Here is a 56,179-nt window from a genome sequence, read left to right on the forward strand (position 1 = left end):
GCGGGGGTGGGGGGCGACGGCCGGGGGGGTCGCCCCCCACCGCTCGTGCCCGGTTACGGGCGCAGCGCCCGCAGCAGCAGGTCGGCGAGGTGGTCGGCGACCTGCTGCGGGGTGAGCGGGCCGTCGGGGCGGTACCAGGTCGACAGGTGGTGGACCGAGCCGAAGTGGTAGTCCACGACCAGGTCGGCCGGGGTAGCGGTGGAGAAGACGCCCTCGCGCTGGCCCTCCTCGATGAGCGCGCGGAAGCGCTCGTGGTAGCGCCGGCGCTCGGCGCGCACCTGCTTGTTCTTCTCGGGGCTCAGATGGTGCATGGAGCGGAAGAAGATCATCGCGTCGTCGAGGTTCTCGATCGTCGTGACGACGACGTCCGCCGCCGCGCCCCTGAGCCGCCTCTCCACCGGCTCGTCCGCGTTCGCGAAGGTGTCGAGGCGCTCCTGCTGGATGCGCAGCACGCGCGCGTACACCTCGTGCAGCAGGTCGTCCTTGGAACCGAAGTAGTGGTACAGCGCCCCCTTGGTGACGCCGGCCGCCTCCACGATCTCCTGCACCGAGGTGCGGTCGTAGCCCTGCTCGGCGAAGAGGCGGGTGGCGGCGTCCAGCAGCCGCCGCGGGACGGGCGTACCGTCTCCGTCCGTCGTCCTGGGCACTGCCGCCACCTGCCTTTCCGTCGTGTCTATCGACTGTCGTTCCCGCTGTCCTGCGCCCGGGTGCGCAGTTCCCGCCGGAGGATCTTCCCACTCGCCGTCTTCGGCAGGTCGGGCAGGATCTCCACCTGGCGCGGGTATTTGTAGGCGGCCAGTCTCTCCCTGCAGTACGCCGCGAGTTCACCCGGGTCCGGGGCGGCGCCCGGGCGCAGGCTGATGTAGGCCTTCACGGTCTCGCCGCGGTAGCCGTCGGGGACGCCGACGACCGCCGCCTCGCGCACCGCCGGATGGGTGTACAGGACGTCCTCGACCTCGCGCGGCCAGACCTTGAAGCCGGACGCGTTGATCATGTCCTTCTTGCGGTCGACGACGTAGAGCCAGCCCCGCTCGTCCATGAACCCGATGTCGCCGGTGCGCAGTTCGCCGTCCGGGAAGGTCTCGGCGGTGGCGTCGGGGCGCCGCCAGTAGCCGGGGACGACCTGCGGGCCGCGTACGACGATCTCGCCCTGCTCCCCGAAGGGCAGCTCCTCGCCGCGGTCGTCCACGATCCGGACCACCGTGTCGGCGCCGGGCAGGCCGACCGAGAGCGTCCCGGAGACCGGGTCGACGGGCGCCTCCAGGCCGGGCGGCACGGAGGCGCAGGGCGCGGTGCACTCGGTGAGGCCGTAGCCGGTGCGGATGTAGGGCCCGAAGCGCTCGCGGAACCGCTCGACCAGGGCGGGCGGAACCGGCGCGCCGCCGGAGGAGATGTTCGCGAACGACGAGAAGTGCTCCGGGGTGACGTCCGGGTGCGCCGCGAGGGCCATGAACGCGGTGGACGGGCCGACCGTGTAGTGCGGGCGGTGCTCGGCGAAGGCGGCCAGGACCACACCCGGCTCGAAGCGGTAGGTGAGCACCAGGGTGCCGGCGCTGTTCAGACAGGCGCCGAGCTGGCAGACCATCCCGGTGATGTGGAAGAGGGGCGCGAGCGCGTGGTAGACGGGTGCCTCGGGCAGGGCGAGGCCGGTCCGCTGGCGCTCGGCGTTGTACATGATGTTGGCGTGGGTGTTGGTGGCGCCCTTGGGGGTGCCGCTGGTGCCCGAGGTGTAGCTGATGAGGGCGATGTCGCCGGGGCGCGGGTCGCGGCCCGCCGGAGCCCGGCCGCCCTGCCGGGCCACGGCCACGAGGTCGTCGGCGTCGGGGGCCTGGGGCAGCCGCTGGAAGGCGAGCACACGCGGGTCGTCGCGGGTCTGGAAGTCCAGCTCGCAGGCGGTGAGCACGATCCGCACCGGCGAGTCGGCGGCCGTGTCGCGCAGGTAGGACTCCCAGGACCGGTCGGAGCAGATCAGCGCGGCGACCTCGCCGTCCCGCAGCACGTGGGCGACCTCGGCCGACTTGTACATCGGGTTGACGGGCACGACGGTGGCGCCCGCCTTCCAGGCGCCGAGGACCGCGAGCACGAAGTGCGGGGAGTTCTGCAGCAGTACGGCGACCCGGTCGCCGCGTTCCAGACCGCGCCCGGCGAGGTGGCCGGCGACCGAGTCGCTCAGCTCGTCGGCCTCGCGGTAGCCGAGGCAGGCGTCGAAGTAGGTGAGGAAGGTGCGGTCGGGGGCCTCGGCCACCGCGCGGCGCAGGGCGTGCACCAGGGAGTCGGCGGGCTCGACCGGGGCCCGCTGGGCCTCGTCGAGCAGGGCCAGCCAGGGCCGGGTCGCGTAGCGGGAGTCGTTCACCGGGCGGCCTCCCACTTGCGCTGGATGTGGTTCATGCCGGACAGCCAGCGGTCGGGGGCCGCCGCCCGCGCCTGGTGGAACTCGGCCACCTCGGGATGCGGCAGGATCAGGAAGCGGTCGTCCTCGATGCCCCGGAAGAGGGCGTCGGCGACGTCCTCCGGCTCGATCGCGGTGGGCTGGAGCACCAGGTCGCCCGCGCTGCCGGTGGCGGCCAGCATGTCGGTGCGGACCCCCTGGGGGCAGATGGCGTGCACCTTGACCCCCCGGTGGCGGTAGGTGAGTGAGAGCCACTCGGCGAAGGCCAGCGCACCGTGCTTGGTGACGGCGTAGGAGGGGGCACCGATCATGGTCAGCAGCCCGGCGGCCGAGACGGTGGAGACGAACCGGCCGGCGCCGCGCTCCAGCCAGCCGGGCAGCAGCGCATGGGCGGCGCGGACGTGCGCCATCACGTTGACGTCCCAGGACAGCGCCCAGGCCCGCTCGTCCAGGGCTGTCCCGGCTCCGGGGTCCTCGAAGGCGACGCCCGCGTTGGCGCAGTAGACGTCCACCATGCCGCCGAGGGCGTCACGGGCCGCGTCGACGACGGCCGAGGCGTCGCCGGGCACCGCGATCCCGCCGATCTCCGCGGCCACGGACCCTGCCTTGGCCGCGTCCAGGTCGTTGACCACCACGCGGGCGCCCTCGGTGGCGAACCGCCGGGCCAGCGCGGCCCCGATCCCCCCGCCCGCTCCGGTGACGACCACTCCCGCATCCCGCACGGCTTCCACCATCGGTCTCCTTCTACACGACGCGACTCGGCTCGGCGACGGCCAGACTAACCGGTCGGTATGTGTGAGGGAAGGGCGGCCGGATCAAACCTAGGGGCGCGGGGCCGTTCCCGGTGCGCGGCTCCGCGGCGTGGGCGCGACCCCGCCACGCACGGCCCGCACTCCTCAGCCACGGAGGTCTCCTCGTGCACCTGTCCAGACGGAGCGTACTGGCGGCGGCCTCGGTCACCGCCACCCTCCCGGCGGTCCCGGCGACCGCCGCGGAGCACCCGCGCACGGGCTTCGAGCAGCTCGCGGCCGACGGGTACCGCGTCCTCGACGGCCGGCGCGTCGGCGTCGTCACCAATCCCACCGGCATCACCCGGGACGCCCGGCACATCGTCGACGTCATGCACGCGGACCCCCGAGTGCGGCTGACCGCCGTCTTCGGCCCGGAGCACGGCTTCCGGGGCACCGCTCAGGCCGGCGGCTCCGAGGGCCGCTACGACGACCCGGCGACCGGGCTGCCGGTCTACGACACGTATCTGAAGAGCGGGCAGCCGCTGGCCGACGTCTTCACCGCCTCCGGCGTGGACACGGTCGTCTTCGACATCCAGGACGTCGGCGCGCGTTTCTACACGTACATCTGGACCCTCTACGACTGCATGGAGGCGGCCGGGCTGGCGGGCAAGAGCTTCGTCGTGCTCGACCGGCCCAACCCGGTGACCGGCCGCTCGGCCCAGGGGCCGGTGCTGCACCGGGAGTTCGCCACGTTCGTCGGCCGGCAGCCGATCGCCCAGGCGCACGGGATGACGGTGGCCGAGCTGGCCCGGCTGTTCAACGGGGAGTTCCTGGACGGGCCCGTCCCGCTGGAGACGGTCCTGATGACGGGCTGGAAGCGCGACCGGTTCCTCGACGCCACGGGCCTGCCCTGGGTGCCGCCGAGCCCGAACATGCCCACCCCGGACACCGCGCTGGTGTACTCGGGGACCTGCATGTTCGAGGGCACCAACCTCTCCGAGGGGCGCGGTACGACCCGGCCGTTCGAGCTGCTCGGGGCCGAGGGCGTCGACGGGCGGTGGGCGGCCGCGGCCAACGCGGCCGGGCTGCCGGGCGTGCGGTTCCGGGAGGCGTACTTCACGCCCACGTTCTCCAAGTTCCAGGGGAAGACGGTCGGGGGCGTGCAGATCCACGTGCACGACCGCGCGGCGTTCGACCCGGTGCGCACCGGGATCGCGCTGCTGGTGACCGCCCGCAGGGTCTGGGACGGCTTCGCCTGGCGCCCGGACGACTGGATCGACAAGCTCACCGGCTCCACCCGGGTGCGCACGATGATCGACGCGGGCGCGGACACCGACGAGGTCGTCGGCGCCTGGCAGGACGAGCTGGCGGCGTTCCGGCGGGTCCGCGGGCAGTACCTGCTCTACAGGTGAGCCGCCCCCTCTGGCCAACTCCCCCGGCCCGCAGGACGATGCGCCCGGAACGCACCGTTTCGGGGCACGAGGGAGCCTGTCATGGCGGATCCTGGGATGAGCGTGACTCCCTACTGGGAGCTGACCTTCGACGCGGACGGGGACGTGGACGGCTCCGAACGGGACCGGCTGCGGGCCGGGGTCGGGGACCGCGGCGTCCGTGACCTGATCGTCTTCGCGCACGGCTGGAACAACGACCGGTCCGGCGCGACGGCGCTGTACCGCAGGTTCTTCGCCCCGGTCCCGGGCCTCGCCCCGCGGGCCCGGATCGGGTACGTCGGCGTCGTCTGGCCGTCGATGCGGTTCTGCGACGAGCCCATCGGGGACCTGCCCCGGTCGGTGGCGGCGCAGGCGGCGCCGGGCGCCGTGCTGGACCGGGACACCCGGCGCGCCCTGGCCGCCGCCTTCCCGGGCCGGGCCGACGTGCTCGACCGGCTGGCCCGGCTGCTGGACGAGCGGCCGGCCGGGGACGGGGGGCTCGCGGAGTTCGGGCGGCTGGTGCGCCTGCTCGTCGAGCCGGGACCGGGCGCGCCCGAGGTGGCGGACCTCCCGGAGGAGGACGGGCCGGTCCTGTTCCGCCAGGACCCGGCGGCGGCCTGCGCGGAGCTGGCCGGCGCCCTGGCGGGCCTCGACCCGGCGGAGGGGTTCACGCTGCCGAACCCCTGGAACGGCGCCAAGGAACTCCTGCGGCAGGCCACGTACTACACCATGAAGCGGCGTGCCGGGACGGTCGGCGAGCACGGGCTGGGGCCGGTCCTCGGGCGGCTGGCCGCGGCGGCGCCGGGCGTGCGGGTGCATCTGGTCGGGCACAGCTTCGGCGGGCGGCTGGTGTCCTTCGCGCTGCGCGGGCTGCCCGCCGGGGTGCGCGCGGTGAAGTCCGTGACGCTGCTCCAGGGCGCCTTCTCCCACTACGCGTTCGCCGCCCGGCTGCCGCACGACCCGGACCGCGCGGGGGCGCTCAGCGGCCGGCAGCGGCGGATCGACGGGCCACTGGTGTGCTGCTACTCGCGCTTCGACTCGGCACTCGCCACGTTCTACCCGCTGGCGTCGCGCTGCGCTGACGACGACCGCTCGGTCGGCGGGCTCGCGCTGGGCCGGATGCTGGGCGAGCGCTGGGGGGCGATGGGCCACGACGGGGTGCAGGGGGTGCCGGGGACCGGCACCCTGACCCTCGCCGCGGCCCTGCGCGGCCCGCTGCCCGCGTCGGGCTGCGTGAACGTCGACGCCGCGGCGGTGGTGCGGCGCGGCGGTGCGCCGAGCGGGGCGCACAGCGACATCGCGCACCCGGAGCTGGCGCGGGTGGTGCTGGCGGCGGGCCGTATCGGGTGACCCGCCGCCGTCGCCCGGCCGTCACCGGTGCGAGGTGTACTCCACGACCTGCTGGAAGGTGGGCCGGTTCTGCCAGCTGATCCTGCCGTGCTTGATGCCGCCCAGGGGACGCTGCGCGATGGAGTCGGCGCACCACTGGTCGCCCGCCGAGCACTGGTCGTCGCCGGGGTAGACCTGGGCCGCGGTCCGTCCGGCCGCCTCCTTCAGGGTCGCGATCAGGGCGTCCCGGCAGGCGGCGAGGCTGCCGCCGCCGCAGTACTTCCGCGCCAGGCCGTCCCGCACGGGTTCGCCGAGCACCGCCCGGAGGTCCTTGTCGACATAGCTCCACCAGCCGTACTGGAAGGAGCTGCCGGCGTGCGATCCGGTGGGGCCGTGGCCGGCCGACGGGGTCTCGTCCACGGGGAGGTTGCGGGTGAACGCGGTGTACAGGTCGCCGCCCAGGCCCGGTTCGAACTCGGCCTTCACCAGCAGCGGCCACCAGGCGTCCAGGATCCGGATGGCGTCCGCGTCGGCGTACTTCCTGGAGCCCGCGGAGGTCTCGGTACGCCGGGCCCCGGCGGTCACCCACGCCTGGAGCCTGCTCACCGCGGCGGCGGCCGTGGAGTCGGTCACCGGCGAGGAGCCGATCACCCGCAGCAGTTCGGGCAGGACGTCCTCGGCGCGCAGGTCGGTGAGGGCCGCGTCCGCCATGGCCTGCACCAGTGCGGCGCGGGTCACCCCGCCGGTCGCGACCAGTCCCGCCACCCGGTCGGCGAGCAGGTCGCCGCGGTGCACGGAGCCGTCGCCCCAGGACGCGGTCGTGTAGTCCTCGGCCTGCTTGTTGTTCCAGGAGATGTAGTAGTCCTGGTCGACGGAGTTCGGATGGGCGGAAGCCGGGGTGTAGTCGGCCGTGTTGGTGGCCGGGTCCCAGTTCCGCCACTCGTAGGCCGGCTCGGCCAGCACCGGGAACTCGGCGTCGACGCCGCTCGCCCGGACCGGGTTGTCGCCGCTGTTGTAGTAGGCGGTGTGCTGCGAGTCGGCGTAGAACCAGTTGAAGGTGTAGTTGATGTGCTGGGCCGCGCTCCGGAAGTCCTCCGGGCCCTTGACGTAGCCGGGGTCGTTCAGCATCTGGAAGCCGATGATCGAGTCGGCCTCGTGCAGGTAGGAGGAGCGCAGGGTGGTGTAGGCGACCTTCTTGCCGCCCACCGTCGCGCGGTACCGCACCGGCCCGTACTTCGTGCGCCACACCCGCATCGTGTACGAGCCCGCGGCGGTGCCGTCCGCCGCGGTGGGCTTCCAGGCGTTCTTCCGCTCGACCTGGTCCATGGCGGTGCAGGTGCCGTGGTAGAGGTAGTGGTGGTCGTCCTGGCACAGCTCGACGGCGTAGGTGTCGATGATGTCCTGGCCGGAGGTGGTCGCGCTCCAGGAGTAGTCCTGGCCTCGGCCGAGTTCGACGTACATGCTCAGGCCCGCGAAGGAGGCGCCGCGGGCGCTGATGCCGGGGCCCTGGATCTCCTGGAGCATGAGCAGTTGCGGGGCGAAGTAGCCGGTCTGCGGTCCGAAGACGGCGACGGGATGGCCGCCGGCGGTGTACTCGCCGCTGACCACGAGGGCGTTGGACATGCCGCGCCGGGCGGAGCCGAGCGCGGTCCGGGCGGCCGCGTCGGAGGCGCTCCTCGCGCTCGCGGTGGCGGCGCTGCCGGTGCGGTCGTGCACGAGCGGCTCCTCGGTCACCGAGCCGGCGTCGGGCAGCGCCGTCCCCCTGGGATCGGCGGGCCGGCCCGCGTACGGGAAGCTGCTCCCGTCGTGGACGGTGAGGGCCGCCTCGGCGTCGTTGCGCATCCGGAACGACTCCCAGACCCTGGTGCCCTCCTCCACGCCGTAGCGGGACTGGGCGGCGATCAGGGAGAGGGCGTTGTTCACCTCCCCGCCCCCGCCGGAGCCGAACAGCGAGCCGATGACGGAGGCCAGGGCCACCAGGTCGGTGATCTTGAAGTGGTCTATGGTGCCGGCGTTGGTGATGGCGTTCTTGTGGCCGGTCAGGACGTACTCACCGGGGAAGTAGCGGCCCCTGTCGGAGGCGTCGATGTAGGAGTTGATGCCGTCGAGATAGGCGTCCGCGTCGGCGAGGGCCTGCTGTCCGCGGGTGCCGTTGCGGGCGACGGCGTTGTCGATCTGCGTCTGCAGATCCGCCTCGGTGTACGGCGCGTCACGGTAGAACTGCTGCTCCAGGCCCTGGTTGGCGGCCGCGCCGCCCGCGAAGCCGGTGAGCTGCCCGCGGCCCACGTGCCGGAAGACGTCCATCAGCCACAGCCGGTCCTCCGCGGCCGCGTACCCGGCGCCGAACTCGGTGCCGTACCGGGTGGCGCCTGTGATGTGCGGCACACCGGTCTTCTTGTCGCGGACGATGGTCACGTCACCGCGGCCGGCCGGCTTCTCGGTGGAGGCGACCTGGTCGGAAGGGACGCCGAACGACGCGTCGTTGAAGAAGGTGTTGATCTTCGCGTCGGTAAGCCCGCGATATCCGGTGGCCAGGCCGGCGTAGGGGCCGAGCTGGTCCTCGGCGTGTGCGGGCTGGGTCCCGAAGACCTGGTTGAGCAGGATCTGGGCGAGGGTGGCGTTGCCGTTCTCACCGGGCGGCAGGACGTCCGAGCACCGGCCGCCGCAGTAGTCGTTCGAGGTGGCGGGCTCGGCGGCGGTGGCCCGGGCGACCGGGGAGAGAAGTCCGGCGACGAGAACGCATATCGACGCCGCCTTCAGGAACCCGTTGAGCCTGCGGGGAGTTCTCACTTCGTCGAACAGCACGTTGCGCGGGGCGCGCCGTGGCATGGCAGCTCCTCCCGACGGGGGTGGGCCGGACGTTACCGCCGGTATCCCCGAGATTGAAGATGAACATGCGTCAACTTTCGGAGTCACCGGAGCGGCGCCCGGCGGTCAACCAGGGGCGCCTTATGGGAGGGCATCGGAAAACGGATGGAGCCGGATCGTGTGTCGATACGTCTATTCGACGACGTCGCGAGGAACCCGTACGGCGACGGAGAAGTGACGCAAGAGCGGACGCGGGTGTGACGGAGGTGCATGGCGATGGCCGGATTCCGAAGTCTGGCGAGACAGGTGCGAGATCCGCGGTGTGATCTGGCGCTGCGGCGCTACTCGCTGCGCAAGTGCCTGGAGCGGTTCGCTCCTTACGGACACCGGGCGACCTGGGACCACCTGTGCTCCCGGGCCGGTTTCGGTCCGGAGGACCGGTCCCCCGACCCGGTGCGGCTCGTGGCCGCACTGGAGGAGTTGGAGGAGGCGCGGGCGGTCTGGCTCGGCTACGAGGCCGAGTTCGCCGAGCGCCGCAAGAAGGAGAAGCACGACGGGCTGCGCCGGCCGGGGACGGTGGACGACTGGCACCGGATGACCTGGGGCGGGTTCGGCGTCGCCTGGTGCGACGACCCCCGGATCCATCCCGGCGAGCCGCTGGCGGAGGTGCTGCGCCGGCTCATCACGGCCCTGAACCGGGAGCCGGGCGGGTGCTGTCCGGTCTGCGACGGCGAGCGGCTGGCCTGGCGGTACGGCCTCGACCACGATCCGTCGTCCGGCCCGGTCTGCACGGACTGCGGCATCCTCGTGCCCCGGCCCGTACTCACCCCGCGGGCGCTGGCCTGCTCCAGAAGCGAACGGCTGCTGATGTCGGCCTGATCCACGGCCCGGCCCGACCGGCGGTGACGCGTCAGGGGTGCGCCGGGGGAACCCGCACCCCTGACGCGCCCGGCCGGGCCCGGCCGCGCCGCTACGGCCCTTCCGTCAGCAGGCGGGAGCCGGTGAGGCGGCTGCCCGAGATGTCGTCCGGATTGGACAGGACGCAGTTGTCCAGGGACAGGCAGCCGCAGCCGATGCAGTCGGTGAGGTGATCCCTGAGCCGATTCAACCGGCGGATGCGCTCGTCGAGTTCGGAGCGCCACGCCTGCGAGAGGCGGGCCCAGTCCGAGCGGGTCGGGGTCCGCTCCTCGGGGAGCCGGGCCAGGGCCTCGCGGATCGTCGCCAGCGGGATGCCCACCCGCTGGGCCGCACGGACGAAGGCGACCCGGCGCAGGGTGTCACGGGTGTAGCGGCGCTGGTTGCCGGCGGTGCGGCGGCTGGCGATCAGCCCCTTGGACTCGTAGAAGTGCAGGGCGGAGACGGCGGCACCGCTGCGCGCGGACAACTGGCCGACGGTCAGCTCGTGGACCGTCTCGGGGATCTGGGGCACCCGGCAGAGCCTACCGACCCGGCCGGCCCGCCATCCGTTGACATCGCCCTCGCACCCGACCATGCTAAGCAGTTGCTTAGGAACGCGAGCGAGAGGCCGGGAACATGGCAGAACCGAGGACCTTCACCTCCCCCGACGAGCTGAAGGGCGCCGTGGGCGAACAGCTCGGCCACACGGACTGGCTGGAGATCGACCAGAAGCGGATCGACCTGTTCGCGGAGGCGACCGGGGACCACCAGTGGATCCACGTGGACCCGGAGAGGGCCGCCACGGGACCGTTCGGCACCACCATCGCGCACGGCTATCTCACCCTGTCCCTGCTGCCGCTCTTCGGCCCGCAGCTTCTGCGGGTCGAGGGCGTGCGGATGGGCGTCAACTACGGCACGAACAAGGTCCGGTTCCCCTCCCCCGTCCCGGTGGGCTCGCGGCTGCGCGCCACCGCGGCCATCACCGGCGTCGAGGACGTCAAGGACGGCATCCAGGTGACCCTCGCCTTCACCGTGGAGCGGGAGGGCGGGCAGAAGCCCGTGTGCGTCGCGGAGTCGGTGTCCCGGTACTACCTCTGAGCCGGGGCGGCCGGCTCGGCGCCCACCATGCGCAGCACGAGGCCGGCGTAGAGCGTGCCGACCTCCTCGGGCGTGCGGGGCCCGTCCACGTTGAACCAGCGGGCCACGTCGATGCAGAGGGACAGCACCGCCAGGGTGGTGCCCTGCACGTCCGGCACCCGGAACTCGCCCGCGGCGACACCGTCGTCGATGATGCCGCGCACCTCGGCGTCGACCTGGCGGCGCAGCGCGACGATCTCGGCGCGGGCCGCGGGACCGAGGGCGTCGAGTTCGTACTGCACGACCCGCGCGGTGGTGCGCCGCCCGGCGTGCCAGCGGACGAAGGAGCTGACGGCGTCGGAGAGCCGCTCGGTGGCGGTGCCCTCGCGCCGGGCCGCCGTGCGCAGGATGTCCAGGGCCTTGTCGTGGCCCAGCCTGCTGATCCGGTGGAGCAGCTCCTCCTTGGTCTTGTAGTGGATGTAGAGCGCGGCCGGGCTCATACCGGCGCGGCCCGCGATGTCGCGGGTCGTCGTCGCGTGGTAGCCGCGCTCGGCGAAGGCCTCCACGGCCGCGACCAGCAGCCGCCGCGCCGCGTCAGGGGTGACCTGTTCCCACGGCTCGACCTCGCCGCCGGTCGTCTCCTCCGCCGTACTCATCGCTCGCTCGCCCCTCTCGGTGACAGGAGCACCACCATACCGCCGAAGGTGAGCGCTCGCTTAGAGCGGCCGTTCGGTGAGGTGCGCGGGCCACCGGCGCCGCTCAGAGCTTCTCGAAGGGATCGTGCTCGGCGAGCAGCTTCTCCAGCCGGGCCTGGTCGACGCGGCTGACGATCCGCCCGGCTTCCTGCCGGTCCCGGATCACCTTGGCGAGGGTGAAGGCCGAGGTGACGAGGTAGAGGACGGCGATGGCCAGGAACGACCGCACCCAGGCGTCGGCGTCGAGCCGGAGGATGCCGACGGCGGTGGCCGCCATGGCGACCGCGAAGGAGGCGACGGCCTGACCGTAGAAGGCGGCCGTGTTCTGCTGCTTGACCGGTGTGTCACTCATGGGACGAGCATCGGCGGACGCGGCCCGCGCCACATCCGCCGGGATACTCAGAACGGCTACTCAGGAGGACCGGTACGAACGACTCAGAAGGCGGAGACCCCGGTGAGCTCCCGCCCGATGAGCAGCTTCTGGATCTGGCTGGTGCCCTCGTAGAGGGTCATCACGCGGGCGTCGCGCAGCAGCTTGCCGGCCGGGTACTCGTCGATGTAGCCGTAGCCGCCGAAGACCTGGAGGGCGTTGTTGGCGGCGCGGACGGCGGCCTCGGAGGCGAACAGCTTGGCCTTGGAGGACTCGACGGCGAACGGCCGGCCGCGGTCGATCAGGTCGGCGACCCGCCAGGTGAGCAGCCGGGCGGCGTCCACGTCGACGGCGATGTCGCTGATCAGTTCCTGCACGAGCTGGTGCCGGGCGATGGGCTTGCCGAACTGCTCGCGCTCGCCGGCGTACCGCACGGCCGCGTCCAGCGCGGCCTGGGCTATGCCGACGCATCCGGCGGCGACCGACATCCGCCCCTTGGCCAGCGCGGACATGGCGACGGAGAAGCCCTTGCCCTCCTCGCCCACCAGCGCCGAGGCGGGCACCCGCACATCGTCCAGGACCAGTTCGGCGGTGGCCTGACCGCGCAGGCCGAGCTTGCCGTGGACAGTGCGGCGGGTCAGGCCGGCGGTGTCCGTGGGCACCAGGAAGGCGGAGACGCCCCGGTGGCCCGGGGCGTCGGTGGAGCGGGCGAAGAGGAGCACGACGTCGGCCCAGGTGCCGTTGGTGATGAACATCTTGGTCCCGCTCAGGACGAAGCCGTCGCCGTCGCGCACCGCGCGGGTGGAGAGGTTGCCCGCGTCGGAGCCGGTGCCGGGCTCGGTGAGCCCGAAGCAGCCGACGTACGCGCCGGAGGTCAGCCCCGGCAGCCAGCGCCGCTTCTGCTCCTCGCTCCCCCAGGCGGCGACCGACTTGGCGACCAGCCCCAGGGACACCGACACGATCCCGCGCACCGAGGAGTCGCCGCGCCCCAGCTCCTCGGTGACCAGGCAGTACGCGAGATGGTCGCCGCCGGAGCCGCCGTGCTCCTCGTCGATGGTCAGGCCCAGGAAGCCGACCTCGCCGAGCTTCTTCACGATGCCCCGGTCGACCTCCTCGGACCGGTCCCAGTCGACCACGTGCGGGGTGATCTCACGCTCGACGAAGTCCCGGGCGAGCTGCCGTACGGCGGTCTGCTCGTCGCTCAGCTCCAGGTTCACCACGCGATCACCCCACACGGATAAGGATCTTGAAAGACGTACATTTAAATTAGCACTGCTAGTTTCTCTTCCCGGCCCTACTATGTGCGCCATGGCCCGACCGCGCAAGCCCCTCCTCAGCACCGACCGGATCGTCGAGACGGCCCGGGAACTCGTGGACGCGGAGGGCCTGGCGGCCGTCTCCACCCGGCGGCTCGCCACCGAGCTGGGAGTGAGCGGCCCCTCGCTCTACAACCACTTCCGCACCAAGGACGAGATCCTGGAGGCGGTCGCGGACTCGGTGAGCGGACAGGTCGACCTGACGATGTTCGAGGACGGCCGGGACTGGCGGACGGCACTGCGCGACTGGGCCGTCTCCTACCGGACCGCGCTGCGCGACCACCCCAACATCGTCCCGGTGCTGGCCCGCGGGCCCGGCCGCCGCCCCGCCGCCCTGCGGCTGGCCGACGCCGTGTACGGCGCGATGGTCGACGCGGGCTGGCCGCCGGCACAGGCCACGTCCATCGGCGCGCTGATGCGGTACTTCATCATGGGCTCCGCGCTCGGCTCCTTCGCGGGCGGCTTCGTGGACGACGCCAGTGCCTACGACCCGTGCGACTACCCCCACCTCGGGCAGGCCCACCTGCTCGCCGAGCAGCAGGAGAAGATCGACGAGCGGGCCTTCGAGACCGGGCTGAGCGCACTGCTCGACGGGCTGGGGCAGCAGTACGAACAGGCGCGGCGGAGCGTGTGAGGGCGCGTGGACGTTTCGGCCGGCGCCGAAACGCCGGTGCCGCATGCTGGACGCATGGCCACCAAGGACTCCCGGGCCGCCGGGCTCGCCGCGCTCGCCTCGCTGGTCGCCGACGAGACGCGGGCCGCCTGTCTGCTGGCGCTGCTGGACGGACGGGCCTGGACCGCCGGGGAACTGGCCCGGCACGCCGGGGTGGCCCCGTCCACGCTCAGTGAGCACCTGGGCAGGCTGGTCGCCGGCGGGCTGCTCGCACAGGAACGGCAGGGGCGGCACCGGTACGTGCGGCTGGCCGACACGCGCACGGCCCAGCTCGTCGAGGACCTGGCCGCCCAGGTGACGCCCGCGGGGACCGCGCGCCCGCGCACGCTGCGGGAGTCCAGCGCGGGCTCGGCGATGGCCCGGGGCCGTACCTGCTACGACCATCTCGCCGGCCGGCTGGGCATCGCGATCACGGACGCGTTCACCGAGCGGGGGCTGCTGCGCCAGGACACCGGGTTCGCGCTGACGGACGCGGGACTGCGCTGGTACGGCGCGGCGGGCATCCCGCTCGACCGGTCGGCCCGGCGGCCCCTGGCCCGGGCGTGCCTGGACTGGACCGAGCGGCGGCCCCATCTCGCGGGTGCGGCGGGCGCGGCGCTGTGCCGCCACGCGCTGGACGCGGGCTGGTGCGTGCGGATCGGTTCCGAACGGGCGGTGCGGGTCACCGCGCCGGGTGAGCGGGCGCTGCACGAGCTGCTGGGCATCGGGCGGGAGGCGTTGTGCTGAGCGCGGCCACGGGGGTGGAGGCCGCTGCGTGCCGGGCGCCGGGCGCGGGTCCGCCGCGGCCGGTCGCACCCGCCCGGCGGAGCCGCGCACCGGCGCGGCCCGCGCCCGCGCCGCCGCCCCAGGGCGCCGTCGCGTTTCCGCCAGCCGGTGTCCCGCCGTCCCGCCTAGCCTCAGGAGCATGATGCCGAAGGCCCCGCGCCACCCCTTGCTGCCCGCCGCCGCTGCCGCCCTCACCGTCGTGCTCTGGGCCTCCGCCTTCGTGGCGATCCGCAGCGCGGGCGACGCCTACTCGCCGGGGGCGCTGGCGCTCGGCCGGCTGCTGGCCGGAGCGCTGACGCTGGGCGTCCTGTGCGTCGTCCGGCGCGAGGGGCTGCCGCCGAGGTCGGCCTGGCGCGGCACAGCCCTTTCCGGGGTGCTCTGGTTCGGGTTCTACATGGTCGCCCTGAACTGGGGCGAGCAGCGGGTGGACGCCGGTACCGCCGCCCTGGTCGTGAACGTGGGCCCGCTGCTGATAGCACTGCTCGGGGCCCGGCTGCTGGGTGACCCGATGCCGCCGCGGCTGCTGGCGGGGATGGCCGTGTCCTTCGCCGGCGCCGTGACCGTGGGGCTCTCGATGTCGTCCGGGGGCGGCGGGGCCTCACTGCTCGGGGTGGCGGCGTGTCTGCTCGCGGCGGGGGCGTACGCCGCCGGGGTCGTGTCGCAGAAGCCCGCCCTCGGGCAGGGCAGCGCCCTGCAGGTGACGACGTTCGGGTGTCTGGTCGGCGCGGTGGTCTGCCTGCCGTTCGCCGGGCGGCTGGTGAGCGAGGCGGCCCGGGCTCCGGCGTCGGCGACCCTCGACATGGTCTACCTGGGGGTCTTCCCGACCGCGCTGGCCTTCACGACGTGGGCGTACGCCCTCGCCCGCACCACCGCCAGCCGGATGGGCGCGACCACCTACGCCGTGCCGGCGCTGGTCGTGCTGATGTCGTGGCTGGTGCTCGGCGAGGTGCCGGGGGCGCTCACGCTGGTGGGCGGGGTGCTGTGCCTGGCGGGCGTGGCGGTGTCGCGGTCCCGCACGGCCGGACGGTCGCGCCGGGTCGCGGCCGGGGAGCCGCGACCCGAGCGGGTCGGCTGAACCCGCGGTCGCCGGGCCCTCAGAACACCACCAGCGAGCGGCCGCCCCTGCCCGCGAGCATGTTCTCGAAGGCCGCCGGGATGCCCTCGAGCGTGATCCGCTCGGTGACCAGCGCCGAGAGGTCCAGCCGGCCCTCGCGCACGTGCTCGGCGAGGACCGGGACGTCGCGGGCCGGGTCGGTGTTGCCGTAGACGCAGCCGGACAGCGTGCGGCCCCAGTGGAAGATCTCCAGGGCATTGAAGGTGACCTCCTGGTCCTTGCCGCCGATGCCGACCACGGTCGTCCGGCCGCCCCGGCGGGTGGAGTCCCAGGCGGCGCGGATGCTGACCGCGCGGCCCACGCACTCCACGGCGACGTCGACGCCCTGCTTGCCGGTGAGGGCACGGATCTCGCGGGCCGTGGCGTCCGAGGCGAGGACGTAGTCGGTGGCTCCGGCCGCGCGGGCCAGTTCCTCCTTCCGCGGTGAGACGTCCACGGCGATGATCCGGGAGGCACCGGCGATACGGGCGGCCTGGAGCGCGGCGAGGCCGACACCGCCGGCGCCGAACACCGCGACCGTCTCGCCCTGCCGGACCCGCGCCGAGTGGTGGACGGCACCGTAACCGGTGAGGACGGCGCAACCGAGCAGGGCCGCGTCGGCGAGCGGGACGCCGTCGGGCAGGGGCAGCACGCAGGACGCCGCGACCACCGTCTCCTCCGCGAAGGCGGCGACGTTCAGGCCCGGGTGGAGCTCGGTGCCGTCGCTCGCGCGGGCGTGCACGCCGACCGCGCCGGCCAGCGCGTTGGCGCACAGCCAGACCTCGCCGAGCGCGCAGGCGTGGCAGGTGCCGCAGGACGGCGCCCAGTTGAGGACGACACGGGCGCCGGGCGCGACGTGGGTGACGCCCTCCCCCACGGACACCACGGTGCCGGCGCCCTCGTGGCCGAGGACCGCCGGGACCGGCACCCGCATGGTGCCGTTGGACAGGGACAGGTCGGAATGGCAGACCCCGGCGGCGGCGAGGCGGACGCGGACCTGCCCGGGGCCCGGGTCGGGCAGCTCGATGCCGGTGATCTCCAGGGGTGCGCCGATGGCGGGCAGGACGGCGGCTCGTACGGCCATGGCTCGCTGACTCCTCAGAACTGCAGGGACTTGGTCTGGAGGTACTCGGCCAGCCCGTGGCTGCCGAGTTCCCGGCCGATGCCGGACTGCTTGTAGCCGCCGAACGGGGCGAGCGGGTTGAACCGGCCGCCGTTGATGTCGACCTGGCCGGTGTCCATACGGCGGGCGAAGGCCACCGCCTCGGACTCCTCCCCCGCCCAGACGGCGCCCGCGAGCCCGTACACCGTACCGTTGGCGATGCGCAGGGCGTCCTCCTCGTCCTCGTAGCGCAGGACGGTCAGGACCGGGCCGAAGATCTCCTCCTGGGCGACGGTCATCTCCGGGGTGACGTCGGCGAGGACCGTCGGGCTGACGAAGTACCCCCGCTCGCACGGCGGTTCGGTGCCGCCCGCGACCAGGCGGGCACCCTCCGCGACGCCCTTCTCGACATAACCGAGCACGCGGTCGCGCTGCTTGGCGTTGACGACCGGGCCGATGCGGTCGCCGTACCCGGCGGCGGCGGCCGCGGCCAGTTCGACCGCCTCGTCGTACCGGTCGCGGTGGACCAGCATCCGGGTCCAGGCACTGCACGTCTGGCCGGAGTTGGACATCACGTTGGCGACGCCCACGGCCACGGCCCTGGCGAGGTCCGCGCTCGGCAGGATGACGTTGGCGGACTTGCCGCCCAGTTCCAGTGCCACCTTCTTGACGGCGGCGCCGGCCGCCGCGCCGACGAGCCGGCCGACCGCCGTGGAACCGGTGAAGGACACCAGGTCGACGTCCGGGTGCTCGGCGAGGGCCCGCCCGGCGACCGGGCCGAGACCGGTGACGAGGTTGAGGACACCGGCCGGGACTCCGGCCTCGTGGACGGCCTCGGCGAAGAGCTGGGCGGTGAGCGGAGTGTCCTCGGCGGGCTTGAGGACGACGGTGCAGCCGGCGGCCAGCGCGGGGGCGGCCTTGGCGACGATCTGGTGCAGCGGGTAGTTCCAGGGGGTGATCGCGCCGACCACACCGACCGGCTCGTGCAGCACGGTGGAGTTGCCGACCCGCTCCTCGAAGGAGTGGGTCGCGGCCAGTTCGGCGTAGGAGCCCGCGACCGCGATCGGCACGCTCGCGTGCACGGCCCGCGAGAACGGCAGCGGCGATCCCAGCTCGGCGGTGACCGTCTCGGCGATCTCGTCCTTGCGGGCGACGAGGACGTCGCGCAGGGCGGTCAGGCGTGCGGCGCGTTCGGTGGGGGGTGTGGCCGCCCAGGCCGCGAGGGCCGCGCGGGCGGCGCGTACGGCGGTGTCGACGTCCAGCGCGTCACCGGCCGGGACCCGGCCGACGACCTGTTCGTCGGCCGGGTTCACCACCTCGATCACGTCCCGGCCGGCGGCGGGGCGCCAGGCGCCGTCGATGTACAGGCCGTCGTGTGCCTTCATGCTGCTTCCTCCCGGCGGGTCTCCGTCGTCCGGCACACAAACTAGCGGCGATAGTTTTCGCGCGCCAGACTCGTCCGGGCGCCGGCGGTTCCCCGGCGCCCTGGCCCACCGGGACGTCGTCGCCGGATCCGCGGCGGCTCACTCCTCCAGGTCGGGCAGCCGGGCCGGGGACGGGCAGATGCGGTCGCCGTGCTGGTCGAAGACGAACAGGTGGGCGAGGTCGACGAGCAGGGGCACCTGCATGCCGTGCCGCAGCCGGATGTCGGGGGTGGTGCGGACCACCAGGTCGCCGGGGAGCCGGCCCTCCGGCGGCGCGGGCTCGGGCACGGTCTCCTGCGGCTGCTCCAGCACCGCCACGGGACCGGCCCGCAGTGACCCGGCCCGCTCCCGCAGCCGGTCCAGCACGCCCGCGCCCTCCCGTCGGCGCCGGCGGGCGGCCCGGGCGGCCGGGCGCGGGGCCTCCAGCTCGGGCACCACGGCGGGGCGCGAGCCGGTGTCGAAGTGCACGAGGGTCTCGTGCCCCTGGAACTCCATGTGCTCCACCAGTCCGGTCAGCGGCACCTCACCGGGCCGGGCGGCGCTGTGCCTGGCGATGCGCACCGCCTCGGAGCGCAGCCCGACGATGACCTCGCGGCCCTGCTGGACCCGGAGCAACTGGTGGTCGAGGGAGAGGGGTTCGGGCAGGCGCAGGTACTGCTTGCCGAGGCTGACGGTCATGGCGCCGTCGAGCGGGGCGCGGACCAGGCCGCGCAGCAGGTTGATGCGCGGGGTGCCGACGAAGGCGGCGACGAAGACGTTGCGGGGCAGCGCGTAGACCTCGCGCGGGGTGCCGACCTGCTGGAGTACCCCGCCGCGCAGCACGGCGACCCGGTCGCCGAGGGACATGGCCTCGGACTGGTCGTGCGTGACGTAGACCGTGGTGACGCCCAGCTCGCGGGTGAGCTGGGCTATCTCGGCCCGCAGGTGGTTGCGGAGCTTGGCGTCGAGGTTGGACAGCGGCTCGTCCATCAGGAAGGCGGAGGGGTGCCGGGCGATGGCCCGGCCCATGGCGACCCGCTGGCGTTCGCCGCCGGAGAGCTGGCCGGGGAACCGGTCGAGCAGGTCCTCGATGCCGAGCAGGCGGGCCGTCGCGTCCACGCGCGGGGCGGGATCCGCGGCGGGGGCCTCGATGCGCAGCGGGAAGCCGATGTTGTCGCGGCTGGACATGCTCGGATAGAGGGCGAAGTTCTGGAAGACCATGGCGATGTCCCGGTCGGCCGGCAGCCAGTCGTTGGCGTGCTCACCGTCGAGGAACAGGGCGCCGTCGTCGATCTCCTCGAGTCCGGCGATCATGCGGAGCACGGTGGACTTGCCGCAGCCGGAGGGGCCGAGCAGGACGAGGAACTCGCCGGGTGCGATGTCCAGCGAGACCCGGTCGACCACGCGGGGGCCCCGGGCGTAGGACTTGCTCACGTCGTGCAGAGAGATGGCGCGTGTCATGCGTGCTGCCCCCGGGCGCTGTGCGGAGCGCCGCTGCTCCGTGGTCCGGGGCCCCGTGCGGACGTACGGGGCCCAGGGGCATGCCGTCGCGTTCCCGCCGCGCGGCCGGCGGGAAGGGGACGACGGGCCCCACGAGTCACGGAAGCTAACGGAATGCGCCCGGCCGGGGAAGAGTGGTGACGATGTCCGCTGCCGAGCCCCAGGCGGGGCCCGAAACGGAAGGACGCGTTCGGCCCGCGGGGCCGCTGAAGGGGGCCGTGGGCGCGCAGTGTCAGCCGGTCGCGGTGAGGTGCGCGAAGACCACCACGTTGCTCGTGTAGCCGGTGCGCCGGCTGTACAGGCCGCCGCAGGTGAGCACGCGCAGCTCCGGACGCCGGGAGGGGCCGTAGACCTCCTTGTCGGGGAAGCCGGCCTTGTCGTACACCTTCACCCGGTCGACGCTGTAGACGGCGGTGCGGCCGTCCGCGCGCCTGACCTCGATCGGTTTGCCGGGCTGGACCTGGGCCAGGGCCGCGAAGACGGCGGCGCCGGTCCGGGTGTCGCGGTGGCCGACGGCGACCGCGGTGCCGGTCTCCCCCGGCGTGGGACCGTCCTGGTACCAGCCGACCTCCTTCGGGCGGTCCAGCGGCGGTGTCGACAACTGCTGTTCACGGTCGAGTCGCAGACCCATGACCGGGGCGTCGATCCCGAGGGACGGGATACGGAAGTCCGTCGGCCGGGACCGGGTGGACAGGGGCCGGGGCGGGGGTGCGTGGTCCGCCGGCTCCCCCTGCCGTCCGCCGCCGGACCGGCCGTCCGCGGTGGCCGGTCCGTCCGGTCCGCCGCACCGGACCCCCACCGTCACCAGGACGCCCGCGAGCAGGGCCGTCCTGGCGAGGCGGTAGGCGCGGGTCCGGTGCCACGGCCTGGGTCGGCGCCTACGCGGCACCATGGGGCCGCCGGCGGATCAGCCGGATGTACACCGCGCCGCTGACGGCGACCAGTCCGACGGCCGCGGCGGCCGCCACCGGCGAGAAGGCGCCCGTCATGTCGACGAGGCCGCCGCCGCCCGCGTGCACACCGCCCTTGGGGCCGTCGCTGCGGCCGCCGCCCGAGCTCCAGGCCGAGTCGCTCTGCCGGTGGTCCTCGATCTGGCCGCCCGGACCCGGCTGCCCCTCCGCCCGGCCGTCACGGCAGTTGACGCGGAAGACCTTCTCCTTCAGGGCCGGGGGCGTCCCCACGGTCCAGCTGACCTTGTACTGCCCGTCCGCGAGTCCCAGCGGGTCGGTGTGGCCCGCGCCGCCGGCGAGCTGGATGCTGCCCGTGACGGTGGCGGCGGTGGGCAGCGGGGGCTGGGGGGTGATGGTGTAGGAGATGGCGGGCAGCGAGTCGAAGTTGACGGCCTCGAGGAAGAACTTGCAGACCACCGGGTCGTCCTTCGCCGAGCCGATGAACGACGGCGGGTTGGTGGAGCGCGCGTTGTGGATCCTGATGTCGCCGTTCTCCCCCACCGCCGTCGCGGCCGGCGCCGCCACCCATGACGCGCCCGCCGCGGCGAGGGCGGTGAGGACGACGGTGGCACCCGCGCGGGAGAAGGTCCGTGGAAGTGTCAGGGTGGGCATGCAAGCTCCTCCGAGTTAGACGATTTTCATACAAATCGCTCTTCGTCTGGACTCTCACGCATGCGCTCCACGGTGTGCGGCACCAACGCCGGACGCGCCGTCAGATATCGCTCGTGCGGCGCAACGCCGGCCTTCCCCCGGTCCGCCCCCGGTGCCGAACCGGCCTCCGCGGACCGCGCTGCGCCCCTGCTCAGGCCGAGGTCGTGAGCCCCTCGGGCACGGGCGCCAGCTCGACCGGCACGCCGTTGAGGACCGCGTTGCCGGAGAGCGGGTCGAGCAGGCTGCCGTCGAGGAGCTGGTTGACGTTGACGCCCGGGTCGGTGCCGGCGTGGCTCAGCCGGACGCCGGGGCGGTCGTGGCCCCAGCCGTGCGGCAGGCTCACCACGCCCGGCCGGACCGCGTCGGTGACCTCGGCGGGCGCGGTGACCTCTCCCCCGGCGCCCTTGACCCGCACCGGTCGCCCGTCCGCTATGCCGAGGCGTGCGGCGTCCCGCGGGTTGAGCTGCAGGGTGCAGCGGTTGCTGCCGCCGGTGAGGGCGGGCACGTTGTGCATCCAGCTGTTGTTGGAGCGCAGGTGGCGGCGGCCGACGAGGACCAGTGCGGCGGGGCGCTCACGCAGGGCCTCACGCAGCCGGGGCAGGTCGCCGGCGATCGGCCCGGGCAGCAGTTCGACCTTGCCGCTCACGGTCTTCAGGAGCTGCGGCAGGCGCGGCCGCAGCGGACCGAGGTCGATGCCGTGCGGGTGGTCGAGGAGCCTCGCCAGCGTCAGCCCGTCGGGCCGGGCGCCGAAGCCGTCGCCGTAGGGACCCAGGCGCAGCATCAGGTCGAGCCGCCGCTCGGGGCCGCTCTCGCCGGTGAGCTGCGCGGCGAGTTCCCCGGGGTCGCGGCCGTGCACCGGGGAGCGGGGTTCCTGGACGGCCTTGCCGAGGGCCTGGTCGACGACCATCGCGTCCACGGCGGCCGGGTCGGCGCCGTGCATGCCGGTCGCGGCCAGGACCAGCCGGGCGAGGATCTCGGTCTCGGCCATGCGGCCGACCTCGAGGGGGACGGCGGGACGGCTGTAGCGGACCTGGTTGCGGACCGCGAGGGCGTTGAAGGCGAAGTCGTGGTGCGGGCTCTGCGAGGGCGGCGGCGGGGGCAGCACCACATCGGCGTGGCGGGAGGTCTCGTTGAGGTACGGGTCGACGCTGACCATGAAGTCCAGCGAGTGCAGGGCCTTGTCGAGGCGGTCGCCGTCGGGCGCGGACAGCACCGGGTTGGCGGCGACCACGACGAGCGCGCGGACCGGCTCGCCCTCGTCGGTCGCGGTGTCGATCTCCTCGGCGAGGGCCGAGAGCGGCAACTCGCCCTTGGCCTCCGGCAGATGGCGCACCCGGGAGTGCCAGCGGCCGAGGGCGAAGCCGTGGCCGGGGCCCACCGGACGGGGGGACCGCTCGGTGGCGGCCTGCGGGAAGAGGGCGCCGCCCGGCCGGTCCAGGTTGCCGGTGAGGACGTTGAGGACGTCGACCAGCCAGCTCGCGAGGGTGCCGTGCGGGACGGTGCAGCTCCCGATGCGCGCGTAGACGGCCGCGGCGGGGGCGGCTGCGAGCTCGCGGGCGAGGGTGCGGATGAGGTCCGCGTCGAGGTCGCAGGCCGCGGCCACCGCCTCGGGGGTGAAGTCGGCCAGCGCCGAACGGAGTTCGCCGACGTCCTGGACGTGCGGGGCGAGCGCGCCGAGATCGGTCAGCTCCTCCTCGAACAGTACGGTGGCCAGCGCGGCGAGCAGCAGGGCGTCGGTGCCGGGGCGGATGGCGAGGTGCCGGTCGGCGAGCTTCGCGGTGCGGGTGCGGCGGGGGTCCACCACGGTGAGCCGCCCGCCGCGCGCCCTGAGGGCCTTGAGCCGGCCGGGGAAGTCCGGGGCGGTGCACAGACTCCCGTTGGAGTCCAGGGGGTTGGCGCCGATCAGCAGCAGGTGGTCGGTGCGGTCGAGGTCGGGGACCGGAATGGCGTTCGCGTCACCGAAGAGCAGGCCGCTGGAGACGTGTTTGGGCATCTGGTCGACCGTGGAGGCGGTGAAGAGGCTGCGGGTGCGCAGGGCGGCCAGCAGGACCGGCGGGTAGAGGGCACCGGCCATGGTGTGCACGTTGGGGTTGCCGAGCACCACTCCCAGGGCGTGGGGCCCGTACCGCTCGACGACCGGGCGCAGACCCGCGGCGACCGCGTCGAAGGCCTCCTCCCAGGTGGCCTCGCGCAGCGCGCCGTCCTCGCGGACCAGCGGCACGCGCAGCCGGTCGGGGTCGCCGTCGACGGCCCCGAAGGAGGCGCCCTTGGGGCAGATGAAGCCCTTGCTGAAGACGTCCTCGCGGTCGCCGCGGGCACCGGTGACCCGGGTGCCCTCGACGGTGAGGGTCAGCCCGCAGGTGGCCTCGCACAGGGGGCAGATTCGCAGGGCGGTGCGGGGCACGGGTCCTCCCGGAGGATCGGCGGCGGTACCGGGCCCGCCGCGGTGGGCCCGGGCGGGCTCCGGCGGGCTCGGGGGCGAGCATACCGACCGGTAGGCATGGAGGGGAGCCCCCCGCGGCGGCCGTGGCCGCGGGCGGGGGTCAGTCGAGGACGCGCGCCAGGTAGGCCCGCAGCAGTTCACGGGTCTCCCGGATGATCGCCGCGTCCCCCTCGGGATCGACCCGGAAGGCGAGCTGCACGAGGGTGTCGGCGCTCTCCACGGCCACCAGGAAGACCCGGCGCAGATCCTCGCCGGGAGTACGGCCGAGGTGGCCGGAGAGCAGGCCGGTGAGCCGTTCGGCGACCCGGGTGTTGGGCTCCGACTGCCGGTTGCCGACCGGGATCTGGTTGCCGAAGTCCACGAGGGAGAAGCCGGGCGCGGTGCGCTTCATGGCCAGGTACTCGTCCAGTACGGCGTCCACGGCGGCCCGCCAGTCCCCCCGCCGCCCGCCCTTCAGCCGCTCCCCGACGCGTTCGGTGTACCGCTCCAGGTTGCGCTGGGCGAGGGCGTCGGCCATCTGCCGCTTGTTGCCGAAGAAGCGGTAGACCGAGCCGATGGGCACCTCGGCGCGCGCGGCCACCGCCCGGGTGCTCAGCGCGTCGTAGCCGACCTCGTCGAGGAGGTCGGCGCAGGCGTCGAGGATCCTGGTCAGCCGTTCCGCGCTGCGCCGCTGGACGGGCGCGCGGCGAAGCGATGTCGCGTGGGGCACGGACTTCATGATGCCTCTCCGCCGGGGCCGGGTGAACCTCACCCCCCGGTACGGTGAAAGGTGGCCGTTGCACTCATCGGCGGCCCGGACCGGGGCCGTCGCACCCGCCCACGGCACGGCACGGGACGGCGCGGCCGCGGCACTCGCCCGCGTCACCCGGCCCGTCACCCCGCACCCCCGGAGGTCCATTTCCCGCCCGCCTCCGGGGGCGGATCCGGCGCGAGAACCCGAGACCCCCTTGCGCACACCTCCCGCGATTCCTACGGTGTTGCATAGGAATCGGGAGCGCAAGGGAGCGATCAATGAGCGGGGACGCGCGGAAGACCGCCGAGGGACTGTCGTACCTGACCGGGTTCGGCAACGAACACGCCTCGGAGGCGGTGCCCGGCGCCCTGCCCGAGGGACGCAACTCGCCGCAGCGCGCGCCGCTCGGCCTGTACGCCGAGCAGCTCAGCGGCTCGGCGTTCACCGAGCCCCGGGCGCACAACCGGCGCTCCTGGCTGTACCGCATCCGCCCGTCGGCCGCGCACCCCGCGTTCACCCGCACCGGCAACGGCGCGATCCGCACGGCGCCCTTCACCGAGACCGTGCCCGACCCCAACCGGCTGCGCTGGAACCCGCTGCCCGAGCCGCCGGCCGGCACCGACTTCCTGGCGGGGCTGTGGACACTGGGCGGCAACGGCGACGCGGCCCAGCGCACCGGCATGGCCGTGCACCTGTACCACGCCGACGCCTCGATGGAGCGGGTCTTCTCCGACGCCGACGGGGAGCTGCTGATCGTGCCGGAGCGCGGCGGCCTGCTGCTGCACACCGAGTTCGGCCGGCTCCAGGTGGAGCCCGGACACGTGGCGCTGGTTCCGCGCGGGGTGCGCTTCCGGGTGGAACTGCTCGACACGGCGCCGGACGGCGGACGGAGCCCGGCCGCCCGCGGCTACGTGTGCGAGAACTACGGTGCGCCGTTCCAGCTTCCCGACCTCGGGCCCATCGGCGCCAACGGGCTGGCCAACGCCCGTGACTTCCGGGCGCCGGTCGCCGCGTACGAGGAGGTGGAGGGACCGGTGGAGGTGGTCAACAAGTTCTGCGGCAACCTCTGGACCGCCGTGTACGACCACTCCCCGCTCGATGTGGTCGCCTGGCACGGCAACCATGTGCCGTACGTCTACGACCTGCGTCGCTTCAATGTGATCGGGAGCATCTCCTACGACCACCCCGACCCGTCCGTCTTCACGGTGCTGACCTCCCCGTCGGACACCCCGGGCCTGGCCGGCGTCGACTTCGTGGTGTTCGCCCCGCGCTGGCTGGTGGGCGAGGACACCTTCCGGCCGCCGTACTTCCACCGGAACGTGATGAGCGAGTACATGGGCCTCATCGAGGGCGCCTACGACGCCAAGGCCGAGGGGTTCGTGCCGGGCGGCGGCTCGCTGCACAACATGATGTCGGCGCACGGCCCGGACCGGGAGACCTTCGACCGGGCGAGCGCGGCCGAACTGAGGCCGCAGCGGGTCGACGACGGGCTCGCGTTCATGTTCGAGACCCGCTGGCCGCTGACGCTCGCCCCGCAGGCGGCCGGGGCCGGCCACCTCCAGCAGCGCTACGACGACGTCTGGCAGGGTCTCGAGCGTCACTTCCGCTCATCGTGACGGCTCCGTTGCACCGAACGATCCCGAACAGGTACGGATGACCCGTGACCTCCTTCGCCCCGGATTCCATCGTCCTGAACCGCAAGCTGCCGCTGTGGTACCAGGTGTCGCAGTCGCTGCGCGCCTCGATACTCGGCCGCTCACCGCGGGACCCGCTGCGCCTGCCCACCGAGGAGCAGCTCGCGGAGCACTACGGGGTGAGCGTGCTCACCATGCGGCAGGCGCTCAAGGAACTGGAGGACGAGGGGCTGATCAGCCGGCACCGGCGGCGCGGCACGTTCATCGAGCCCGACGCGCGGCGCGGCGCCCCGGTGCGGCTGCTGGGCTCGGTGGACGCGATCGTCGCCCAGCAGTCCGGCATGACCACCGAACTGCTGGAGCAGGGCAGCACCCCGGTGACCGGCGAACTCGCCGAGCACTTCCCGGACCTGGCGGAGGTGGCGACGTACCACCGGCTGCGCAGCGACGAGAAGACCGGCGAGCCGACCAACCACGCCCGCAACCACGTCCGCCCCGAACTCGCCGCGCGCATCGACGTGCGGGACCTGGTCCGCTGGCCGATGACGAAGGTGCTGCGGGACGCCGTCGGGGCGGACATCAGCCGCATCACGGACACCGTGGAGGCCCGGCTCGCCGACCCGGAGACGGCACGGCTGCTCCGGGTGCCGCTGCTCAGCCCGATCCTGCACTACACGGGCGTGACCTATGACGCGGCCGGCCGGGCGCTGGACGTGGCGGTCATCCACTACCGGGGTGACCGCTTCTCCTTCACGGTGACCCTGGACGCCACCTGACCCGGCCGCCACCGGCAGGCTCTACGATGCCCAGCGTGACGCACGACGACGCTCCGCCGCTGGCGGACCTCATGCCGTGGTCCGTCGCACCGCTGCGGCCGGGCCGCGCCTGGCCGACGGCGCCCGACCCCGGCTCCCTGCGGGCCCGCTGGGACGCGCTGCTCAGGGCCGGGGGCCCGGACCGGGAGGCCCTGTTCGAGCCGACCCGTTCCCGCACCGCGCACACCGCGGTGGGCCAGCTCCCCGGCCAGTCATCCGGCACCGAACGGCTGGCGCGCGCCGAGGGCCCCTGCGCCGAGCCGGTACGGGTGCTGGCGGCGCCCTTCGACGAGCAGTGGCTGATCCCGGACCACCGGCTGCTCGACGCGGCCCGGCCGGAGCTGTGGCGGGTGGCGGGCGAGCGGCAGGTGTTCCTGGTCGAGGCGGGCGACGACGGTCCGCCGCTCGCGACCTCGCTCCTGCCGCTGCTGCGCCCCGGCCGCGTCCGGCCGCTGTACCGCCGCCCGGACGGCACGGAGCCGAACCTGGCCCCCGGTCTGCCGGACCACCTGGCCGCCCTGCTGGGGGAACGGCCCACGGCCATGGACGTGCTGGCCTGGATCCTGGCGACGGTCCGCCCGGACCGCACCGTCCCGCTCACCCGGGACGCCGATGTCTGGGCGGCCGGCGTGGAGCTGGGGCGCCGTGCGCTGTGGCTGATGCGCCGCGACGGCGAGCGCCCCAAACTGCCCGGCGGCCGCCGCCCCTACGTCCGCGCGCCCCTGCCCGCACGGCCCCTGAGCCTGCGTTACGACCGCGAGGAGGAGGCACTGCACCTCGACGGGGGCCGGGTCGCCCCCGTGCCGCCGCAGGCCTGGGACCACGAGGTGGGCGGGGTCCGGGTGCTCGAGGCCTGGTTCGCGGCCCGCACCGCTGCGGCGGAGCCCGGCACCCTGGCCGCGATCCGTCCCGCCGCCTGGCCGCAGGTGTGGACGTCGGAACTGCTGGAGCTGGTCACCGTGCTGGCCCTGCTGGCGGAACTGGGCCCGCGGCGCGCCGCCCTGGACATCACCTCTCCGGTCACCGCGGCCGAGCTGCGCCGCGCGGGCGTGCTGCCGGTCCCGGCCTCCGCCCGCCGCCCCGCCTCGGTCCTGGACCACCGGGAGGAGGGCCCGGACGGACAGTTCGCCCTGCTCTGAGGGCGTCCCGCCCCCTCCCCCGCGTGGGCACACGGCGTCGGACGCGGCGCACCGCAGGGCGCAGGGCCGTCCTCGTACTGGCGCATCCGGGCGATCCGCCGACGCGGCGAGGTGCCGCAGCCGTCCTCGTGCGCCCACCGGGGGCGGCGGACAGCCCTCAGGGCCCGTGGCGAGAGTCCCGTCGTCCGCCCCGAGGAGCGGGCCCCGCGGCGTCCGCTCGCCCGCGGAACGGGCGGCGCGGCGCCGGCGCCCCGTCGGCCGGTGGTGGGCGCCGCGCGCGGTGCCGGTCCACGGGCCGGTGCAGGGGGCCCGGCGGCGGGGTACTGACAGGACCGCCGGTCAGGGGAGATCATCCGGCACATGGATCATCTGCCGCTGCCCCTGGAGGGCATCACCGTCGTCGCCGTCGAACAGGCCGTGTCCGCGCCCTTCGCCACCCGGCAGCTCGCCGACCTGGGCGCCCGGGTCGTCAAGGTGGAGCGGATCGACGGGGGCGACTTCGCACGGGGCTACGACACCGCCGCCGGGGGTCTCGCCTCGCACTTCGTGTGGTGCAACCGCGGCAAGGAGTCCATCGCCCTGGACCTGAAGGACCCGCGCGGCCTGGCGGTCGTACGGCGGCTGGTCGAGGACGCGGACGTGTTCGTGCAGAACCTCGCCCACGGAGCCGCCGCCCGGCTGGGGCTGGACGCGGCCACGCTGTGCGCGGCGCACCCGCGGCTGATCGCGGTGGACATCTCCGGGTACGGCGGCTCGGGGCCGTACGCGGACAAGCGGGCGTACGACATGCTCGTGCAGTGCGAGGCCGGCCTGGTGTCGGTGACCGGGACGCCCGGGCAGCCGGTCAAGGCGGGCATTCCGGCGGCGGACATCGCGGCGGCCATGTACGCCTTCTCCGGCGTGCTGGCCGCGCTGGTCCGGCGGGGCACCACCGGCCGCGGCGGGCCGGTGGAGGTGTCGATGCTGGAGGCCCTCGCGGAATGGATGGGGCATCCGCTGCACCACGCGATGCACGGGGGCGAGCCGCCGGTCCGCACCGGACTCGCGCACGCCGTGATCGCGCCCTACGACGCCTATCCCACGGTGGACGGCGGACGGGTGCTGCTCTCGGTGCAGAACGACCGGGAGTGGTGCCGGCTGGCCGAACAGGTCATGGGAAGGCCGGAGTTGGCGACGGACCCGGACTTCGCGACCAACGCGGCCCGGGTGGCGAACCGGGGGCGGACCGACGAACTGGTCGCGCGGGCGCTCGGAGCCCTCGGCGCCGACGAGGCGCTGGCCCGGCTGGAGCAGGCCGGGATCGCCTGCGCGCGACTGCGCGACCTGCACGAACTGGCGGAGCATCCGCAGCTCGCGGCCCGGGAGCGATGGCGTCGGGTGGGGACGCCGGCCGGGCCGCTGAAGGCGCTGCTGCCTCCCATCACGCTGCCGGGCGGGGACGAGGCACGGATGGGCGACGTGCCCGCGCTCGGACAGCACACCGGGACCCTGCTGCGTGCCGTGGGGATGACGGACGAGGAGATCGCGGCGTTGCGCGGGGACGGTGTGGTGGCCTGAGCGCGAACCGGGACAGGCTCGGCGACCGCCGGGCCGCTCAGGCGCCCCGCTGGGCCTCGCCCGGTACTCGGCTCGGGGTCGCTCAGTGCCCGCCGAACAGCGAACGGCGCAGCCGGCGCAGCGGCGCGAACAGGGAGACCCGGCTGACCCGCCGGCCCCGGTCGCTGCGCTGGTGCGCGGCACCACGTGTCGTCAGCTCGCGCATCAGTGAGGTGGCCTCGGCCGTCTCGCCCTGCGGTATGGCGGGACCCGCCAGCACCGACAGATGGCGGTCGAGGCGCGAACTGGTCGCGCTGCTCCCGCAGGTGATCGCAGGAACCCTGGCCCTGCTGCGCACTGTTATCTGCTCCATGTCACTCCCCACCCGTACGAGTCCACCCGGCCCGGGCAGGGTAACCCTATCGCCCCGGTGGAGCACCCGTGTATCTCGCCCACGTGATTCACCTTCCCCACAAGGAGGTTGACCATGCCTAGCCGACTACTCTCCGAATCCGACCGCATTCAGGGTGAGTTGGGCAACCGGCTGACCAGTGGGCTGAGCAGAGCCACCGCCGGGCTCGACGGTTACGGCGAGTGACGTCGACGAGCGGCCGAGCCCCTTGGCCACCAGGGGCGTGTCGCCCGCGAGGAGGCCCAGGGAGCGCGGTAGCGCATGGGGGCGCATGAGCCAGAGCTGATGCACGCGGCCACCGGAAGGGGTGCCGTATCCGCTGAGGGTGACGACGGCCCGCCCCTCCGATACGGAGGCGATCACTCCGATACCGCGGCCCCGAGCGTCCTCGCTCGCGGTGGCGCGGGCGTCGGGAGCGGCGAGAACGTGGGCGATCTCACGTCCCCGGGCCTGCTCCGCGGCGAGCCGGTCCTGGGTGCGGTTCGCCTGGACGGCGAAGAGGGACGCGACGACCAGGGCCGCGGCGGCGGTCGCCGTGGCGAACGGGACGAACAGGGAGCGCGCCCGGGGCGTACGGGCGCGCGCGGGTGGGGGCGTGCCACCCCAGACGTGCGGCGGCAGTTGGGGGGCGCGCTCCCGGACGGGCGACTGCTCCTGAGGGGTGGTCCGGACCGCGGCGAGCACCCGGTCGCGCAGGGCGGCGGGCGCGGGGCTGGCCGCGGACCAGGCCAGGCGTACCGCGTCCTCGGACAGCGCCCGGGTCTCGGCGGCGCAGCGGTCGCAGTGCGCCAAGTGCTTCTCGAAGCGCCGCCGTTCGCCGGGTTCGAGGGCGTCCAGCGCGTAGGGGGCGGCGAGGGAGTGCAGGTCCCCGCGGCCCAGCAGGCGGCCGAGGATGCTCACGCGGCACCTCCCAGGCACTCGCGCAGCCGGGTGAGGCCGTCGCGCATCCGGGTCTTGACCGTGCCGAGCGGCAGCGAGAGCCGCTCCGCCACCTCACGGTAGGTGTAGCCGTCGTAGTAGGCCAGGGTGACCGACTGGCGTTGCAGTGCCGTGAGCCGCTTCAGGCAGCGGCGCACCCACTCGCGCTCCAGGCCGGCCTCCACCTCCTCGGCGACGTGGTCGAAGGCCGGTTCCCCGGCCCGCAGCGCCTCCCGCTGCTCGCGTTCGCCGGCCGCGCGGGCGCTGCGCACCCGGTCGACGGCGCGGCGGTGGGCGAGGGTGAGGATCCAGGACAGGGCACTGCCCCGCCGGGGATCGAACCGGCCCGCGGAGCGCCACAGTTCCAGCAGCACCTCCTGGGCCACCTCCTCGGACTGCGAGGGATCGCGCACCACCCGCCGGACGAGCCCGAACACCGGTCCGGACACCAGTGCGTAGAGGTCCTCGAACGCCCGCTGGTCGCCGCCCGCCACGAGCACCAGCAATTCGTCCGCCTCCACCCCGGTTCGCCCTCCGTGGCCACAGCCGGCCCGGCCCCCGCCTCTGACTCCACGCATCCGCACGAGCGCACACCTCCGGCGGTTGATACGCATCGGCGGGTCGAAAACGCGGGTCCCGGAAGGTCCAAAAGAAATTTCCCGGCCGACCAATCCGATCGGCGATCCCGCTCCGTATACCCGTCCGTCAAAGCAAGTCGGTATCGAGGACGGACGGCATGACACCTCTCTTCTCCAGGAGCGGCACCGGTCGCAAGGGCCTGGTCACGCTCATCTGTGGTGCGCTGGCCGCCGGAGGGCTCGCAGCCGCCGGCGTCGCCACGCTGGAACCCGGGGCGGCCTCCGCCTCCTCCCACCGCGAGGCCCCGCTGATCTCGGGGACCCCGCAGTACGACAACACGGACCTGTACGCGTTCGTCAGCCCGGACAAGCCCGACACCACGACGATCGTGGCCGACTGGATCCCGTTCGAGGAGCCGGCCGGCGGCCCGAACTTCTACACGTTCGCGGACGACGCGCAGTACGACATCCACATCGACAACAACGGGGACGCGCAGGGCGAGCTGCTGTTCCGCTACACCTTCAGGACGCACACGAAGAACGGCGACACGTTCCTGTACAACACCGGTCCCGTCACCAGCCTCGACGACCCGGACCTCAACATCACGCAGACGTACGACATCGACCTGATCCGCACGAGGCACGGGCACGAGATGTCGCGGACGAAGCTCGCGGACGACGTGCCGGTGGCACCGTCGAACGTGGGCAAGGCGTCCATGCCGGACTACGGCAAGCTGCGCTCGCAGGCCGTGTACAAGGCCGCGGGCGGCGCCACCACCTTCGCCGGCCAGGCCGACGACCCGTTCTTCCTGGACCTGCGGGTGTTCGACCTGCTGTACGGCGGCAACCTCACCGAGGTCGGCCGGGACACGCTCAAGGGCTACAACGTCAACACGATCGCGCTCCAGGTGCCGAACGACCTGATACGCGAGTCGGGCGAGCAGCCGATCGTCGGCATCTGGTCGACCACCCAGCGCCGCAACGCGCAGGGCTACTACGCGCAGGTCTCGCGTCTCGGCAACCCGCTGGTGAACGAGGTCGTCAACCCGCAGAAGGACAAGGACAGGTTCAACGCGTCGCAGCCCGCGTACGACGCCCAGTTCCTGAAGAACGTGACCAACCCCGAGCTGCCGAAGCTCATCGAGGGCATCTACAAGATCAAGGCGCCCGCCGAGCCGCGCAACGACCTGGTCGACGTCTTCCTCAAGGGCGTCAAGGGTCTCAACCAGCCGCCCAACGTGAAGCCTTCGGAGCAGTTGCGGCTGAACACCTCGATCAAGCCGAGCATGCATCCCAAGCGGCTGGGCGTCCTGGACGGCGACAACGCGGGCTTCCCGAACGGCCGCCGGCTCACCGACGACGTGATCGACGAGGCGCTCCAGGTGGTGGAGGGCGAACTGGTCGGTGCCAAGAACGACCTGGGCGACGCGGTGGACAAGAACGACAAGAAGTTCGGGAAGTACTTCCCGTACGTCGCCGAGCCCACCGCCGGATCGCGCGGCGCGCTCGCCAAGGGCACCACCAAGGGCGCGGACGTGCGCAGCCAGCTCGGCGACGCGCTGCAGCCGGCCGGGGCCGGCTCGGCCGGCTCCGGGAACACCGTGCTGATCGCCGCCTCGGCGGCCTCGGGCGCGGCCGGCATCCTGCTGATCGGCACCGCGCTCGCCTGGTGGCGCCGCCGGATGCAGCGCGCGTACTGACACACCCCCGAACCGGCGCGGCCCGCTTCCCTTCCCCCACGGCGGGCCGCGCCCTCCCGCTTTCGACCGGCACCAGGCGACCCAGGAGACGGCATGGCCCCGCGCACCAACGACGAGGAGACCGGCGGGCATTCGGCCCGCACGGCCGGGTCCGGCACCCCGCCGCCCGGCACCGGACCCGCACCGCGGCCCGAGTCCGGTACACCGCCGGAGGAGAGCCGGGCCGCGGCCGGCGCCGAGGAGCGGGTGGCCGCCGTGCGGCGGGTCGGGGCCGCGGGCCGGCGGTGGCGGGCCGCGCGGCTCGCGGGGCCGGCGGCGCTGCTGGCGGTCGCGCTCACCGCGGGTGCGGTCGCCGTCGGGGCCGCGCGGGACGGCCGGCCGGAACCGGCGGCGGCCTCGGGCGCCGTCGATCCCGGAGTGCTGGGCGGCGGGAACCTGGACGCGGCCGTCACCGCGCTCCAGACCCATCTGAGGTCCCAGCCCCGGGACCACGGCGGCTGGGCCACCCTCGGTCTCGCCTACGTCGAGCAGGCGCGGACCAAGGGCGACCCGGCCCGGTACCCGCAGGCGGAGAAGGCGCTGGAGCGGTCCCTGGAACTGGCCCCCGGCGACGACCAGGCGCTGGCCGGGCGGGCCGCCCTGGCGGCGGCCCGGCACGACTTCACCGGTGCCCTCGCCCAAGCGGACCGGGCACTGCGGCAGAACCCGTACAACGAACGCGCCCTGTGCTCCCGGGTGGACGCCCTGGTGGAGCTCGGCCGGTACGCCGAGGCGTCCCGGGCCGCCCGCACCGCCGACGAACGCAGGCCGGGCGTACCGGTCTTCACCCGGTACGCCTATGTGCGCGAGCTGCGCGGCGACGTGGCGGGGGCCCAGCGGGTCCTCCGGCAGGCCCTCGACGCGGCCGCCTCCCCCGGCGACGTCGCCTACGTGGCCGCCCAGCTCGGCCAGCTCGCCTGGAACCAGGGGCGGTACGCGTCCGCGCTCGCCCACTACTCCAGGGCCCTGGCCGCCGACGACACCTATCTGCCGGCGCTGGAGGGCCGGGCCCGGACGCAGGCGGCGAGCGGGCACCGGGACGAGGCGATCCAGGGACTGCGGTCCGTGGTCGCCCGCTCCCCGCTGCCCGGGCCGCTGGTCGCGCTCGGCGAGCTGTACGAGGCCCGCGGCGGGGCCGGCGACAGGGCGCGGGCACGGGAGCAGTACGCCCTCGTGGACACCTGGACCGCACTGGCCCGGGCCAACGGTGTCGACGTCGATCTGGACACCGCGCTGGCCGCCGCCGACCACGGCGACCGGGCTGCGGCGCTGCGCGCGGCCCGTGCCGAGTGGGCCCGCCGGCACACCGTGCACACCGCGGACGCCCTCGCCTGGGCACTGCACGTCAACGGCCATGACGAGGAGGCTCTCGCGCTGGCCCGCCGGGCCACGGCCACCGGCTACCGCAACGCCGCCTTCCTCCATCACCGCGGTGTGATCGAGCTGGCCACGGGCCACACCGCGGACGGCCGTGCCTCGCTGCGGGCCGCGCTGCGGCTCAACCCCGGCTTCTCGCCGCTGGGCGCGGCACAGGCCCGTAAGGCACTGGAGGCCGCGAAGTGACGCTCCGCCGCCCGGCCGCGCTGGCCGCGGCCGTCCTGACCGCCGCCTGCGGCCTCGCGCTGCTCCCCGCCGCCACGGCGAGCGCGCACCCCCTCGGCAACTTCACGGTGAACCGGTACGACGGGCTGGTCGCCGCGCCCGGGCAGCTCCGCGTGGACCACGTGGAGGACCTCGCGGAGATCCCGGCGGCCCAGGCCGGGCCCGACGTACGGCGGATGGGCCTGAACGCGTGGGCCGAGCGGCGGTGCGCCGGGGCCGCCGAGGACAGCAGGCTCACCGTCGCGGGCCGCGCCACCGCGCTGACCGCCGAAAGCGCCCGGGCCCGGCTGCGGCCGGGCCAGGCGGGTCTGCACACCCTGCGTCTGGAGTGCCGGTTCACCGCTCCGCTGCCGCGGGGCGGGGCGGTCGCCCTCGGCTTCCGCGGCGCCGCGGCCGGCGGCGGACCCGGCTGGCGGGAGATCACCGCCCGCGGCGACCGGATGACACTCACCGCGACCGACGTGCCGAAGCGGTCCGTCTCGCACGAGCTGACCACCTATCCCGCGGACCTGCTGTCCTCGCCCGCCGACACCACCGCCGCCTCCCTGCGGGTGCGCCCCGGCGGGCCGGCCCTCGCCGAGGAGGGGCGGGACGCGCCGGGCGCCGCGGTCCTGCCGCGGGGCGCCGACCGCTGGACCCGTGCCCTGGGCGATCTGGTGGCCCGGCAGGACCTCACCCTCGGCTTCGCGGTGCTGGCACTGCTCATCGCGGTCGCCCTCGGTGCCCTGCACGCCCTCGCCCCGGGACACGGCAAGACCCTGATGGCGGCGACGGCGGCCGCGCGCGGGGGCCGGTCCCGGCTGCGCGACGTGCTGCCCCTGGCCGCCTCGGTGACGGTGACGCACACCCTCGGTGTGGTCGCCCTGGGCCTGCTCGTCACCGCCGGGTCGGCGGCCACCCCCTCGGTGATCGCCTGGCTGGGCATGGCCGGCGGCGCCCTGGTGCTCGCGGCGGGCACCCGCCTGGTGCGCCGGGCCTGGCGCGACCGGGTGCGCGCGCATCCGCACCCGCACGCTCGACAGGGCCCGCAGGAGAGCCCCTTGGTCCTGGTGGGCGCATCCGGCGCGACGGCCGGCACCGGCGGCCACTCGCACCAGCACCTCCCTCCCGGGGGACACCACCATCACCCCGAGGGACACCAACATCACCACCCCCACGGGGAGCACGGGCACCCCCATGGGGAGCACGGGCACTCCCACCACGACGGGACGGTGCACACGCACGGCGGCCACACCCACAGCCACCCCACCGCCCCCACCCTGCGCGGCACGATCCTGCTCGGCTTCGCCGGAGGTCTGGTGCCCAGCCCGTCCGCGGTGGTCGTCCTGGTCGGCGCCGCGGCACTCGGCAAGGCCTGGTTCGGACTGCTGCTGGTCGTGGCGTACGGCGCCGGTCTGGCGCTGACGCTGACGGCGGCCGGGTTCGCGGTGGTCCGGCTGGGCTCCGGCGTCGCCCGCATGCTGGACCGGCGCCCGCGCTGGACGTCCCACCCGGTGGCCGGACTGGTCCGGCGCACCCTGCCGCTCGCGTCCGCGCTGGTCGTCGTCGCCCTGGGCGCCGGATTGCTGCTCAAGGGGGCCGCATCCGCGGTCGGCTGAGCTACTTTTGTGGAGGAATCACGTCAGATGCCGTGGGGGGGCACCCGTGTCCGGAGAATCGGGCGGTGAACGCGTGATCGCGGGCCGCTACCGTCTGCTGGCCCCGCTCGGAGAGGGCGGCATGGGCACCGTGTGGCGGGCCCGCGACGAGGTGCTGCACCGCGAGGTGGCCGTCAAGGAGGTTCGGGCCCCGGCGGGGCTGCCCGCCTCCGACGTCGAGCGGATGTACACGCGCCTGGAGCGCGAGGCGTGGGCGGCGGCCCGGGTCGCCGACCGCAACGTGGTCACGGTGTACGACGTCGCACTGGAGGGCGGCCGCCCCTGGATCGTGATGGAACTGGTCCGCGGGCTGTCGCTGGCCGACCGGCTGGAGGACGAGGGCCCGCTGCCGCCCCGGCGGGCGGCGCTGATCGGGGCCGAGGTGCTGGGAGCGCTGCGCGCGGCGCACGCGGCCGGGGTGCTGCACCGGGACGTGAAGCCGGCGAACGTCCTGCTGGCGGAGGACGGCCGGGTGGTGCTGACCGACTTCGGCATCGCCACGGTCGAGGGCACTTCCGCGCTGACGATGACCGGAGAGGTGATCGGCTCCCCCGAGTTCCTCGCACCGGAGCGCGCGCTGGGGCGCACCCCGGGCCCTGAGTCGGACCTGTGGTCGCTGGGCGTGCTGCTGTACGCGGCCGTCGAGGGCAGTTCACCGTTCCGGCAGGACACCCCGCTGAGCACCCTGCGGGCCGTGGTGGACGAGGAGTTGCCCCCGCCTCGCCGGGCCGGGCCGCTGGCCCCGGTCATCGAGGCGCTGCTGCGCAAGGATCCCGCCGAGCGGCTGCCGGCCGAACAGGCCGAGCGGGACCTGCGGATCGTCGCGGCCGGCGGGACACCGGCGGCGGGGGCGTCGGCCCCGTCGTACACCCCGACGATCGCGGCCCGGCCGGGCCGCCCCTCCCCCACGCCGCCGACGCCGCTTCGGGCGGACGGTCCGGAACGCGGGACGACGACTGCCGGACCGGAGCGCGGGACGACGGCTGCCGGACCGGAGCGCGGCCGGCGCGCCGGGCCGCTGCTGGTCGCCGGGCTGCTCGCGGTCGTCCTGGCGGCGGCGGGACTGACGTACGCCCTCCGCGACCACGGCGGCGGCCGGGCGGGGGACGGCACGCACGCCGGCCGGGCGGACGGCACGCGCTCCGGCGCCACCGGCACCGCCGCGGACACGGACACGCGCCCGGACACCGGAGCCCCGTCGCCCGCGCCGAGCGGTGGCGCGGCGGGCGAGGGCACGACGTCCGAGGGCGCGGCGGGCAGCCGGCCCGCCCAGTCGGTGCACGTCGCCCTGGCCGGCGCGCACACGGAGTACGTCGGGAGCTGCCCGCCGCCGGACGCGTCGGCGCCGGCGTTCACGGCGACGTTCACCGTCGGGCGGCTGCCGGCCCGGGTGGAGTACCGGTGGACGCTCGCGCACGGATCGGTCTCCGACCCGGGGTGGAAGACGCTGGCGTTCCCGGCGGGCGGCACGCGGAGCGGACAGGTGCGGGTCACCGTCACCGCGTACGCCGACGGCGGGACGACGGAGAACGAGATCGGTGTGGAAGTACGCGCTCCGGTGCGGACCACGTCGAACACGGTGCCGTTCTCGGTGAGCTGTACGACCGCGACGGAGACCCCGTCGGACGGGGCCTCCGCGTCGCCTTCGGACTCGCCCTGAGAGTTCACTCCCACGGGCCGGCCCTGGTGGAGTCTCGGTTGACCGTCTCACCCACCCGGCTCAGGCCGCGTTGGTGAGCACCGGCAGGTAGCCGCCGGACTGGCCGCTCGCGGTCGGGTGGTACGACTCGCCGATGTCGAGCCAGTTGACGCTGTGGAGCCAGGAGCTGCCGGAGCAGATCTCGTGGCCGCTGAACGTGGTGCGTACGTCGCCGAAGACGAAGTCGTGGTCGAGGGCGCGCTTCTGGACGGCGCTGTTGAGGTGGTCGGCCGCGTCGTTGATCGCGGACCGCTTGGTCTCGGAGAGGCCCAGGCAGCTCTGCCCGAGCTTGTAGAAGCGGGGGTAGCCGATGACGACGACCCGGGCGGACGGGGCTTTGGCACTGATCGCGTCGTAGACGGTGTCGAGTTTGCCGGGGAGCGTGGAGTCGACGTACGCCTTGGCACTGTTGATCTTCGCCAGGCAGGTGCTGTTGGAGGAGATGACACAGGTCGTCATCACGTCGGCGAAACCGGCGTCGTTGCCGCCGATGGTGATGGAGACCAGTCCGGTCGAGGAGTTGAGCGAGCCGAGCTGGTTGGCCAGCACGTCGCCCGTCTTGGCGCCCGAGCAGGCGTTGAAGGCGAAGGAGGAGGGGCTGTGGGCGGCGTTCCACAGGTACGGGTACGCCTTGGTACTGCGGTCGCAACTGCCGCTGGAACCGATGTAACTGCCCGATCCGACCCCCGAGGAGTAGGAGTCGCCGAGCGCCACGTAGCCGCCGGACACGGCCGTCGAGGAGGCCTGCGCCGTGGCGGCCCCGGTGAGGGAGAGGCCGGTGGCGAGGAGGAGCGAGGTCATGAATCCGGTAAGTCGGGAACGTCTCATGGAACCTCCCTTTAGCAGCATCTCTGACACAACTGTCGTAGCAACTACGCGTGTTGACTGGAAGTGTCCATGCCAAGAACTTTTTCGATCTCAACGACTCCTCACCGCCTCTCGACGCAATCACCCCAGGACGTTCACCGCCCGGCGTCTTGCGCACCCGCCCCGGCCCGTCCGCCGACGGGGCGTCAGGCGGCCCCGTGGAGCGGCCCGTCACCGCCCCGGCCCGCGCCGGTCACGCCCCCCGCTCATCGCGCTCCGCCGGCCCGGCCGCAGCGGTGCCCGCCTCGGCCCGGGCCCCCGGCCGCTCCCGCCCGTCCTCGCCGGCAGGGCCGTCCGGCCGAGGAGTCCGCACGGGCCCGGCCGCCCGCGGACCACGCGTGACGCACCGTCAAGGACCACCGTCGCGGCGGGATCGGGCTCGCGGCCGAGGTGGGGTGACACCAGGACAAGCGGTGGAAATGCCGTGCGCCTGGGGCACCGGTGCCGGATCATGGCGGCATGTCTGCGAACCCACACGACGCTCTGCCGATCCGGCTCCACGTCGACGACTCCGACTCGCCGTCCGACGTCGTCGACGCGCTGTTCCTCGGCCGCTTCGCGACGGGCGAGCAGCCGTACTCCCACGCCGTGAACATCGACCGGGTGCGCTCCGGCGCGACCCTGCTGCCGGAGGGCGCCCAGGTGCTGCGCGCCGCCCGCGACGACGACCGCAGCGCCACCCTCGCCGAGGGCGACGGCTGGACCCTGCTGGTCTCCCGCTGGAACCGGGGCGCGGACGTCACGGTGACCGCCACCAGCGCCGAACTGGCGAAGACGGTCCTGGACCGGGCGACCGACGGCGCGGCCGACGAGCCGGAGCCGCAGCCGGAGAACGTGGCCATGGGCTTCTGGTACGTCTCCCCGCGGCGCGGCCCGCACCGGACCACCCGGCAGATCTCCGCGGGCACCTGGGACGAGGTGCGGCCCAACTACACCGCGCCGGTGGCGGACGCGATGGACCGCCTGATGAAGACGACCCCGCAGGACATCGCCGGCCGCCTCCTGCTGCTGCACGGGCCGCCCGGCACGGGCAAGACCTCCGCGCTGCGCACGCTCGCCCGTTCCTGGCGCGACTGGTGCCAGGTGGACTGCGTGCTCGACCCGGAGCGGCTCTTCTCCGACGTCGGCTATCTGATGGACATCGCGATCGGCGAGGAGGACGCGGCGGGCAAGGGGCGCTGGCGGCTGCTCCTGCTGGAGGACTGCGACGAGCTGATCCGGGGGGAGGCCCGGCACACCGCGGGGCAGGCCCTGTCCCGGCTGCTCAACCTCACCGACGGCCTGCTCGGCCAGGGCCGCAACGTCCTGGTGGGCGTCACCACCAACGAGGACCTGGAACGGCTGCACCCGGCCGTCGTGCGGCCCGGGCGCTGCCTGGCCCGCATCGAGGTGGGCCCGCTGACCCGCGCCGAGGCGGCCGGCTGGCTGGGCACCGAGGAGGGCGTCGGCCGGGACGGCGCCACCCTGGCCGAGCTGTACGCGCTGCGCCGGGGCACGGCGCCGACGTCGGTGCCGGGGGCGAGGGAGGACGCGGACGCGGGGCTGTATCTGTAGCCGGTCGCCCGGAGCCCCGGCGGACCTGTGGTCGGCGGACCCGTGCGGACCTGTGGGCGCCGGGTCCGGGTGCTTTCATGACTGTATGACCGTGTTCGTCGGCACCTCGGGATGGCAGTACAAGGACTGGCGGGGTGTCGTCTACCCGACAGGGGTTCCGGCGCGGCTGTGGCTGGAGGAGTACGCACGCCGGTTCGGGACCGTGGAGATCAACAACGCCTTCTACCGGCTGCCCTCGTACGACGACTTCGCCGTCTGGCGGGCGCGGGTGCCGCCGGACTTCGTGGCCGCGGTCAAGGCCAGCCGCTACCTGACCCACATCAAGCGCCTGCGTGAGCCCGAGGAGCCCGTGCACCGGCTCATGACCCACGCGGCGGGCCTGGGCGACCGGCTGGGCCCGGTCCTCCTGCAGCTCCCGCCGACCCTGCGCGCGGACCCGCCGCTGCTGGACGCCTGCCTGGCCTGCTTCCCGCCGGGCGCCCGGGTCGCCGTCGAGCCGCGGCACGACTCCTGGTGGACGACCGAGGTGCGCGAGGTGCTGGCGTCCCGGGGGGCCGCCCTGTGCTGGGCGGACGTCCTGGCCCGCCCGGCCACCCCGCTGTGGCGCACCACCGGCTGGGGCTACGTCCGCTTCCACGAGGGCCGCGCGCAGCCGTGGCCGCGCTACGGCAGGCGGTCCCTGGAGACCTGGGCGGACCGGATCGCGACGACCTGGCCCGAGGGGGAGGACGTGTACGCGTACTTCAACAACGATCCCGGGGGCGCGGCGGTCCGTGACGCGATGACGTTCGCGGGGACGGCACGCCGGGCCGGCCTGGCGGTGACCCGGACACCGGAACCGGCGCGTACACGCTGACCCGGGAACCTCTGCCCGGCCCGGGCCGGATCAGGCGACAGGAGCCCGATCCGCGCGAGCGGCCCTACCAACCCCCTACCAACCCCACCCGCACCTTCACCACGCTCCTCCGCGAGGCCGGCCTCCGCCGCATCCGCTTCCACCCGCTGCTCGGTAACGCTCTCGGTCGCCCCTGGCACGCGACACGGCGACGGCGTCGAACACCGCTGGTGTTCGGCGCCGTTGCCGCTGAGGTTGAAAGGCTGAGGTGACAGGGTTACGGGGACTCCAGCGTCAGTCCGGCCTCGGTGATGAAGCCGCCGCGGATCTCGGGTCGTCGTTGGATGCCGCGTAGTCGGTTCTTCACGAGTGGGGTGGGGTCGTCGATCACGCGAGGTGCGAGGTTGGCCAGGGATCTCTTCGGGCGGCCCCAGGCGCCTTCGACGGGGTTGAGGTCGGGCGTGCAGGGCGGGAGCTTGACGATGGTCAGCCAGTCGCTGCTGGCGCCTCGCCGGTCACCGCGGAGTCTGTCGGGCCACTGTGTACGCGGTGGGGCCGGTAAGCCCTGTCCCTGTGCCGTCGAGCATGTCCAGGACCTCGAAGCCGACGCCCTCCGCGTAGCGTTCGAGCTCCTGGGGGAACAGGACGCGTCTGCGGATCTCGTCTCGGGCCTCGTCGCCCGAGGGGAGCATCCAGTGCCGGTGCATGGTGTTGATCTGGGTCCGCAGGTCCCACGTGTGGCGGATGGTGACGGTCGCGGGTCCCGTCGGGGTGTCGACCGTGGCGGTGGTCGGCTCGGTCCGGGTGATCGGGGCGACGGGGGAACACAGCACGAGCAGCGCGCCCGGCCGGGCGTGGGCGGCGAAGGTGGCGAAGACCTGGCCGATGTCGTTGTTGTCGTGCACGTAGGCGAGGCTGTTGCCCATGCAGGTCACCACGTCCATGCGGCTGCCGAGTCGTACGGTGCGCATGTCGCCGGTGCGGATGTCCAGCCCGGGCCGGGCCTGGCGGGCGTAGTCGACCAGGCCGGGCTGGAGGTCCACGCCGATGCACTCGAAGCGCTTGGCCAGGATCTCCAGGTCCCGGCCGGTACCGCATCCGAAGTCGACCAGGGTCCGGACGTCCGGCCGGTGCAGATCGATCAGGGTCTGGCACATTCCTGCGCTCGTGCTGTCGGACTGGACCAGGTCGTAGAGTGCCGGATCGCGGTACAGGAGGTTCGTGGCTTCCACGTGCTCGGCTTCCGTGTCGGGGCTGGTCACATGAGGCTTCGCAGCCCGACCTCCAAGGCGACTGCATCGCACAGCAGATCGGGGACGGCCGGCGCGGAGTCGGCGTTCCTCCGTGCCTGGGCGAGAGCCTTGCCGTCAACGTAGCCGAGGTCGACCAGGATGGACTCCTTCAGCATGTCGTCCAGGACGGGCAGGCCGTAGGACCGCAGTCCCTTCTCCAGGACGGCCAGGAAGTTCTCCGGTTCGGCAGGCGCGGCCACCCACTCTGCCAGCCCGGCCCGTCTGATCCGTTCGCGGAACAGCGCCTTGCCTCGCTTGTACTCGTGCGGCAGCTGCTCCATGAACCGCACGATCCGCGGGTGCACGAGCGGGCTCACCGGCCAGATTCCGGCCCGGAGGAATCCGGGGTTGTGCATCCCGAACGCCATCAGGGCCGGTACGGGCAATACCGGGATGGGCGGGCGGCCTGCATATACGGCCGCAGTAGTGCCAGGTCCCAAGAGGCGTGCAGCTCGCCGGCCTTCTCTGCCAGGTAAAGCGGGGCTGTGCCGAAGACGCCCACCGTCAGGCAGGCTTGTCCGGGCTCCATGGTGAGTTCGACGAGGTCGGCCTCGTCCCGCTTGCACTCCTTCACGCGGACCCGTACGCGCGGCGCCTGGTCGTCGTTGACCTCCATGACCAATGTGGACAGGTTCGCGGGCTCGATCCAGCTCTCGCCGTTGGTCCAACGGCCGCCCTGTGATCTCCACTTGGGCTCCTGGAGATCGGCCAGGCGCAGACGCATCGACAACATGTAGTCCCCTTCCGATGTCGTGCGGCGGGGCGGGGCCGCGAACGACCCCGCCCCGCCTGGCGTCAGCCCTGGCTCACTTGCTGCAGTGGTCGCCGTTGTTGTCGCCGCCGCCCGGCATCTTGTCGAGCAGCGCGGCCTCGACGGCCGGGACGCCGGTGATCAGGTCGCCGGTGAACAGCTCATCCACGTTCATCGTTTTCTCCCTTACGGTTTTCAGTGGACTCCGCGGCGGATGCTGCGGAGTTGGACCCGTCCGGCTGCCGGACCCTTCCGAAGAAGGCAGCCGGACGGGGTGCCCACCGCCGACGGCGGGCCCTCCCTCATCACAGGTGGGGAGCCTGGATGCGTGACGGGGAGGAGTCAGGTGGGGGTGGATGCGGCGGCGACGCCCAGGACGAAGCCGGCCGACCCCGAGATGGTGATGATCAGGAGTGGTCCGCCGCAGCGGCCGACGGCTGCGGCTAACCGGTTCACAGCCGTTCTCCACGGCTGCGCTGGTTGGCCTCGCGTACTGCGACGCTCAGCTTCTCCGCTCCGTACTCGGGCGTGGCACTGCCGTGCTGCGGGCAGAGACACGGCGAGAACCGGTTCGAACCCGGCGGCAGGTCCGCGCCCTCGTAGGTGTCGATCCTCAACACCCCGTCCATCCCCCGCTCCTCGGTCATCCGAGCCAGACGGGCCCGTGCTTCGCTTCTCATCCCTCAGCCCTTCAGACGACGACTGCGGCGAGGACTCGCCGTTGCCTGCTGTCTCTACGCAACCGCACGACCACGCTCAGCGGTACCGTTGCCGCAGCACCAGGACTTGAAAGCCTTGAAAGTTCGCAAGGTCACGGGGAGTTGAGGGCATGGCCAAGCGTGAACCGAACGTGGTGCTCGGGCGCCTGCTCGCCGAGAGCCGCTGGACTCACCGCCAGTTCGCACGGGCGGTGAACCGCGTCGGTACGGAGACCGGGATCCCTCTGCGTTACGACGAGTCGGCGGTGAGCCACTGGCTGGGCGGCACCGTCCCTCGCGGTGCGGTGCGCGCATGCATCCTCGAAGCTCTCTCCCGCCGTCTCGGCCGCCCCGTCACCCATGCCGAGGCCGGGCTGCCCGTTCCACACGATCGCTCCTCCGCGGCTGCGGATACCGTGGAAGGGGTGATCGACCTGGGGAGGCTGGATATGGACCCGTCCCGCCGCAGCGTCCTGGGTGCCGGCCTGTTCTCCGTGGCCGTCACCATTCCCGGCTGGCCTGATGTGGTCGGGCGGGCCGAGGCCGTCCAGTCCGGCCGCACGAGTCGCATCGGCATGAACGAAGTGGACATGGTCGTCGCCATGACCGAGCGTGTCTCGGAGCTGGACGACGAGTTCGGCGGCCGCCACGCACGCCCCATGGCAGCGTCGTTCATGGTCAACACCGTGGCCTCCTACCTGCGCGCCGACGCACCCGAGGACGTGCGCAAGGCGATGCTGTCAGCGGCCTCGGACCTGCTCTACCTGACCGGCTACATGGCCGTGGACGAAGGGCTGCACGGTCTCGCACAGCGCTACTACGTCAAGGCCCTGGAGCTGGCGGGCGCGGCCGAGGACCACCTGACGTACTGCACCACCCTGCGGGGCATGAGCGTCCAGGCAGTCGACCTCCGCCACGGGGCGAAGGCCATGGAGCTGGCCGACGCCGCTGCCGCCGCCTCCCCGAAGGCCGGCCCTCGCCTGCTGGCCTTTCTCGTCGGCCAGCAGGCGCACGCCGCCGCGCAGACCGGCGACCGTACGGGTGCGCTGCGATGCATCCGGGAGGCCGAGGCGGCCATGGACCGCGCCGAGTCACGAGGCAAGGCGTTCGGCTCGTACGACCCCTCTTCGCTCAACTACCACGTCAGCCAGGTACGTTACGAACTAGGCGACAAGGCCGGAGCCGTCGAAGCCATGCAGCAAGCGGACCGGCTCCGCCCCAACGTGTACCAGCGCACACGAGTACACCGTCGTGGCCTGCTGGCCGAACGGCAGCTGGAACTCGGCCATCTGGAAGCGGCGTGCGCCACTTGGCACCAGGCCCTCGACGACTACCCCAAGGTGCAGTCCGGCCGCGCCGACGAGCGCGTGAAGGCGATGTTCGGTCTCTTGTGCCTTCATCTGAAGAACGCGACGGCCCGCGATCTGTACGACCGAGCACGGACGATCGCGCCATCGTCGCTGGTCGCCTGATCCCCGTCGCACCTTCAACCCCAGCCACAGAAAGTCAGCCACGACGGCGGGCGCGCCAAGAGATCACCCGCCACGTGTGCTTCCAGCAACCCCGCACCGTCCTCAACCACGCCGCTTCCTTCCGCCACGGCATCCGCCCTGCTCCTGCGTGGCCGTTTGGCAGCAGGCCGGGCTGCTCGATCTGTGGCCTCGCCTGTGACCGCGCCCCTCGACGATCGCGGCTTTCGGCTGCCGCGACCTGACGTGGTGCTGTGCGGCGTTCGGCGGAGTCGGCCTGGCGGCGCCGCTGCAGGCCGATGCGGCTGCTTCCAGGATCGGGTTCGGCTCGCTTGCCTGCCACTGCGCGCCGAGTGGCCGGTGGGCGTCGCCAGCGGGGCGGTAGACAGGAGCGGGCGGCGGTCACCGGCCGCCGGCGCGCGGCGGCCCGCGTCAGCGGGACGCCCTTGATCAAGTAAAGAAACTCTGAACAACACTCCCCGTGCTACGCGTCCTGCGGCTCCCCCGGGTGCGGCAGGTTCAGCGTCGGCGTCTGCCTTCGTTCAGCCGGTCGTATAGGCGCTGGACGCTGGCGGCCTGCTCTTCGGGCGTGTAGTTGCCGCTGAGGCGCTTGCGTTGCTCCATGACGGCGCGCATGGCGTTGCGGTGGGCGGTGGCGGCTTCGAACTCGGTGCTGGCTTTGGTGAACCGTTCCTCGGCGGCGGCGAGTTCGGCGGCTACCTCGTCGTCGCACTTGCCGCTGAGCCGCACCGCTTCCTCGTCCGCCCGGCGCTGCGCCGCCATCTCCTCCAGCCCCTCGTTGTAGCGCTTGAGGAACTGATCACGCGGGCTGAGCTGGCGGACGAAGACGCCCCGGCCCTGCACGGAGTAGATCAGCCCCTCCTCCTTGAGGACCCGCAGGGCGTTTTGTGCGGTGGAGTTGGCGATGCCGTACTGGGCTTGCAGGTCGCGGGCGGACGGGAGCTTGGCACCGGGTGCGAGCCGACCGTCCTGGATCTGCTTGCGGAGCTCGTCCGCGGTTCGCACGTACGGGGGGCGTGGATCGTCAGCGGGACTGTCGGCGGTCTGCCAACCGCGCCGGAGGTCGCCGAGACCGGTGTACTCGGGATCGGGTTCGTCGGAGGCGGTCTCACTGCCCGCCGCGGCCTCCGTCTCAGCTTCGGCCGGCGCCTCCTGTGCGCGTACGTAGCTGCCCCGGCCCAGGACGGAGTAGATCAGCCCTTCGTCCTTGAGCAGTCGCAGAGCGTTTTGGACCGTGGAGCTGGCGATTCCGAAGCGCCGTTGCAGCTCGCGCGCGGCGGGGAGCCGTTCGCCTGGGCGCAGCTCGCCGTCGTGGATGGCGGTGCGCAGGACGTCGGCGGCCTGGACGTACGGCGGCCGGGGGTCCTCTCCCAGGGGCAGCTTCATGGCACGAGGGTAGCGGCGACGGCACTCCCGGCACACCCGGGCGTCCTCGGCGTTCCAACCGTATCTGTGTAGCGATACGAATCGAGTGTTGCGGGTGTAGCGAGTGTGCCGCTATGGTCATGGCGAGTCGATCAAGCGACTCCATCGAACGAGGATGTGATGGCATGGCCATGACTCGAATCCGTGTTGCCTTGCTGCCGTCGGCGGTCTGCATCGCGGGCACCGACCCGGTACTGAAGATCAAGGACCAGCAGACCGGGGAGGTCGCCACCGACCGGGAGACCGGTGCGTCGCTGTACACGGTGACCGTGATGCTCATGGAGGACGGCCGGGCCGAGGTCCTGAAGATCACGGTCCCGGAGACGGGCCTGGCGGCCGGGCTCAAGCCTGGGGCGATGGTGCGCCCGGTAGAGCTGTTCGCGACCCCGTGGGCGCGCATCTTCAACGGTCAGCTCTCCGACGGCGTCGCCTACCGCGCCGCCCGCCTGGAGCTGGTGACGGTGGAGGCGGCCCAGTGATCCGCTTCGAGACCCCCGCGCCGGAGCGGGAGTTGTACCCGCTCCGCCCCTTGCCGGGGACTGAGGGCAAGGCCACGTTCGCCGTCTCGGCGGCGGTGCTCGGTCTCCTCGGCCTGAGCCCGGAGCAGGCAGCCCGCCTCGACCTCGGCGACGTGCTCCGCCTGATACATGAACAGGGGGCGTGACATGGACTCCGTGACGGGATATGCGCCGGACGCGCTGCTGGTCGCGCTCGTGCTGGTCGGCGTGTGGCTGCTGGTGACGGTGGTGCGCTACGTCCGAGCGGATAAGGGCACGCGGGTCAGCATGCGGCAGGCCGTGCGGGTGCGCTGGGGCTGGGTACGGCTTGCGCGGATGGCCGGGCTGACGGTCACCGACAAGACCCCGAGCCTGCTTGCGCAGATCACCGCGTCCAAGGACGGTGCCGCCCCCGCGCCCCGGGTCCTGACTCCGAAGATCAAGGTCAAGCCCGATCCGTACGGCGTGATCGTGCAGGCCCGGACGCTGCCGCAGGTCGGATTGGAGGAGTACCAGAAGGCGGCGCGGTTCCTGGCGGACGCGTGGCGGTGCACGCGGGTCTCAGTGCTGCCGGACGGTCCCGGCAGGGTGGTGATCCGGGGTGTTCGCTCCGATCCGCTGACCACGCCGACCAGGCACCGGCCCACCGGTCTGCCACTCACGGATCTGACGCGCTGGGAACTGGGGGTAGATGAGTACGCCGCGACGGTGTGCGTGTCGCTGGCGAACGTGCCCGGGGTGACGGTGGCTGGCGTCCCGGGTGCGGGCAAGACCTCGGGGGTCAACAAGTTCGTGTGCGACTTCGCTCCGTCGGCGGCCGTGCAGATCGCGACGGCGGACGGGAAGGTGTCACGTGCCGCAGAAGGGGACTACGCCGACCTGGTCAAGCGGATGTTCGCGTTCTGCGGTGACGACCTGGACGAAGCGAACGCTCTGTTCAAGCGTCTGGTGGAGCTGCGCAAGCGGCGCTCGGCGACCATCCGGGACGTGCTGGGCGTGAAGAACCTGTGGCACGTCGGCCCTTCTCCGGAGTGGCCGCTCACGGTCCTGATCATCGATGAGGCACACACGTACTTCCGCGAGTACAAGGGCAGCGACCCGAAAACGAAACATCTTGCCGCGCTGACGACGGAGAATGCCCGGCTGGTGGAGGACCTGGTCAAGAAGGGCCGTAGCGTCGGCATCCTGGTGATCCTGATCAGCCAGAAGACCACCGGCGACGCCATCCCAACCTTCATCCGCGACGTGTGTCCCATCGGGTTGTCGTTCGCGCAGAAGACCGTGGAAGCCGCGGTGGCCGCGCTGGGTGAGGACATCCGCAACTGGCCCGATGCCAGCCCGGTGACCTTGCAGGCCCCCGCCTACGTCGGGGTTGCGGTGATGGCGATGCAGGGCCGCCCCGGCTATACCCGCATCCGCACCCCCTACGTCTCCGACGCCGACGCGGCCCGCGTCGCGGACGGCACTTCGCACCTGACCGCAGACCCGGACCTGTGCCTGGATGCCCTTCTCCGCTCGACCGGCCGGACGGCAACGCCCGCGTCGTCGCTCACCAAGTGATCCCGAACAGCTCACGCCAGAAAGGAGGTTGAGGACATGGCGGAGGAACGGTTCACCCGGCGCACCGTGACCGTGGTCATGGCGGTCATCGCGGTCCTGGCCTTCGTCTTCTCCTTCGGCAACGTCTGGGCGCTCGCCCTGCGGCTCGGCGTCCCCCGCCCGATCGCGCCGCTGATCGCCCCCATGGTGGACCTGTCCGTCGTCGGACTCCTGGTCGCCCTGCGGTTCCTCGCCCTGCGCGGCGTCCCCGAGCACGACCTGAAGGCCGGCACGCGACTGCTGCACCTGTGCGGGCTGCTCACCCTCGCGCTGAACACGGCCGAACCCCTGCTGACCGGACGCTACGGCCGGGCCTGCCTGGATACCGTCGCCCCGCTCCTACTCCTCGGCTGGGGCCACGTCGGCCCTACCTTCCTCGCCCACTTCCACACCACCGCACACCTGGAGGACACCACCACATCTGCCCCAGCACCCGCACCCATCGCTGAGCCGGTGCCAACCTCGGCGCCCGCTCCCGAGGCGACGACCCCGGCCCCTGAGCCAGACCCCGCCGCGACACCTGCGCCGACCCTGGCCGAAGTGCCCGACTCCGCCCCCGCCCCGGCCGTCACCAAGGCGCCTGCCACCGGCACCCGCCCGGCCCTGCCCGCCGCCCTGCTGAGTGCGGCCCGGCGCATCGCGGACACCCATCACACCGAGCACGGAACACCAGTCACCGCCGCCCAGCTCGCAACCCGCATGGGCGTCGCCCTGCCGGTGGCCACCGCCGCCCTCGCTCAGCTCTGAGCCACCCCGGCCACCGGCCGGATCGCCCCTCCCTCGAAATCCATGCCCACCCGTTGGGCCTGGTTCGTCATGCCCCGAGCAGCACCAACACGCCCACAACCATGGCCGGTTGCTGCTCGGGGCTCCCATCCCGACAGATAGGACACGCCCCGAATGGTCACCCTGGACCTGCGCCACGTGGCAAGCCCCGCCGTGCGGGACCTGCTCCACCTCGTCAACCACCCCGACTTCGACCGAGCACAGCAGCAGATCGAACGCCTCGGCGGCTGCACCGAACCCGTCCGCCTGACCGGCCGCACCGCCACCGTCGACACCACGACCGGTGAGGTACTGCGCTCCTACACCTCCTCCGCCGAGCCCACGGGCAGTCTGCTCACCGCGTGCGGCAACCGCCGCGCCTCCCGCTGCCCGGCCTGCTCCCGCGCCTACGCCGCCGACACCTACCACCTCATCCGCGCCGGCCTCTCCGGAGGCAAGACCGTCCCCGACACCGTCCGCACCCACCCCCGTGTCTTCGTCACCCTCACCCCGCCGTCCTTCGGCCCCGTCCACAACCGCCCCACCACCCCCGGCGGTGACATCCTGCCCTGCCGCTGCCGCAAGCTCCACGAACCCACGGACACCCTGATCGGGACACCGCTGAACCCGGCGACGTACGACTACTCGGGCGCGGTCCTGTTCAACGCCCACGCCGGAGCCTTGTGGGCTCGCTTCACCACCTACCTGCGCCGCGAGCTCGCCGCCCGGCTCGGCATGACCCAGAAAGCCGCCCGCGCCGTGCTGCGCCTCTCCTTCGCCAAGGTCGCCGAGTACCAGAAGCGTGGCCTGGTGCACTTCCACGCCGTCATCCGCCTCGACGGCCCAGACGGCAGCAGCCAGCCCCCGCCGCCGTACGCCACCGTCGCCGTGCTCACCGACGCCGTACGCGCCGCCGTTGCACGGGTCCGCGTCATGGTCGAGTCGGACGCGGTCGGGGAACGCGAACTCTCCTGGGGCGAGCAGCTCGACGTACGCGAGATCGCGGCCTTCGGCACTGACGCCGAATTCAGCGATCAGGCGGTGGCCGCCTATGTGGCGAAGTACGCCACCAAGTCCGCCGACGCCTCCGGCGCCCTCGACCGCGCCCTGTTCTGCCGCCCCTGTCAGGGCCGCGGCGCCACCCTCCTGCCCCACGGCACCCCGCTCCCCTGCACCACGTGCGACGGCACCGGACAGGCACGGCCCCTGCCCCGCCTGGCCGTCGCCCGGCACGTGCGGCAGATGATCCGTACCTGCTGGGAGCTGGGCAAGCTGCCCGAGTTCGCCCACCTCAAGCTCTGGAAGTGGGCGCACATGCTCGGCTTCCGGGGCCACTTCTCCACCAAATCCCGCTCTTACTCCACCACCCTCGGCGCGCTGCGCGCCGCCCGCCGCGCCTGGCGCACCGAACAGACCCGCACCCACGCCGGCCTGCCCGAGCCCGACCCGGACACCACCCTCGTCGTCGGCCACTGGGCCTACCAGGGCTCGGGCTACAGCCCCGGCGCCGCACTCCTCGCCGCCGACGTCTGGCACCGCCGGGAACTGGAACGCCGGTTCATCGCCGAAGGGGGCTGCGGATGAACGCACAGGAACCCGCCCCACCCCGGCGGGGACTCAGTACGCCGGAAGAGCTGCTGACAGTCCCCCAGGTCATGGCCCGCCTCCAGCTCAGCCGCTCCGCCGTCTACGACCTCCTCCGCACCCGCCAGCTCGCCTCGATCACCCTCGGCCGCGCCCGCCGCATCCCCACCCACGCCCTCACCGACTTCATCCGCACCCGCCTCGACCAGGAAGCCGCCTGATGACCACGCCGCGCCCCGCCGCCTCCCGCCGCAGCCGCTCCCGCGCCAACGGAGACGGCACCATCTACCAGCGCAAGGACGGCCGCTGGGAAGCCGCCGGATACGTCCTCGCCCCCGGCAACACTCGCAAGCGCGTCCGCGTCTACGGCACAAGCCGGAAGGAAGCCCTGGGCAAGCTCACCGAGAAGATCGCCGCGAGCAACCTCGGGCTGCCCGTCGCAGTATCCGACTGCACCGTGAGCGACTACCTGACGTACTGGCTGAACAGCATCGCCGTCTACCAGGTCCGGGAGAACACCCACACCCGCTACGCCGCCTGCATCCGTCTCCACCTCATCGCCGGCCTCGGCGCGAAGAAGCTCGCCCGGCTCACCGCCCGCGACGTCCGCACCTTCCTCGACCACCTCCGCGTCGCCTGCCAGTGCTGCGTACATGGACGGGACACCGCCCGGCACTCCTGCTGCGCCATCGGCCAATGCTGCAACAAGCGGCTCTCGCCACTGACCGTGACCTACGTCCACTCGGTCCTCAAGTCCGCACTTGAGCACGCCGTCCGCGAAGACGACCTGCCCCGCAACGTCGCCCGAAACGTCAAGACCCCCGCGCCCCGCCCCCGGCGCTTCAAGCCCTTCACCGCGAGCGAGGCCCGGCAGTTCCTCCAGGCCGCCAGCGGCGACCGGCTTCACGCGCTGTACGAACTCGCCCTGCGCACCGGCCTCCGCAAGGGCGAACTCCTCGGCCTGCACTGGGAAGACCTCGACCTCGACGCGGGAACCGCCGCCATCCACCGCTCCCTCCAGCGCACTCACACCGGCGGCCTGACCATCCTGCACACCAAGACCCGCGCCTCTGAACGCCGTATCGCGCTGCCCACCGAATGCATCAACTCTCTCAAAATCCACCAGGAGCGGCAGCAGGAAGATCGTCAGGCTGCGGGATCACGATGGGCGGACAACGGTCTCGTCTTCACCACCCCGGTCGGCAGGCCCTTCGATCCCACCAACCTCACACGCCGTTTCCGCCACCTCCTCGAACGCGCCGGACTTCGAGTGATCCGCTTCCATGACCTCCGGCACTCGACCGCCACCCTCCTCCTGGAGCAGGGCATCGACCTCGTCGTGATCAAGGAGCTGCTCGGCCACGCCCACATCGGCGTGACGGCCGGCGTCTACGCCCACGTCCGACTCCGCCTCCAGCGCCAAGCCATCGACAGCCTCGGCGACGCTCTCAGCCCTGGCAGCGACGACCCCGGCTTCCCACCCGTCGTCCGCTGACGTTGCCGTCACCGTTGCCGTCAAACGCCCGTAGAGGCCCCGCTGGAAAACTCCAGCGGGGCCTCTACATTTCAATCTCTATCACCTTTGAAAGCAGGTTACCTACTCCGACGAGATTCGCTGGATAACTGGGTTTGCCGACAATCCAGGAATCTCTGTAACCAACCGCGAATTCGCTTCCCGAAGGAATCGAAGAACTTCACCCACGAGCTCTTCACGTCCCACGGCTCCGTGCATTGGATGCTTCGATGAACTCACCGCGACCAGATCGCCATCTTGACGCAGATGAATTACCTCTTCGCTTTCAGTGAAACCGAATGCGGCATCTTCACCTGACGAGATGCGCTTCACCGCACCAGAGAGAGACAAGGCCAGATCGACGAGAGTCACAAATCTCTTCTTTGAGACGATCTCAACGTCGCCAACCATCAGTTCGAAATTCACCCCGAAGCACTTGTAGCGGAGGTCCATTTCGCTGATCGCGGCCGGATCGCCCTGCTTGGCAGCGTCCCAGGTCTTGGTCCAGGCTGAACCCGGCTCCGGGAGGTAGAAGGAGAGTTGAATCACGCTTTTCCTCACTTGCTACTCACTTAGTACGGAAACGCCGTCACGACTTTTCCGTCGTTAACGATTACACGGACACCGGTTAGCTCGCCTCCACCATTCGCCGGGCCCGCCCTCCCGACAGGGGTTCCGAAATCCCACTCGTAGATTTGACCAGGCCGCGCCTCGCCTGTAACAGGGTCCGGCGTATTGGGCTTCGGCGTTCCCCGGTTGATAGTGTCGGCTATTCGCTGGCGAACGTGCTTTGCCTTACCGGTGAAGATCCCAGCGGCATCGTCCACCAGTGCACCTCCAGGCCGGTGACGGTCCACGATGTGCTGCCAGTCGCCGTTTTCCAGCGCCGCGGTTCCACACAGGCCATTCGAATTGTGCACCAGGACCGGCGTATCGCCTGCCAGCACATAGTACGTATGCAAGCCCTCAACCGTGAGGTTGTACGTACGAGTATGAGCCGAGTACGCCCGGTTTCCCACCACCTCGACGGTTGAGCCGTCCGGTCGGCGCAGGTGCATTCCGGCGGTGAGGTCGCCCGCCCTGACCCATTGGCCGAGTTCGGGGACCCAGAAGGGGTGCTCGTGCGTGGCCGTGAGGTGCCGCTCACCCGCGTGCGTCTTGATGGTGAGGTCGTTGAAGTGCTTGTCGTGGTCGTTGATGATCAGGCGGACGACCTTGTGCGGGCCGCTCTCGCCCGTTTCGGGGTCGGTTGCCAGCACTTGGTCGCCGGCCTGTATGTCTTCGATGCTCTTCGAGGACTTGTCGGCCAGGAGAACTTTGGTACCGGCGAGGAAGCAGTTGCAGCCCTTGAGCTTCCCGGGAAGGTGGATGCCGCCCTTGGGCTTCCCGGGAAGGTGGATGCCGCCGACCGAGACGCCCCCCGCCGGGCCTTCTCCGCTGTCTGCGGCGACGGCGAGGCCGGCTGCCGTCGCCGCACCCCTGCTATAGCAGTTCCGGCCGGCCGCTTTGCAAGCGGCACTCTTGGCGTTGGCGACGTTCAACGAGTTCGAGGGAAAGGACTGGTCGGTGCAGCCGTCACGGCCGTACGGGTCGCAGAGGTAGTCGATCACCTTGTAGAACGCGTTGATGAACGCGGGCGCCTTGCTCCAGTTGGCTCTCACCTTGACAGTGGGGTAGACGGATATGTATCCGTCGCCGTTGTAGTCGAGCTGGGCGGTGCCTTCGTCCTTCCAGGTGGCGCTGGGGTGCTTGTCAGTGGCGTCGTGTACGCAGCCGCCGGCTTTGGTGCAAGGTGCCGTACCACCGGATTCCGCGTCCAGGATCAGACCGGTCGGGTCCGACTTGGAGACCGGGCTGTTGTTGCTGTAGGCGTATCCGTTCATCTGGAGCGGATCGGCGATGTCGATGATCGGGTCGGCCGAGAGGAAGCGACCACTGTTCTGGTCGTACTCGCGGGCGCCGAGGTGCGTCAGTCCGGTTGCCGTGTCGTCGATGCCGGTGCCCAAGTAGCCGCGCTTGTCAGGCCAGTTCGACGGCTTCGGCCCGCGGAGTTCGCCATAGGGCTTGAAGGCTCGGCGTGTCACGGGTTGCGTGCTGGACAGGTGAACGGTCGTGTTCGCCGTGCCGAGGTTGTCCGTTATGAGGACGTTGAGCTGGTGGCCGGTCGTTGCGCCGTTGGTGGTGGTTCGGACGACGGTAGGCGCGCCGGCCTGACTGTAGGACCGTGAGGCGGTGGTGATTGTGCCGGACGCGTTGGTGGTGAGTTCGGTTTCGCCCAGGTACAGGGTGGAGCCGGAGGGTGAGTTCTCCAGGATTCGGTTGCCGGCGGCGTCGTAGACGTAGGTCGTCTTCTTGCCGTCGTCGGTGATCGTGTCGAGCTTGTTCTCGGATGTCCAGACCAGGTTTTGGGTGGTGCTGGGCAGGTCGCGGACGGTGGTGTTGCCGCTCTCGTCGTAGGTGTAGGCGCTGCCCTCGCCGGAGGGGCTGGAGCTGATCCAGGTGGCCGTGTGGGGCTGCTTTATATAGGTGGGGATGGTTCCGTTGCCGGTGACGGTCTTGCCGTACCCGTAGGTGAGGGTGACGTTCTTGGTCGGGTCCGCCGTGTCGTGCTCGGTCTGCGTCGCCCGGTTGCCGAGCCAGTCGAAGGTGAAGGACTGGTGGTAGGCGGTGGTGCCGGTGGCGACGGTTGCCGTGTCGGGTGCCGCTGCCGCGAGGGTCGACGTCAGCGAGGTGTTCGGGCTGGTCGCGTCGGCTGCGTTGGTGGGGGCTTCGGCCACCGGGCCCGAGGAGGCGGCGTAGGAGGTGCGGTGGCCCCAGGTGGTGCCGTTTGCTGCCTTGCAGCCGGTGCCGTTTCCGTCCGGCGCGGTCTTCGATGTCCAGGCGTGCACCAGCTCGCCCAGGGCGTCGTAGGTGTAGCACTGGTTGTCCCAGGTGCCGTCTGCTGGGTCGCCGAGCTGGCGGGCGTTGGAGGTGACGCTCCCGGAGGTGTCGTAGGAGTAGTAGCTGTCGGCGATGCGGTGGGGGGCGGAGGTTTCACGATCTGCCACGGTGCGCTGGAGGCGGCCGGTGTGCGGGTCGATGAAGTTGGTCGTCCAGACGCGGTTGGGCTGGGATCCGGAGACGGTGCGCAGCGGCTCGCCGTAGGGCGAGTAGGTGACGTCGGCTGTGTACCAGGTCTTACCGGAGGTGGACTCGGGCAGTCCGTCGCTGGTGTAGCGGCTGACCACGCGCTCGCTCGCCAGTCC

51 protein-coding genes (1 of these 51 cut by a window edge) are annotated in these 56,179 nt (G+C 72.7%); 25 read left to right on the plus strand and 26 right to left on the minus strand.

The window, feature by feature from the left end; genetic code table 11:
• Positions 1–53: 53 nt before the first annotated feature.
• Genes MXD57_RS13580 through MXD57_RS13590 form a run of 3 tightly spaced genes read right to left on the minus strand, consistent with a single transcriptional unit; the run spans position 54 to position 3,123 of the window.
• Positions 54–647, minus strand: coding sequence for a TetR/AcrR family transcriptional regulator (locus tag MXD57_RS13580; protein WP_250401645.1), 594 nt, complete (start codon positions 645–647; stop codon positions 54–56).
• Positions 648–673: 26 nt separating this feature from the next.
• Positions 674–2,353 carry a class I adenylate-forming enzyme family protein gene (locus MXD57_RS13585; RefSeq protein ID WP_250401646.1) on the minus strand — a complete coding sequence of 560 codons (1,680 nt, stop codon included), beginning with the start codon at positions 2,351–2,353 and terminating at the stop codon, positions 674–676.
• Complete coding sequence (locus tag MXD57_RS13590) at positions 2,350–3,123, minus strand: SDR family oxidoreductase (RefSeq protein ID WP_250401647.1); 774 nt, start codon at positions 3,121–3,123, stop codon at positions 2,350–2,352. Before MXD57_RS13590 ends, MXD57_RS13585 begins: the two co-directional genes overlap by 4 nt.
• A gap of 182 nt (positions 3,124–3,305) precedes the next feature.
• Between MXD57_RS13590 and MXD57_RS13595 the strand changes: the two genes are divergently transcribed.
• Both MXD57_RS13595 and MXD57_RS13600 read left to right on the plus strand, forming a co-directional pair.
• Positions 3,306–4,532, plus strand: a complete 1,227-nt coding sequence (locus tag MXD57_RS13595) for an exo-beta-N-acetylmuramidase NamZ family protein (protein ID WP_250401648.1) — start codon at positions 3,306–3,308, stop codon at positions 4,530–4,532.
• An 81-nt stretch (positions 4,533–4,613) separates the two neighbouring features.
• The gene (locus MXD57_RS13600; RefSeq protein ID WP_250401649.1) at positions 4,614–5,900 is read left to right on the plus strand and encodes a serine-threonine protein kinase; all 1,287 of its coding nucleotides are present in this window, start codon (positions 4,614–4,616) and stop codon (positions 5,898–5,900) included.
• 21 nt (positions 5,901–5,921) lie between these two features.
• Here the strand turns inward: MXD57_RS13600 and MXD57_RS13605 are convergent, their stop codons facing one another.
• A complete protein-coding gene (locus MXD57_RS13605; protein ID WP_250401650.1) occupies positions 5,922–8,708 on the minus strand; it encodes a penicillin acylase family protein in 2,787 nt (928 codons plus the stop codon).
• Between the two features lie 255 nt (positions 8,709–8,963).
• On the opposite strand from MXD57_RS13605, the gene MXD57_RS13610 reads away from it, so the two are divergent.
• Positions 8,964–9,566, plus strand: a complete 603-nt coding sequence (locus MXD57_RS13610) for a hypothetical protein (protein ID WP_250401651.1) — start codon at positions 8,964–8,966, stop codon at positions 9,564–9,566.
• A gap of 91 nt (positions 9,567–9,657) precedes the next feature.
• Here the strand turns inward: MXD57_RS13610 and soxR are convergent, their stop codons facing one another.
• Positions 9,658–10,116: a redox-sensitive transcriptional activator SoxR gene (gene soxR, locus MXD57_RS13615; protein WP_250401652.1), complete on the minus strand. Its 459-nt coding sequence runs from the start codon at positions 10,114–10,116 to the stop codon at positions 9,658–9,660.
• A gap of 104 nt (positions 10,117–10,220) precedes the next feature.
• Between soxR and MXD57_RS13620 the strand changes: the two genes are divergently transcribed.
• Positions 10,221–10,682, plus strand: coding sequence for a MaoC family dehydratase (locus tag MXD57_RS13620; protein WP_250401653.1), 462 nt, complete (start codon positions 10,221–10,223; stop codon positions 10,680–10,682).
• Here the strand turns inward: MXD57_RS13620 and MXD57_RS13625 are convergent.
• The 3 genes from MXD57_RS13625 to MXD57_RS13635 form a co-directional block, all read right to left on the minus strand.
• Complete coding sequence (locus MXD57_RS13625) at positions 10,673–11,317, minus strand: TetR/AcrR family transcriptional regulator (RefSeq protein WP_250401654.1); 645 nt, start codon at positions 11,315–11,317, stop codon at positions 10,673–10,675. The two genes, MXD57_RS13620 and MXD57_RS13625, sit on opposite strands and share 10 nt — an antisense overlap.
• A gap of 103 nt (positions 11,318–11,420) precedes the next feature.
• Entirely contained in the window at positions 11,421–11,708 is a 288-nt protein-coding gene (locus MXD57_RS13630) for a YiaA/YiaB family inner membrane protein (protein WP_250401655.1), read from the minus strand.
• Between the two features lie 83 nt (positions 11,709–11,791).
• On the minus strand, positions 11,792–12,943 hold the full coding sequence (locus tag MXD57_RS13635) for an acyl-CoA dehydrogenase family protein (RefSeq protein ID WP_250401745.1): 1,152 nt from the start codon (positions 12,941–12,943) through the stop codon (positions 11,792–11,794).
• A gap of 91 nt (positions 12,944–13,034) precedes the next feature.
• Here MXD57_RS13635 and MXD57_RS13640 point away from each other — a divergent pair, with 91 nt between their 5' ends.
• The 3 genes from MXD57_RS13640 (at position 13,035) to MXD57_RS13650 (ending at position 15,555) form a co-directional block, all read left to right on the plus strand.
• Complete coding sequence (locus MXD57_RS13640; protein WP_250401656.1) at positions 13,035–13,676, plus strand: TetR/AcrR family transcriptional regulator; 642 nt, start codon at positions 13,035–13,037, stop codon at positions 13,674–13,676.
• A 54-nt stretch (positions 13,677–13,730) separates the two neighbouring features.
• Positions 13,731–14,441 (plus strand): ArsR/SmtB family transcription factor, encoded by a 711-nt coding sequence (locus tag MXD57_RS13645; protein WP_250401657.1) that lies wholly within the window; start codon positions 13,731–13,733, stop codon positions 14,439–14,441.
• Between the two features lie 178 nt (positions 14,442–14,619).
• Positions 14,620–15,555 (plus strand): DMT family transporter, encoded by a 936-nt coding sequence (locus MXD57_RS13650; RefSeq protein WP_374114691.1) that lies wholly within the window; start codon positions 14,620–14,622, stop codon positions 15,553–15,555.
• A 19-nt stretch (positions 15,556–15,574) separates the two neighbouring features.
• On the opposite strand, the gene MXD57_RS13655 is transcribed toward MXD57_RS13650, so the two are convergent.
• The 7 genes from MXD57_RS13655 to MXD57_RS13685 form a co-directional block, all read right to left on the minus strand.
• Positions 15,575–16,657 carry a Zn-dependent alcohol dehydrogenase gene (locus MXD57_RS13655; RefSeq protein ID WP_250401658.1) on the minus strand — a complete coding sequence of 361 codons (1,083 nt, stop codon included), beginning with the start codon at positions 16,655–16,657 and terminating at the stop codon, positions 15,575–15,577.
• A gap of 14 nt (positions 16,658–16,671) precedes the next feature.
• On the minus strand, positions 16,672–18,060 hold the full coding sequence (locus MXD57_RS13660) for an aldehyde dehydrogenase family protein (protein WP_250401659.1): 1,389 nt from the start codon (positions 18,058–18,060) through the stop codon (positions 16,672–16,674).
• A gap of 138 nt (positions 18,061–18,198) precedes the next feature.
• The gene (locus MXD57_RS13665) at positions 18,199–19,539 is read right to left on the minus strand and encodes an ABC transporter ATP-binding protein (protein WP_250401660.1); all 1,341 of its coding nucleotides are present in this window, start codon (positions 19,537–19,539) and stop codon (positions 18,199–18,201) included.
• Between the two features lie 271 nt (positions 19,540–19,810).
• The gene (locus MXD57_RS13670; RefSeq protein WP_250401661.1) at positions 19,811–20,470 is read right to left on the minus strand and encodes a class F sortase; all 660 of its coding nucleotides are present in this window, start codon (positions 20,468–20,470) and stop codon (positions 19,811–19,813) included.
• Positions 20,457–21,140, minus strand: coding sequence for a hypothetical protein (locus MXD57_RS13675; protein ID WP_250401662.1), 684 nt, complete (start codon positions 21,138–21,140; stop codon positions 20,457–20,459). Before MXD57_RS13675 ends, MXD57_RS13670 begins: the two co-directional genes overlap by 14 nt.
• 190 nt (positions 21,141–21,330) lie before the next feature.
• Complete coding sequence (locus MXD57_RS13680; protein ID WP_250401663.1) at positions 21,331–23,583, minus strand: molybdopterin oxidoreductase family protein; 2,253 nt, start codon at positions 23,581–23,583, stop codon at positions 21,331–21,333.
• A 139-nt stretch (positions 23,584–23,722) separates the two neighbouring features.
• Positions 23,723–24,340: a TetR/AcrR family transcriptional regulator gene (locus MXD57_RS13685; protein WP_250401664.1), complete on the minus strand. Its 618-nt coding sequence runs from the start codon at positions 24,338–24,340 to the stop codon at positions 23,723–23,725.
• A gap of 293 nt (positions 24,341–24,633) precedes the next feature.
• Between MXD57_RS13685 and hmgA the strand changes: the two genes are divergently transcribed.
• From hmgA to MXD57_RS13705, 4 genes are all read left to right on the plus strand, one after another.
• The gene (gene hmgA, locus MXD57_RS13690) at positions 24,634–25,971 is read left to right on the plus strand and encodes a homogentisate 1,2-dioxygenase (protein WP_250401665.1); all 1,338 of its coding nucleotides are present in this window, start codon (positions 24,634–24,636) and stop codon (positions 25,969–25,971) included.
• Between the two features lie 44 nt (positions 25,972–26,015).
• The gene (locus tag MXD57_RS13695; RefSeq protein WP_250401666.1) at positions 26,016–26,765 is read left to right on the plus strand and encodes a GntR family transcriptional regulator; all 750 of its coding nucleotides are present in this window, start codon (positions 26,016–26,018) and stop codon (positions 26,763–26,765) included.
• 26 nt (positions 26,766–26,791) lie between these two features.
• On the plus strand, positions 26,792–27,943 hold the full coding sequence (locus MXD57_RS13700; protein WP_250401667.1) for a type ISP restriction/modification enzyme: 1,152 nt from the start codon (positions 26,792–26,794) through the stop codon (positions 27,941–27,943).
• A 360-nt stretch (positions 27,944–28,303) separates the two neighbouring features.
• Positions 28,304–29,500, plus strand: coding sequence for a CaiB/BaiF CoA transferase family protein (locus tag MXD57_RS13705; protein ID WP_250401668.1), 1,197 nt, complete (start codon positions 28,304–28,306; stop codon positions 29,498–29,500).
• 82 nt (positions 29,501–29,582) lie between these two features.
• Here MXD57_RS13705 and MXD57_RS13710 read toward each other — a convergent pair whose 3' ends face one another.
• From MXD57_RS13710 to MXD57_RS13720, 3 genes are all read right to left on the minus strand, one after another.
• Entirely contained in the window at positions 29,583–29,852 is a 270-nt protein-coding gene (locus MXD57_RS13710) for a hypothetical protein (RefSeq protein ID WP_250401669.1), read from the minus strand.
• Between the two features lie 126 nt (positions 29,853–29,978).
• The gene (locus tag MXD57_RS13715) at positions 29,979–30,791 is read right to left on the minus strand and encodes an anti-sigma factor (protein WP_250401670.1); all 813 of its coding nucleotides are present in this window, start codon (positions 30,789–30,791) and stop codon (positions 29,979–29,981) included.
• A complete protein-coding gene (locus MXD57_RS13720; protein ID WP_250401671.1) occupies positions 30,788–31,330 on the minus strand; it encodes a sigma-70 family RNA polymerase sigma factor in 543 nt (180 codons plus the stop codon). The genes MXD57_RS13715 and MXD57_RS13720 overlap by 4 nt, the downstream gene beginning before the upstream one ends.
• A gap of 215 nt (positions 31,331–31,545) precedes the next feature.
• Here MXD57_RS13720 and MXD57_RS13725 point away from each other — a divergent pair, with 215 nt between their 5' ends.
• The 4 genes from MXD57_RS13725 (at position 31,546) to MXD57_RS13740 (ending at position 38,025) form a co-directional block, all read left to right on the plus strand.
• The gene (locus MXD57_RS13725; RefSeq protein WP_250401672.1) at positions 31,546–33,087 is read left to right on the plus strand and encodes a DUF4331 domain-containing protein; all 1,542 of its coding nucleotides are present in this window, start codon (positions 31,546–31,548) and stop codon (positions 33,085–33,087) included.
• 93 nt (positions 33,088–33,180) lie between these two features.
• Positions 33,181–34,689, plus strand: a complete 1,509-nt coding sequence (locus tag MXD57_RS13730) for a tetratricopeptide repeat protein (RefSeq protein WP_250401673.1) — start codon at positions 33,181–33,183, stop codon at positions 34,687–34,689.
• Positions 34,686–36,326 carry a HoxN/HupN/NixA family nickel/cobalt transporter gene (locus MXD57_RS13735; protein WP_250401674.1) on the plus strand — a complete coding sequence of 547 codons (1,641 nt, stop codon included), beginning with the start codon at positions 34,686–34,688 and terminating at the stop codon, positions 36,324–36,326. The genes MXD57_RS13730 and MXD57_RS13735 overlap by 4 nt, the downstream gene beginning before the upstream one ends.
• 46 nt (positions 36,327–36,372) lie before the next feature.
• Positions 36,373–38,025: a serine/threonine-protein kinase gene (locus MXD57_RS13740; RefSeq protein WP_250401675.1), complete on the plus strand. Its 1,653-nt coding sequence runs from the start codon at positions 36,373–36,375 to the stop codon at positions 38,023–38,025.
• Positions 38,026–38,085: 60 nt separating this feature from the next.
• On the opposite strand, the gene MXD57_RS13745 is transcribed toward MXD57_RS13740, so the two are convergent.
• Positions 38,086–38,892, minus strand: a complete 807-nt coding sequence (locus MXD57_RS13745) for an SGNH/GDSL hydrolase family protein (protein ID WP_250401676.1) — start codon at positions 38,890–38,892, stop codon at positions 38,086–38,088.
• Positions 38,893–39,390: 498 nt separating this feature from the next.
• Here MXD57_RS13745 and MXD57_RS13750 point away from each other — a divergent pair, with 498 nt between their 5' ends.
• Positions 39,391–40,485, plus strand: a complete 1,095-nt coding sequence (locus tag MXD57_RS13750; protein WP_250401677.1) for a DUF5925 domain-containing protein — start codon at positions 39,391–39,393, stop codon at positions 40,483–40,485.
• An 85-nt stretch (positions 40,486–40,570) separates the two neighbouring features.
• Positions 40,571–41,341, plus strand: coding sequence for a DUF72 domain-containing protein (locus MXD57_RS13755; RefSeq protein ID WP_250401678.1), 771 nt, complete (start codon positions 40,571–40,573; stop codon positions 41,339–41,341).
• Positions 41,342–41,835: 494 nt separating this feature from the next.
• Here MXD57_RS13755 and MXD57_RS13760 read toward each other — a convergent pair whose 3' ends face one another.
• From MXD57_RS13760 to MXD57_RS13775, 4 genes are all read right to left on the minus strand, one after another.
• Complete coding sequence (locus MXD57_RS13760; RefSeq protein WP_250401679.1) at positions 41,836–42,582, minus strand: class I SAM-dependent methyltransferase; 747 nt, start codon at positions 42,580–42,582, stop codon at positions 41,836–41,838.
• The gene (locus tag MXD57_RS13765) at positions 42,579–42,893 is read right to left on the minus strand and encodes a hypothetical protein (RefSeq protein WP_250401680.1); all 315 of its coding nucleotides are present in this window, start codon (positions 42,891–42,893) and stop codon (positions 42,579–42,581) included. Before MXD57_RS13765 ends, MXD57_RS13760 begins: the two co-directional genes overlap by 4 nt.
• 86 nt (positions 42,894–42,979) lie before the next feature.
• Entirely contained in the window at positions 42,980–43,345 is a 366-nt protein-coding gene (locus MXD57_RS13770; RefSeq protein ID WP_250401681.1) for a hypothetical protein, read from the minus strand.
• A gap of 470 nt (positions 43,346–43,815) precedes the next feature.
• The gene (locus MXD57_RS13775) at positions 43,816–43,992 is read right to left on the minus strand and encodes a hypothetical protein (RefSeq protein WP_250401682.1); all 177 of its coding nucleotides are present in this window, start codon (positions 43,990–43,992) and stop codon (positions 43,816–43,818) included.
• A 200-nt stretch (positions 43,993–44,192) separates the two neighbouring features.
• Between MXD57_RS13775 and MXD57_RS13780 the strand changes: the two genes are divergently transcribed.
• Positions 44,193–45,533 (plus strand): tetratricopeptide repeat protein, encoded by a 1,341-nt coding sequence (locus MXD57_RS13780; RefSeq protein WP_250401683.1) that lies wholly within the window; start codon positions 44,193–44,195, stop codon positions 45,531–45,533.
• A 516-nt stretch (positions 45,534–46,049) separates the two neighbouring features.
• Here the strand turns inward: MXD57_RS13780 and MXD57_RS13785 are convergent.
• Complete coding sequence (locus MXD57_RS13785; RefSeq protein WP_250401684.1) at positions 46,050–46,937, minus strand: GntR family transcriptional regulator; 888 nt, start codon at positions 46,935–46,937, stop codon at positions 46,050–46,052.
• A gap of 164 nt (positions 46,938–47,101) precedes the next feature.
• Here MXD57_RS13785 and MXD57_RS13790 point away from each other — a divergent pair, with 164 nt between their 5' ends.
• The 7 genes from MXD57_RS13790 (at position 47,102) to MXD57_RS13820 (ending at position 52,916) form a co-directional block, all read left to right on the plus strand.
• Complete coding sequence (locus MXD57_RS13790) at positions 47,102–47,455, plus strand: SCO3933 family regulatory protein (RefSeq protein WP_129768518.1); 354 nt, start codon at positions 47,102–47,104, stop codon at positions 47,453–47,455.
• Positions 47,452–47,640 carry a hypothetical protein gene (locus MXD57_RS13795; RefSeq protein WP_250401685.1) on the plus strand — a complete coding sequence of 63 codons (189 nt, stop codon included), beginning with the start codon at positions 47,452–47,454 and terminating at the stop codon, positions 47,638–47,640. The genes MXD57_RS13790 and MXD57_RS13795 overlap by 4 nt, the downstream gene beginning before the upstream one ends.
• A 1-nt stretch (position 47,641) precedes the next feature.
• A complete protein-coding gene (locus MXD57_RS13800; protein WP_250401686.1) occupies positions 47,642–49,033 on the plus strand; it encodes a cell division protein FtsK in 1,392 nt (463 codons plus the stop codon).
• 36 nt (positions 49,034–49,069) lie between these two features.
• On the plus strand, positions 49,070–49,819 hold the full coding sequence (locus tag MXD57_RS13805; protein WP_250401687.1) for a DUF2637 domain-containing protein: 750 nt from the start codon (positions 49,070–49,072) through the stop codon (positions 49,817–49,819).
• Between the two features lie 153 nt (positions 49,820–49,972).
• A complete protein-coding gene (locus MXD57_RS13810; RefSeq protein ID WP_250401688.1) occupies positions 49,973–51,421 on the plus strand; it encodes a zinc finger-like domain-containing protein in 1,449 nt (482 codons plus the stop codon).
• A complete protein-coding gene (locus MXD57_RS13815; RefSeq protein WP_250401689.1) occupies positions 51,418–51,642 on the plus strand; it encodes a helix-turn-helix domain-containing protein in 225 nt (74 codons plus the stop codon). The genes MXD57_RS13810 and MXD57_RS13815 overlap by 4 nt, the downstream gene beginning before the upstream one ends.
• A complete protein-coding gene (locus tag MXD57_RS13820; protein WP_250401690.1) occupies positions 51,642–52,916 on the plus strand; it encodes a tyrosine-type recombinase/integrase in 1,275 nt (424 codons plus the stop codon). Before MXD57_RS13815 ends, MXD57_RS13820 begins: the two co-directional genes overlap by 1 nt.
• 102 nt (positions 52,917–53,018) lie before the next feature.
• Here MXD57_RS13820 and MXD57_RS13825 read toward each other — a convergent pair whose 3' ends face one another.
• Positions 53,019–53,483: a hypothetical protein gene (locus MXD57_RS13825; protein WP_250401691.1), complete on the minus strand. Its 465-nt coding sequence runs from the start codon at positions 53,481–53,483 to the stop codon at positions 53,019–53,021.
• Between the two features lie 23 nt (positions 53,484–53,506).
• On the minus strand, positions 53,507–56,179 hold the end of the coding sequence (locus MXD57_RS13830; protein WP_250401692.1) for a polymorphic toxin-type HINT domain-containing protein. The gene runs 4,524 nt beyond the window's last position; the window shows 2,673 of its 7,197 coding nt (coding positions 4,525–7,197); the start codon falls outside the window, past its right edge; the stop codon is at positions 53,507–53,509.

Source organism: Streptomyces cellostaticus, from assembly GCF_023630175.1.
Classification (GTDB): Bacteria; Actinomycetota; Actinomycetes; order Streptomycetales; family Streptomycetaceae; genus Streptomyces; species Streptomyces cellostaticus_A.

Bases quoted from the DNA above. Each gene is read 5' to 3' on its own strand.
- MXD57_RS13790 (WP_129768518.1), top strand. From the start codon at position 47,102: ATGGCCATGACTCGAATCCGTGTTGCCTTGCTGCCGTCGGCGGTCTGC.
- MXD57_RS13620 (WP_250401653.1), top strand. From the start codon at position 10,221: ATGGCAGAACCGAGGACCTTCACCTCCCCCGACGAGCTGAAGGGCGCC.
- MXD57_RS13775 (WP_250401682.1), bottom strand. From the start codon at position 43,992: ATGGACGGGGTGTTGAGGATCGACACCTACGAGGGCGCGGACCTGCCG.
- MXD57_RS13685 (WP_250401664.1), bottom strand. From the start codon at position 24,340: ATGAAGTCCGTGCCCCACGCGACATCGCTTCGCCGCGCGCCCGTCCAG.
- MXD57_RS13645 (WP_250401657.1), top strand. From the start codon at position 13,731: ATGGCCACCAAGGACTCCCGGGCCGCCGGGCTCGCCGCGCTCGCCTCG.
- MXD57_RS13810 (WP_250401688.1), top strand. From the start codon at position 49,973: ATGGTCACCCTGGACCTGCGCCACGTGGCAAGCCCCGCCGTGCGGGAC.
- MXD57_RS13670 (WP_250401661.1), bottom strand. From the start codon at position 20,470: ATGGTGCCGCGTAGGCGCCGACCCAGGCCGTGGCACCGGACCCGCGCC.
- MXD57_RS13750 (WP_250401677.1), top strand. From the start codon at position 39,391: ATGTCTGCGAACCCACACGACGCTCTGCCGATCCGGCTCCACGTCGAC.
- MXD57_RS13605 (WP_250401650.1), bottom strand. From the start codon at position 8,708: ATGCCACGGCGCGCCCCGCGCAACGTGCTGTTCGACGAAGTGAGAACT.
- MXD57_RS13675 (WP_250401662.1), bottom strand. From the start codon at position 21,140: ATGCCCACCCTGACACTTCCACGGACCTTCTCCCGCGCGGGTGCCACC.
- MXD57_RS13665 (WP_250401660.1), bottom strand. From the start codon at position 19,539: ATGACACGCGCCATCTCTCTGCACGACGTGAGCAAGTCCTACGCCCGG.
- MXD57_RS13640 (WP_250401656.1), top strand. From the start codon at position 13,035: ATGGCCCGACCGCGCAAGCCCCTCCTCAGCACCGACCGGATCGTCGAG.
- MXD57_RS13820 (WP_250401690.1), top strand. From the start codon at position 51,642: ATGACCACGCCGCGCCCCGCCGCCTCCCGCCGCAGCCGCTCCCGCGCC.
- MXD57_RS13705 (WP_250401668.1), top strand. From the start codon at position 28,304: ATGGATCATCTGCCGCTGCCCCTGGAGGGCATCACCGTCGTCGCCGTC.
- MXD57_RS13660 (WP_250401659.1), bottom strand. From the start codon at position 18,060: ATGAAGGCACACGACGGCCTGTACATCGACGGCGCCTGGCGCCCCGCC.
- MXD57_RS13800 (WP_250401686.1), top strand. From the start codon at position 47,642: ATGGACTCCGTGACGGGATATGCGCCGGACGCGCTGCTGGTCGCGCTC.
- MXD57_RS13765 (WP_250401680.1), bottom strand. From the start codon at position 42,893: ATGGAGCAGCTGCCGCACGAGTACAAGCGAGGCAAGGCGCTGTTCCGC.
- MXD57_RS13650 (WP_374114691.1), top strand. From the start codon at position 14,620: ATGATGCCGAAGGCCCCGCGCCACCCCTTGCTGCCCGCCGCCGCTGCC.
- hmgA (WP_250401665.1), top strand. From the start codon at position 24,634: ATGAGCGGGGACGCGCGGAAGACCGCCGAGGGACTGTCGTACCTGACC.
- MXD57_RS13630 (WP_250401655.1), bottom strand. From the start codon at position 11,708: ATGAGTGACACACCGGTCAAGCAGCAGAACACGGCCGCCTTCTACGGT.
- MXD57_RS13600 (WP_250401649.1), top strand. From the start codon at position 4,614: ATGGCGGATCCTGGGATGAGCGTGACTCCCTACTGGGAGCTGACCTTC.
- MXD57_RS13780 (WP_250401683.1), top strand. From the start codon at position 44,193: ATGGCCAAGCGTGAACCGAACGTGGTGCTCGGGCGCCTGCTCGCCGAG.
- MXD57_RS13610 (WP_250401651.1), top strand. From the start codon at position 8,964: ATGGCCGGATTCCGAAGTCTGGCGAGACAGGTGCGAGATCCGCGGTGT.
- MXD57_RS13730 (WP_250401673.1), top strand. From the start codon at position 33,181: ATGGCCCCGCGCACCAACGACGAGGAGACCGGCGGGCATTCGGCCCGC.
- MXD57_RS13725 (WP_250401672.1), top strand. From the start codon at position 31,546: ATGACACCTCTCTTCTCCAGGAGCGGCACCGGTCGCAAGGGCCTGGTC.
- MXD57_RS13655 (WP_250401658.1), bottom strand. From the start codon at position 16,657: ATGGCCGTACGAGCCGCCGTCCTGCCCGCCATCGGCGCACCCCTGGAG.
- MXD57_RS13755 (WP_250401678.1), top strand. From the start codon at position 40,571: ATGACCGTGTTCGTCGGCACCTCGGGATGGCAGTACAAGGACTGGCGG.
- MXD57_RS13770 (WP_250401681.1), bottom strand. From the start codon at position 43,345: ATGTTGTCGATGCGTCTGCGCCTGGCCGATCTCCAGGAGCCCAAGTGG.
- MXD57_RS13710 (WP_250401669.1), bottom strand. From the start codon at position 29,852: ATGGAGCAGATAACAGTGCGCAGCAGGGCCAGGGTTCCTGCGATCACC.
- MXD57_RS13805 (WP_250401687.1), top strand. From the start codon at position 49,070: ATGGCGGAGGAACGGTTCACCCGGCGCACCGTGACCGTGGTCATGGCG.
- MXD57_RS13745 (WP_250401676.1), bottom strand. From the start codon at position 38,892: ATGAGACGTTCCCGACTTACCGGATTCATGACCTCGCTCCTCCTCGCC.
- MXD57_RS13590 (WP_250401647.1), bottom strand. From the start codon at position 3,123: ATGGTGGAAGCCGTGCGGGATGCGGGAGTGGTCGTCACCGGAGCGGGC.
- MXD57_RS13625 (WP_250401654.1), bottom strand. From the start codon at position 11,317: ATGAGTACGGCGGAGGAGACGACCGGCGGCGAGGTCGAGCCGTGGGAA.
- MXD57_RS13785 (WP_250401684.1), bottom strand. From the start codon at position 46,937: ATGAAGCTGCCCCTGGGAGAGGACCCCCGGCCGCCGTACGTCCAGGCC.
- MXD57_RS13815 (WP_250401689.1), top strand. From the start codon at position 51,418: ATGAACGCACAGGAACCCGCCCCACCCCGGCGGGGACTCAGTACGCCG.
- MXD57_RS13700 (WP_250401667.1), top strand. From the start codon at position 26,792: ATGCCCAGCGTGACGCACGACGACGCTCCGCCGCTGGCGGACCTCATG.